Source organism: Streptomyces sp. McG3 (assembly GCF_018619185.1).
In the GTDB taxonomy this organism is placed as follows: domain Bacteria; phylum Actinomycetota; class Actinomycetes; order Streptomycetales; family Streptomycetaceae; genus Streptomyces.
Genome location: NZ_JAAXYC010000015.1, coordinates 1 through 56,785 on the forward strand (window position 1 = coordinate 1; position 56,785 = coordinate 56,785).

General features: G+C 70.6%; 46 protein-coding genes and 4 pseudogenes. 29 read left to right on the top strand and 21 right to left on the bottom strand.

Going from position 1 to position 56,785, the window contains the following annotated elements; all coding sequences use genetic code 11:
- A partial coding sequence (locus tag HET64_RS04395; RefSeq protein ID WP_215102499.1) for a S9 family peptidase occupies window positions 1–1,089 on the top strand: 1,089 nt, incomplete at its 5' end.
- Window positions 1,090–1,699: 610 nt separating this feature from the next.
- Here the strand turns inward: HET64_RS04395 and HET64_RS04400 are convergent.
- Window positions 1,700–3,139: an alpha/beta hydrolase gene (locus HET64_RS04400; RefSeq protein ID WP_251144761.1), complete on the bottom strand. Its 1,440-nt coding sequence runs from the start codon at window positions 3,137–3,139 to the stop codon at window positions 1,700–1,702.
- Between the two features lie 1,171 nt (window positions 3,140–4,310).
- On the opposite strand from HET64_RS04400, the gene HET64_RS38685 reads away from it, so the two are divergent.
- The 4 genes from HET64_RS38685 to HET64_RS04410 all read left to right on the top strand — a co-directional run bounded on the left by HET64_RS38685 (window position 4,311) and on the right by HET64_RS04410 (window position 7,406).
- On the top strand, window positions 4,311–4,616 hold the full coding sequence (locus tag HET64_RS38685; RefSeq protein WP_374105535.1) for a hypothetical protein: 306 nt from the start codon (window positions 4,311–4,313) through the stop codon (window positions 4,614–4,616).
- The gene (locus HET64_RS39985; RefSeq protein WP_374105536.1) at window positions 4,549–4,695 is read left to right on the top strand and encodes a DUF6308 family protein; all 147 of its coding nucleotides are present in this window, start codon (window positions 4,549–4,551) and stop codon (window positions 4,693–4,695) included. The genes HET64_RS38685 and HET64_RS39985 overlap by 68 nt, the downstream gene beginning before the upstream one ends.
- Window positions 4,696–5,629: 934 nt before the next feature.
- Window positions 5,630–6,964, top strand: coding sequence for a GAF domain-containing SpoIIE family protein phosphatase (locus HET64_RS04405; protein ID WP_215102503.1), 1,335 nt, complete (start codon window positions 5,630–5,632; stop codon window positions 6,962–6,964).
- Between the two features lie 85 nt (window positions 6,965–7,049).
- Window positions 7,050–7,406 carry an STAS domain-containing protein gene (locus HET64_RS04410; protein WP_215102505.1) on the top strand — a complete coding sequence of 119 codons (357 nt, stop codon included), beginning with the start codon at window positions 7,050–7,052 and terminating at the stop codon, window positions 7,404–7,406.
- Window positions 7,407–7,797: 391 nt separating this feature from the next.
- Here the strand turns inward: HET64_RS04410 and HET64_RS04415 are convergent, their stop codons facing one another.
- Window positions 7,798–10,701, bottom strand: a complete 2,904-nt coding sequence (locus tag HET64_RS04415) for a BTAD domain-containing putative transcriptional regulator (RefSeq protein WP_215102507.1) — start codon at window positions 10,699–10,701, stop codon at window positions 7,798–7,800.
- Between the two features lie 96 nt (window positions 10,702–10,797).
- Between HET64_RS04415 and HET64_RS04420 the strand changes: the two genes are divergently transcribed.
- The 4 genes and pseudogenes from HET64_RS04420 to HET64_RS38690 all read left to right on the top strand — a co-directional run.
- Entirely contained in the window at window positions 10,798–10,986 is a 189-nt protein-coding gene (locus HET64_RS04420) for a hypothetical protein (protein WP_215102509.1), read from the top strand.
- Entirely contained in the window at window positions 10,983–11,438 is a 456-nt protein-coding gene (locus HET64_RS04425) for a hypothetical protein (RefSeq protein ID WP_215102511.1), read from the top strand. The genes HET64_RS04420 and HET64_RS04425 overlap by 4 nt, the downstream gene beginning before the upstream one ends.
- 315 nt (window positions 11,439–11,753) lie before the next feature.
- Window positions 11,754–11,936: pseudogene (locus HET64_RS04430) on the top strand (DUF1048 domain-containing protein); the annotation flags it as partial.
- A gap of 145 nt (window positions 11,937–12,081) precedes the next feature.
- Window positions 12,082–12,243 (top strand): annotated as a pseudogene (locus tag HET64_RS38690) (ABC transporter); the annotation flags it as partial.
- 368 nt (window positions 12,244–12,611) lie between these two features.
- On the opposite strand, the gene HET64_RS04435 reads toward HET64_RS38690, so the two are convergent.
- The gene (locus HET64_RS04435) at window positions 12,612–13,301 is read right to left on the bottom strand and encodes an SDR family oxidoreductase (protein WP_215102513.1); all 690 of its coding nucleotides are present in this window, start codon (window positions 13,299–13,301) and stop codon (window positions 12,612–12,614) included.
- Window positions 13,302–14,086: 785 nt separating this feature from the next.
- Here HET64_RS04435 and HET64_RS04440 point away from each other — a divergent pair.
- Window positions 14,087–14,341: pseudogene (locus HET64_RS04440) on the top strand (dihydrofolate reductase family protein); the annotation flags it as partial.
- A gap of 339 nt (window positions 14,342–14,680) precedes the next feature.
- Here the strand turns inward: HET64_RS04440 and HET64_RS04445 are convergent.
- Window positions 14,681–15,016 carry a helix-turn-helix transcriptional regulator gene (locus tag HET64_RS04445; RefSeq protein WP_215102514.1) on the bottom strand — a complete coding sequence of 112 codons (336 nt, stop codon included), beginning with the start codon at window positions 15,014–15,016 and terminating at the stop codon, window positions 14,681–14,683.
- A 170-nt stretch (window positions 15,017–15,186) separates the two neighbouring features.
- On the opposite strand from HET64_RS04445, the gene HET64_RS04450 reads away from it, so the two are divergent.
- The 3 genes from HET64_RS04450 (at window position 15,187) to HET64_RS04460 (ending at window position 17,360) form a co-directional block, all read left to right on the top strand.
- On the top strand, window positions 15,187–16,329 hold the full coding sequence (locus HET64_RS04450) for an FAD-dependent monooxygenase (protein WP_215102520.1): 1,143 nt from the start codon (window positions 15,187–15,189) through the stop codon (window positions 16,327–16,329).
- Between the two features lie 249 nt (window positions 16,330–16,578).
- Window positions 16,579–16,782: a hypothetical protein gene (locus HET64_RS04455; RefSeq protein WP_215102522.1), complete on the top strand. Its 204-nt coding sequence runs from the start codon at window positions 16,579–16,581 to the stop codon at window positions 16,780–16,782.
- A 302-nt stretch (window positions 16,783–17,084) separates the two neighbouring features.
- Window positions 17,085–17,360 carry a barstar family protein gene (locus HET64_RS04460; protein WP_308369800.1) on the top strand — a complete coding sequence of 92 codons (276 nt, stop codon included), beginning with the start codon at window positions 17,085–17,087 and terminating at the stop codon, window positions 17,358–17,360.
- An 85-nt stretch (window positions 17,361–17,445) separates the two neighbouring features.
- Here the strand turns inward: HET64_RS04460 and rfbB are convergent, their stop codons facing one another.
- The 4 genes from rfbB to HET64_RS04480 all read right to left on the bottom strand — a co-directional run bounded on the left by rfbB (window position 17,446) and on the right by HET64_RS04480 (window position 21,851).
- Window positions 17,446–18,420, bottom strand: coding sequence for a dTDP-glucose 4,6-dehydratase (gene rfbB / locus HET64_RS04465; RefSeq protein WP_215102523.1), 975 nt, complete (start codon window positions 18,418–18,420; stop codon window positions 17,446–17,448).
- Between the two features lie 151 nt (window positions 18,421–18,571).
- Window positions 18,572–19,441, bottom strand: a complete 870-nt coding sequence (rfbA, locus tag HET64_RS04470; RefSeq protein ID WP_215102525.1) for a glucose-1-phosphate thymidylyltransferase RfbA — start codon at window positions 19,439–19,441, stop codon at window positions 18,572–18,574.
- 431 nt (window positions 19,442–19,872) lie between these two features.
- Window positions 19,873–20,880, bottom strand: coding sequence for an NAD-dependent epimerase/dehydratase family protein (locus HET64_RS04475; protein WP_215102527.1), 1,008 nt, complete (start codon window positions 20,878–20,880; stop codon window positions 19,873–19,875).
- Window positions 20,877–21,851: a putative sugar O-methyltransferase gene (locus HET64_RS04480; RefSeq protein WP_215102529.1), complete on the bottom strand. Its 975-nt coding sequence runs from the start codon at window positions 21,849–21,851 to the stop codon at window positions 20,877–20,879. The genes HET64_RS04475 and HET64_RS04480 overlap by 4 nt, the downstream gene beginning before the upstream one ends.
- A gap of 338 nt (window positions 21,852–22,189) precedes the next feature.
- On the opposite strand from HET64_RS04480, the gene HET64_RS04485 reads away from it, so the two are divergent.
- From HET64_RS04485 to HET64_RS04515, 7 genes are all read left to right on the top strand, one after another.
- A complete protein-coding gene (locus HET64_RS04485; protein WP_308369801.1) occupies window positions 22,190–22,810 on the top strand; it encodes a streptomycin biosynthesis protein StrG in 621 nt (206 codons plus the stop codon).
- Between the two features lie 127 nt (window positions 22,811–22,937).
- Window positions 22,938–24,257, top strand: a complete 1,320-nt coding sequence (locus HET64_RS04490) for an NDP-hexose 2,3-dehydratase family protein (RefSeq protein ID WP_215102587.1) — start codon at window positions 22,938–22,940, stop codon at window positions 24,255–24,257.
- Between the two features lie 176 nt (window positions 24,258–24,433).
- Entirely contained in the window at window positions 24,434–25,684 is a 1,251-nt protein-coding gene (locus HET64_RS04495; protein WP_215102533.1) for an acyl-CoA dehydrogenase family protein, read from the top strand.
- A 19-nt stretch (window positions 25,685–25,703) separates the two neighbouring features.
- Window positions 25,704–26,825 carry a DegT/DnrJ/EryC1/StrS aminotransferase family protein gene (locus HET64_RS04500; RefSeq protein WP_215102535.1) on the top strand — a complete coding sequence of 374 codons (1,122 nt, stop codon included), beginning with the start codon at window positions 25,704–25,706 and terminating at the stop codon, window positions 26,823–26,825.
- Window positions 26,826–26,886: 61 nt separating this feature from the next.
- The gene (locus tag HET64_RS04505; RefSeq protein WP_215102537.1) at window positions 26,887–28,128 is read left to right on the top strand and encodes a class I SAM-dependent methyltransferase; all 1,242 of its coding nucleotides are present in this window, start codon (window positions 26,887–26,889) and stop codon (window positions 28,126–28,128) included.
- A 61-nt stretch (window positions 28,129–28,189) separates the two neighbouring features.
- Window positions 28,190–28,804 (top strand): dTDP-4-dehydrorhamnose 3,5-epimerase family protein, encoded by a 615-nt coding sequence (locus HET64_RS04510; RefSeq protein WP_215102539.1) that lies wholly within the window; start codon window positions 28,190–28,192, stop codon window positions 28,802–28,804.
- A gap of 60 nt (window positions 28,805–28,864) precedes the next feature.
- Complete coding sequence (locus HET64_RS04515; RefSeq protein WP_215102541.1) at window positions 28,865–30,133, top strand: RNA polymerase sigma factor; 1,269 nt, start codon at window positions 28,865–28,867, stop codon at window positions 30,131–30,133.
- A gap of 145 nt (window positions 30,134–30,278) precedes the next feature.
- On the opposite strand, the gene HET64_RS04520 is transcribed toward HET64_RS04515, so the two are convergent.
- A complete protein-coding gene (locus HET64_RS04520; protein WP_215102543.1) occupies window positions 30,279–30,434 on the bottom strand; it encodes a DUF6131 family protein in 156 nt (51 codons plus the stop codon).
- 14 nt (window positions 30,435–30,448) lie between these two features.
- Between HET64_RS04520 and HET64_RS04525 the strand changes: the two are divergent.
- Window positions 30,449–30,589, top strand: a pseudogene (locus tag HET64_RS04525) (Rieske 2Fe-2S domain-containing protein); the annotation flags it as partial.
- Window positions 30,590–30,955: 366 nt separating this feature from the next.
- On the opposite strand, the gene HET64_RS04530 reads toward HET64_RS04525, so the two are convergent.
- The 4 genes from HET64_RS04530 to HET64_RS04545 all read right to left on the bottom strand — a co-directional run bounded on the left by HET64_RS04530 (window position 30,956) and on the right by HET64_RS04545 (window position 36,665).
- Complete coding sequence (locus HET64_RS04530) at window positions 30,956–32,146, bottom strand: acyl-CoA dehydrogenase family protein (protein WP_215102545.1); 1,191 nt, start codon at window positions 32,144–32,146, stop codon at window positions 30,956–30,958.
- A gap of 231 nt (window positions 32,147–32,377) precedes the next feature.
- Window positions 32,378–33,997: an FAD-dependent oxidoreductase gene (locus HET64_RS04535; RefSeq protein ID WP_215102547.1), complete on the bottom strand. Its 1,620-nt coding sequence runs from the start codon at window positions 33,995–33,997 to the stop codon at window positions 32,378–32,380.
- A 75-nt stretch (window positions 33,998–34,072) separates the two neighbouring features.
- A complete protein-coding gene (locus HET64_RS04540; protein WP_215102549.1) occupies window positions 34,073–35,230 on the bottom strand; it encodes an epoxide hydrolase family protein in 1,158 nt (385 codons plus the stop codon).
- A 46-nt stretch (window positions 35,231–35,276) separates the two neighbouring features.
- Window positions 35,277–36,665: an NAD(P)/FAD-dependent oxidoreductase gene (locus tag HET64_RS04545; RefSeq protein ID WP_215102551.1), complete on the bottom strand. Its 1,389-nt coding sequence runs from the start codon at window positions 36,663–36,665 to the stop codon at window positions 35,277–35,279.
- A gap of 247 nt (window positions 36,666–36,912) precedes the next feature.
- Here HET64_RS04545 and HET64_RS04550 point away from each other — a divergent pair, with 247 nt between their 5' ends.
- From HET64_RS04550 to HET64_RS04560, 3 genes are all read left to right on the top strand, one after another.
- Window positions 36,913–37,635, top strand: coding sequence for a DUF2306 domain-containing protein (locus tag HET64_RS04550; protein WP_215102553.1), 723 nt, complete (start codon window positions 36,913–36,915; stop codon window positions 37,633–37,635).
- An 84-nt stretch (window positions 37,636–37,719) separates the two neighbouring features.
- On the top strand, window positions 37,720–38,964 hold the full coding sequence (locus tag HET64_RS04555; protein ID WP_215102555.1) for a cytochrome P450: 1,245 nt from the start codon (window positions 37,720–37,722) through the stop codon (window positions 38,962–38,964).
- A complete protein-coding gene (locus HET64_RS04560; RefSeq protein WP_215102557.1) occupies window positions 38,961–39,977 on the top strand; it encodes an alcohol dehydrogenase catalytic domain-containing protein in 1,017 nt (338 codons plus the stop codon). The genes HET64_RS04555 and HET64_RS04560 overlap by 4 nt, the downstream gene beginning before the upstream one ends.
- A gap of 64 nt (window positions 39,978–40,041) precedes the next feature.
- On the opposite strand, the gene HET64_RS04565 is transcribed toward HET64_RS04560, so the two are convergent.
- Complete coding sequence (locus HET64_RS04565) at window positions 40,042–40,383, bottom strand: YciI family protein (RefSeq protein ID WP_215102559.1); 342 nt, start codon at window positions 40,381–40,383, stop codon at window positions 40,042–40,044.
- Window positions 40,384–40,660: 277 nt separating this feature from the next.
- Between HET64_RS04565 and HET64_RS04570 the strand changes: the two genes are divergently transcribed.
- The 3 genes from HET64_RS04570 to HET64_RS04580 all read left to right on the top strand — a co-directional run bounded on the left by HET64_RS04570 (window position 40,661) and on the right by HET64_RS04580 (window position 44,567).
- The gene (locus HET64_RS04570) at window positions 40,661–42,247 is read left to right on the top strand and encodes an MFS transporter (RefSeq protein ID WP_215102560.1); all 1,587 of its coding nucleotides are present in this window, start codon (window positions 40,661–40,663) and stop codon (window positions 42,245–42,247) included.
- 126 nt (window positions 42,248–42,373) lie between these two features.
- On the top strand, window positions 42,374–43,066 hold the full coding sequence (locus HET64_RS04575; protein WP_215102562.1) for a DUF899 domain-containing protein: 693 nt from the start codon (window positions 42,374–42,376) through the stop codon (window positions 43,064–43,066).
- A 163-nt stretch (window positions 43,067–43,229) separates the two neighbouring features.
- Window positions 43,230–44,567: an activator-dependent family glycosyltransferase gene (locus HET64_RS04580; protein ID WP_215102564.1), complete on the top strand. Its 1,338-nt coding sequence runs from the start codon at window positions 43,230–43,232 to the stop codon at window positions 44,565–44,567.
- On the opposite strand, the gene HET64_RS04585 is transcribed toward HET64_RS04580, so the two are convergent.
- Window positions 44,536–45,003 (bottom strand): hypothetical protein, encoded by a 468-nt coding sequence (locus HET64_RS04585; RefSeq protein WP_215102566.1) that lies wholly within the window; start codon window positions 45,001–45,003, stop codon window positions 44,536–44,538. The genes HET64_RS04580 and HET64_RS04585 overlap by 32 nt on opposite strands.
- Window positions 45,004–45,007: 4 nt before the next feature.
- Window positions 45,008–45,571, bottom strand: a complete 564-nt coding sequence (locus HET64_RS04590; protein WP_215102568.1) for a hypothetical protein — start codon at window positions 45,569–45,571, stop codon at window positions 45,008–45,010.
- A gap of 403 nt (window positions 45,572–45,974) precedes the next feature.
- On the opposite strand from HET64_RS04590, the gene HET64_RS04595 reads away from it, so the two are divergent.
- Together HET64_RS04595 and HET64_RS04600 are read left to right on the top strand one after the other, a co-directional pair.
- On the top strand, window positions 45,975–46,526 hold the full coding sequence (locus HET64_RS04595) for a carboxymuconolactone decarboxylase family protein (protein ID WP_215102570.1): 552 nt from the start codon (window positions 45,975–45,977) through the stop codon (window positions 46,524–46,526).
- A 26-nt stretch (window positions 46,527–46,552) separates the two neighbouring features.
- Window positions 46,553–47,473, top strand: a complete 921-nt coding sequence (locus tag HET64_RS04600) for an oxidoreductase (RefSeq protein ID WP_215102573.1) — start codon at window positions 46,553–46,555, stop codon at window positions 47,471–47,473.
- 31 nt (window positions 47,474–47,504) lie between these two features.
- Here the strand turns inward: HET64_RS04600 and HET64_RS04605 are convergent, their stop codons facing one another.
- The 5 genes from HET64_RS04605 to HET64_RS04625 are packed head-to-tail and all read right to left on the bottom strand — an operon-like array spanning window position 47,505 to window position 56,632.
- Window positions 47,505–48,542, bottom strand: a complete 1,038-nt coding sequence (locus tag HET64_RS04605; protein WP_215102575.1) for a carboxymuconolactone decarboxylase family protein — start codon at window positions 48,540–48,542, stop codon at window positions 47,505–47,507.
- Between the two features lie 31 nt (window positions 48,543–48,573).
- Complete coding sequence (locus HET64_RS04610) at window positions 48,574–48,870, bottom strand: hypothetical protein (protein ID WP_215102576.1); 297 nt, start codon at window positions 48,868–48,870, stop codon at window positions 48,574–48,576.
- Window positions 48,871–48,900: 30 nt separating this feature from the next.
- Complete coding sequence (locus tag HET64_RS04615) at window positions 48,901–50,250, bottom strand: cytochrome P450 (protein WP_215102578.1); 1,350 nt, start codon at window positions 50,248–50,250, stop codon at window positions 48,901–48,903.
- Complete coding sequence (sgcE6, locus tag HET64_RS04620; RefSeq protein WP_215102579.1) at window positions 50,247–50,795, bottom strand: NADH-dependent FAD reductase SgcE6; 549 nt, start codon at window positions 50,793–50,795, stop codon at window positions 50,247–50,249. The genes HET64_RS04615 and sgcE6 overlap by 4 nt, the downstream gene beginning before the upstream one ends.
- The gene (locus HET64_RS04625; RefSeq protein ID WP_215102581.1) at window positions 50,792–56,632 is read right to left on the bottom strand and encodes a type I polyketide synthase; all 5,841 of its coding nucleotides are present in this window, start codon (window positions 56,630–56,632) and stop codon (window positions 50,792–50,794) included. Before HET64_RS04625 ends, sgcE6 begins: the two co-directional genes overlap by 4 nt.
- Between the last annotated feature and the right edge of the window lie 153 nt (window positions 56,633–56,785).

Sequence of the window (56,785 nt, forward strand, 5' to 3'; positions counted from 1 at the left end):
CCGCTGATCCTCGACCGCCGCACCAAGAACCTCATCGGCGTGCGGTACCTCGGCGAACGCGCCGTCATCCGGCCGCTGACCGCCCACTTCGCCGACGTCCTCGACAACCTGCGCAAACTCTCCGAGGGCGATGTGGCAGCCCTCTCCTCGGACCGCGAGGGCCGGCGCTGGATCGTCTCCTTCACCCACGACCGTGACCCCGGCGTCACCCACTTCTACGACCACACCACCGGCGACAGCCGCGTCCTGTTCCGCCCCTACCCCCACCTCGACCCGGCCGCCCTCGCGCCGATGACCCCCGTCACGATCCGCGCACGAGACGGCCTCGAACTTCCCTCCTACCTCACCCTGCCGCTCAACAGGGAGCCGGCCGCACTGCCCATGGTGCTCCAGGTACACGGCGGACCCTGGCACCGCGACAGCTGGGGCTTCGACCCCACCGCGCAACTCCTCGCCAACCGGGGATACGCGGTCCTCCAAGTGAACTACCGGGGCTCCACCGGATACGGCAAGAGCTTCCTCAAGGCCGGTATCGGCGAACTCTCCGGCGCGATGCACGACGACCTCGTCGACGCCGTCGGCTGGGCCGTCGAGCAGGGCTACGCGGACCCGGCGCGCGTCGCCGTCTTCGGCGGCTCCTACGGCGGGTACGCAGCCCTCGTCGGAGTCTCCTTCACGCCCGGCCTCTTCGCCGCCGCCGTCGACTTCTGCGGGCCCTCCAACCTGGTCACCACCCTGCGTAACATGCCGGACTTCGCCAAGCCGTACCTCACCAACAACTGGCACCTCTACGCGGGCGACCCCGAGAACCCCGCGCAGGAAGCTGATCTCTGGGCCCGCTCACCGCTCAGCCGGGTGGCCGACATCCGCACCCCGCTGCTGGTCGTCCAGGGCGCCAACGACGCCCGCGTACTCAAGTCGGAGTCCGACCAGATCGTCGAGGCTCTCCGCAACCGCGGCATCGACGTCGAGTACCTGGTGAAGGACGACGAAGGGCACAGCTTCGTCAACCCGGAGAACAACATCGCCATGTACCACGCGGCCGACCACTTCCTGGCCCGCCATCTCCGGGACAGCAAGCACACGTGACCGCAACGAACGGCAGCCACGGCAGCAGGGCTGCACGCACCGCGCCCAACGGTCCTGTGCGGCCCGGCGGCGCGCGTCCTGCCACGGGACAAGCCCTCGTGATCCGCCACGACAGACGAGCCCGCTGCGACAAAGCCCTGGTCACGTCCGTCCGCCTACTCTGTTCCCCACCGACGCTGAGAACACCCCCTGGTGCTCCCGTGATGGAAGACGGAGGACGGCGAGATTGCCTGAAGGTGTGGCGGGGGCACCGAGCGGACGGGGACACTACGGGTTCTCGACGAAGCCGGGCGGAGGCAGTGATGAGCCCCGAACCCGATGATGCGCAGATTCCGCCCGGGACCACCTCCGACTGTCCCCGCGCCGATTCATCCAACGGCAGGCCCGAGCGGCGCTGGACGATCCCGGCGACGTCCGGTGCATGCTCCCGACCGGACCCAGACCCTACGAGCGCCGGACGCCGTACCCCACGGCAACACCCACGCCGCCCACTTCTGCCGGATGAGGAGTCGCGTCAGGCGTACTCCGGCCACACAGCAGGGCTTTGGCCCAGCTGCGGTGGTTCACCCGTACGCGGACAGGCCGCACGGGTGAACCGGAGGCGCCGGGGTCAACTCGCGGGGCAGTCGGTGTCCTTGTCCGGGCGCTCGCCCGAGACGAGGTAGTTGGTGACGATGTCGTTGGCACACTTGTTGTCGAGGAACAGGTATGCCAGGTGCCCGCCCTGGTCGGCCGTCACCATGCGAGCGCGGTCCCCGAGCGCCGTGCGCGTCTCGCGGGCGCTGTGCAGTGGTGTCGCGGGGTCCCGGCGGTTCTGGAGCAGCAGGATGTTGGACGGGCCGCTGTCGGTGATCTTCACCGGCTTCTCGGTCGGCTTCGACGGCCAGAACGCGCAGGGAGTGATATCGGAGCCGGCGGCCCCGAACTTCGGGTACGCCTTGCGGTCCTGCTCGACGTTCCGGGCGTAGACCGAGACGTCCGCAGGCCAGTCGGAGTCGTTGCAGATGACGTGCATCTGGCTGGCGAGATAGTTGTCGGCAGGCACGCCGGCCGGGTCGGCGGTTGAGCCCTGGCCCGCGTCCGACTTCGGCTTGGGGACCGGTTCGCCGGTGTTCAGCGCCTTCCAGATCTCGGCGAGTTCCGGCAGTTTGCTGTCGTAGTAGAAGCGGTCGAAGGTGACCTGCCGGAACACCGCGCCCGTGTAGCCCTCCGGGCTGGGCTTCTTGTCCAGCTTCGCGGCGATGTCGAAGTAGGTCTTCTCCACCTCTTCAGGCGTCCTGCCCAGGCCGTACTTCGCGTTCCGGGCGGCGGCGAACTTCGCGAAGTCGGGAAAGCGGTCCTCGAAGCCCGGCCCGAAGTTGCGGGCGAACGAGGCGTCCCAGCCGCTGGGTCCGGTCACGCTGTCGAGGAAGACCCGGTCTGTGGTCTTGGGAAACATCGTCGTGTAGACGGAGCCGAGGTAGGTGCCGTAGGAGATGCCGAAGTAGGAGGCCTTGGTCTCGTCGAGAGCCTCGCGCACCTTGTCGAGATCGCGGGCGGTGTTGGCCGTGGTGATGTACGGGAGGATGTCGGCCGTCTTGGAGGCCCCGCACTTCCTCGCGACCCCTTCGACGCGCTTTGCCTCCGTCGCCACGTCCGCCGCGTTCCGGGCGTAAGCGGGAATATTGCTCGGATGGTCCGTCAGCTTCAGTCCGCAGGTCACCGGCGTGCTGCGCCCGACGCCCCGGGGGTCCATCCCGATGATGTCGTAGCTGTCCAGGACGGACTTGGGCAGACCCAGCTTGCGCAGGGTGGCGGGCATGGAGAGGGTTTCTCCGCCGGGTCCGCCGCTGTTGGTGAGGAGCACGCCACGGCGCTTGTCCGGGTTCTTGCTCGCGAGCCGGGAGACGGCGATCTCGATCGTCTTCCCTTCCGGCTTCTCGTAGTCGAGGGGAACCTCAAGCCTGGTGCATTCGACTCCTGCCGCAGCGGCCCCTTCGGGACACTTCTTCCAGGACAGCTTCTCTTCATCGGCCCCGACTGACGAACATGCTGTTGACAGCGTTGTCATCAAGCCGATGGCGAGGGCTATTACAACGGGCTTTCGCACAGGCGAACCTTTCGTGGTGATCTGCGGCGCCGAACAGAGTGGCGATGGGCGACGTTCTGCGGCGCCCATGGAGCCGGGGGTGGTGTCGGACGGCACTGATTCGTTGTCACTTAATGACACCATGTCGCTGAGTGACGCGAAAGTCAATGTGCCGGACGGGCGCGGCCCCGTATGCGCGCGAGGAGGCGGCCGACGCTGCGTGGCTGCATGGGCTCGGCCTCGCGGGCGCGATCCAGGCCTACGCCAGGTCGGCGTCGACCGACACAGGGCCGCGCGGGAACCTGTTCGTCCTTTCGCGGACACCCGTACGGCAACGAACGGCCCGAGCGGCACCGAGCGGTGCGGGCGCGCCGCGCAGCCCGTTTCGGAGGTCCTGCCGCTGCTGCGCCGGGCCGCGGACGAAGCACTGCTGGGGTTCACCGACGCGGATCTGCGGGAGCGGGCGGAGGCGATCCGGTCCGGCGCACGGTACGTGCTCCGTGCCCGCGTCACGTAGAGGTCCCGGGAGGCGGGGTGGGGGCGGGCGAGATGCGACTCGCCACGCCCCCGCTCGGGTCGAACAGCAGTCCCTGGGCTGACTCCAGCCTCGACAGCCTGGCCGATGTGGCCCCGTGATTGCGGTCAGCGGCAGTCGTTGAGCCAGTGCCCCGGGATCAGGTCACGGACGCGGTCGAGGTCTTCTGCCAGCCGGCGCCGGCTGTTCGCGCGGCTGGCCGCACTACGCGGAAGCTGAGATTCCCCTCACTCGGTCGAGTCGTCCTGGCGGGGGCAGTGCGGCGGATTCGTTGACAAACTTATGGATGCGGTACGAGCGGGTGGCATGGGGATGTGATAGCCGTCGGCGCAATCCGGGGGCGAGACCGGTGATTTCGGGGTGTTCGCTCGCACCGCCAGTTCCCGCTGACCGATTCTGACCGGCGGCGCGGTGATCGCCGTACACCGGCGGCGGGCGGACGATGATCCCGTCCGGACATCCGGACGGAGCTGACATCCCCGCTCCGGACCATCGAACGAGGCCCCAGGAATTCCCCCGGATTCATGGGGCCTCACGCATGTCCGCTTCCGACCGGCGCCCGCAACTCCGGACGTCGGTCGGTTCAGTGCCTTCTTGGAGCCGCATGGGGCGATCAACTTGCTGACCGACCCCGACGAGCACCGGGCGCGCCTGTTGTCGCTCATCCCTCGTGACGCACGTTTGGAGGATCCCCGAAGCGATGCGCTCATAGCGGAGGGCGGACCGGCGTGGGAATTGTGGGAACGCCTGGCCGGTACCAACCAGTACCCCGGCAAGCCCGACGGCAGCGGTCCGGTTGTCGCTCTTCGAGCGACCGAAGGCAGACCACTCCTTCCGGGCAGCGCTGGTCGGGGCCCTGCGGGCGGACAACGGGGCCTTCTACGATCAGTTGGTCCGTCTCCGCAACACGGCGGGGATCGGTGAGGACATCGACATCCTGCGTGTGTTCGACGTCATCGCCTGGATGCATCAAGGACGGCAGGGACAGGTTCCGACGAGCTGAGCTCCCGGGTGAAGTGCGGCGGGGAGGTGTAGGCGGAGCTCACCGAGCTGCCAGCCTGATCGGCTGCCCCCACACCTGATCTGCTTCCGATGACGTCCCACGCGAAGCGCGTGGCGATGGTGGAGCCTGCTGGGAAGGGTGCCCGACACTTAGTCCTGGCATGAGGCCGACCAGGTCACGTCTATGCAGGGAGCACCTCGGCATCAACCGGTGGGCGGTCGGCGGTACATGTCGGCCAGGCGGAAGGCCAGGTCGGCTCCGCTCGGAGAAGGCCGGGACGCCGTTCACGGGCGTCGTGGTGAGTGCGTCGATCCAGTCGAACGTCATCGTGTCGGCCCCGTGGCCGGGCTGGCATGGTACGGCCGTGGAGGTTCCGATGTATGGTCCGCAGATCGATGAGCACTCGGGCTCCACTGACCTGGGGTGTTGGTGCTGGTGAGCATTCACGGCTGCGGACGTCGTTGCCTGATCATGGGCAAAAGCCCTCTGTGAAACCTTTTGCGTGGTGACGCGCGGTAGTGCTCGCTGTCGTACGTACCCGGGCGCGCGCGGGTGTGAGTGTGGTTGGAAACGGCTCCTCCGGTGTGGCGGCCAGCAGGTCGCACGCATGACGGACCGCTGGAGTTCTGAGGGGGAAGGGGAGCTTCAAGTGTCGCGATGATCGCCGGTTTGGGTAACCGGCAACCATCGCCTGTGTTGCGGCGGCCGAGGACCAGGGTTCTCGGCCTGGGGCGCCGCCTTGTGCGGATGGTGTCGTGGCCCCGGTGGTCTGCTTCCAGAGGTCGCGGACCGTCGCTGTGCCGTTGAGGGCTCGCCGCAGGTCCCGCGCTGGCCGAGCAATGGTCTCCGGGCGGACCCGTGGTGACGGGACCGGTCAGCTGTGATTGGGTGGCTCGCGAGTTCCTGCGGGGAGCAGGGGAGAGAAGGCGAGTCGGTGGGCGTGGTGGAGTATCCCGAGGGGGTGCGGGCTGACGGGCTGCCGGCGGTGTTGTCCGACACCGAGCGACTGGCCGTGCTGGAGGCCAGCGGCATGATCGGAAGCGCCCCGGAGCAGGTGTTCGATGACCTGACCAGGTTGGCGGTTTCGGTCACGGGTTCAGCGATCTCCGCCATCACGTTTGTGGGAGAGGCGCGGACCTACTGGAAGTCGGTGCCGCACCTGCCGTATGGCGGGCTCGAACACTGGCAGAACGGGGTGGGGGAGAGCTTCTGTTACCTCGCCGTCGGGGCGAACGGCCCGTTCATCGTGGAGGACGCAGCGAAGGATCCCCGCACCGCTGGGCATCAGGCGATAGGGCCGTGGGGGGTCGGGGCCTGGGCCGGGTTCCCGATCGTCACCACCGACGGGCATGCCATCGGGACCATGTGTGTGATCGACGCGAGCCCCCGCAAATGGCAACCGCAGGAACTGGAGACACTCGCCGTTCTGGCCCGGGCGGTGAGCAACGAGATCAACCTGCGGATCTCGCTGAACAGCGCGCAGAGCGCCCTGGCCACAGCCCAGAGTGCGCTGGCCACCTCACAGGACCTTGCTCGTAGCCTCCAGGAAAGCCTGCTGCCCCCCGTCCTACGGCCGGTGCCCGGGATGGACGCCTCGGCCCGCTACCTGGCTGCCACCGGTGACATCGAGGTCGTCGGTGACTTCTACGACCTCTTCAACGCCCGCGGACCGTGGTGGACGGCCGTGCTGGGAGACGTCTGCGGCAAGGGCATCGAAGCGGCGAAGGTGACCGCCTTGGCCCGCTACACCCTGCGCGCGGACGCCGGGGAGCACCTCTCGCCCGCCGAGGTACTGGATCGGCTGAACGCCGCCATGCTCGCCCAGCGCGCTCCGCGCTTCCTCACCGCCGTGCAGGCGACCTTCCGTACGACCCCCGCCGGGGCGGCTGGGCGGCTCTGCCTGGCCGGGCATCCCCCGGCCCTCATCCGTCGGGCCAACGGCCGCGTCCAGCCGGCCGGAGTCCCCGGCACATTCCTCGGGGTCATGCCCACCGTCCGCCTCACCGATGTACGGTTCCGCCTCGCACCGGGCGACCTGCTGTTCCTCTACACCGACGGCGCCTGCGAAGCACGCCCGAACCCCCGCAACTCCCTGCCTCTCCGGCCGATCTTCGACGAGGAGGCCCTCGCCGGCGCCCTGGCCGACACCCGCGGCATGGATGCGGCGGCCACCAACGCCTACATCGCCGAAGTTCTGGCCGGCCACCACGGCGGCTGGGCCAGCGACGACACCGCTCTCCTCTCCCTGCGAGTGCCCCCGAACCCCTGATCCCCGAACGGGCAGACGTCCAGCAGTGCCCCTTCCGGCGCAAGAAGTACATGAACCGCGCCACAACGGACAGAAGGCACATGACATGCAGGAACGCCGACTCGATGATCTGCTCGTCCGGATCACCGGGCACACCCGTCCGAACGCATGCGTCCTGGCCCTGCTCGGCAGTGCCGGAGCGTGGAACCTCGCCGCCCAGGAGCAGGCGTTCCACGACGCCGGCGCAACGGGGCGCCCGCTCGTGGTCGACCTCAGCGGCTTGGACTTCGGCGACGAAGTCTTTCTCGGCCTCCTGCTCCACGCGCACTCTTCCCCCCGCGGGCTCGTCCTGATCAGCCCCGCCACCGGCAGCTTCGCCCGACGCCTGCACCGTACGGGCGTCGAGGAACTCTTCAACACGCAGAAGACACTGCCTCTCGCCCTGGCCCAGCTGCCCGGCTGAAAAGAGCCGCTCGGGACTGTTACTGCCCGTGGTGGTTGCCCAGGGGATGGCGGATCTTCTACTACTGAACGTTACCGCTGTCCATGATCACGCGGAGATACTCACGGAGTCGCGGAACCTGCATCCGCTGTAGGGAGCGCGGCTTCATGAGTAGCGGATCCTGCGGTAACGCCGATTTCCGCGCACGATGAGCACTGCACGCGTCGGTTGCCGGGCTTCAGGCGGCAGTAACTATAGGTCGTGGCTCGAAGCGCAGCTCGCCGAGCAGATCTCCGGCGCACCCTCCTGAGTAACAGATTGTCGCGCCTTCAGGTGATCCGGCCGGTGGCTGAGACGGCGACCTGCAGTGATGTAGGGACAGTTGTTGGCTCCACTGTGAGCTGGGAACAGATCAGCCCTGGCGGCCCGTGCCGGGGCTGATGTCTTCTCCAGGCACCGCCAGTGGTCGGCGGTCTTGCGTGCGGGGGGTACGGGGCAGCTGGTCTGCCGCTCGGATGTGGTGGTGCATGGTGGCGGCGTCGGCGTCCAGTCCTCGGTCGGTGTAGATGGAGGCGGCCTCCTGCCAGCGGCCGATCGCCTCGTTCACGCGTCCGAGGTGGAGCAGCGAGGTGGCGAGGACGGCGAGGGGCCAGGCGAGCGTCTCGTCGTGGCTGCCGAGGGACGCGCGGCCGAGTGCGATGGCGCGTCGGCAGTGAACGATAGCCGTGTCGTGGTCGCCGATGCCCTGCCAGCCTCTGGCGATGGTCGCGAGTGCGCATGCCTCGCCGTCGGTGTCGCCGAGCCGGTGGCGCAGCGTCGCGCTGTGTGTGCCGTGGTCGATGGCCTGCCGGTGGTTGCCGAGATCGGCGTGGAGTTCGGCGAGGTTGCCTTCCGCGACGGCTTCCCACCGTCCGGTGTCGAAGCCCCTGCTGAGTACCCGCACCTCTTCGAAGTGGTTCAGTGCTTCGGGGAACCGGGTCTGCCGACGCAGCAGCCGGCCCAGTTCGGTGCGGGCGGCGATCTGGATGTGGATGTTGCCGGCGTCCTGGGCGAGTGCGCAGGCGCGGGTGAGATCTGGTTCCGCGTCAGGATGTTGCAGGTGCGCCAGTGCTTCTCCGCGGGCGAGCAGGGCGTTGGCTTCGTGCTCGGTATGGCCGGATCGCTGTGCCGCGTGCAGGCCTGCGGTGGCGGTGTCGATGCGCTCCTCCCAGCCTCCCATGAGTTGGAGGAAGCCGAGTGCGTCGATGAGGTGCAGGGCGTGGCGGTCCATGGTGTGGTCGACTGCGTGGTGCAGGGCGGCGACCAGGTTGGCTCGTTCGGCGGTGAACCAGGCCCAAGCGTGGTCACGGTCGGCCACGGGGTGGGGATGGGCGGGTTCGGCGGGGTCCGTCACGACGCGCGTGCAGGTGGGGTAGAGCTGGCGGTCGGCGGTGTGGGCGGTGTGGCTGTACCAGGTGAGCAGGGCGTCGAGGGCTTTGCGGCGTTCGTTCTCGGTGTCATGTTCACCGGCCAACTCGTTCGCGTAGGCGCGTAGTAGGTCGTGGAATCGGTATCGGTCGTGCGTGACCGGTTCGATGAGGTGAGCGTCGGCCAGTGCGTTGAGCAGTTGCCGTGTCTCGCGGGGTGGCAGGTGTGCGAGGGCCGCCGCGGCGGGTGTGGAGATGTCCGGGCCGGGGTGCAGGCCGAGGTGTCGGAACAAGTTCGCCTGCGGCGGGGTGAGTTGTTCGTAGGACCAGTCGAGTACGTTGCGGACCGCGGCGTAGGGATCTTGGCCCCAGCTCAGTGCGTTGAGTCTGGAGTCCTCGTGGGCGAGTTCGGCGGCGATGTCGGCGACGGAGGCGTGCTCGTAGGCGGCTGCGCGCCCGGCGGCGATCCGCAGCGCCAGCGGCAGGCGTGCGCACAGCCGGATGAGGTTCTCGACCGAGGCTGGTTCCGCTTGGGCCCGGGTGGGGCCGATGATGCCGACGACCAGGCTCAGGGCTTCGGCCGGGGAGAGCACGTCGAGGGTGAGCCGGTGCGCGGCTTCGGTGACTACCAGGCCGGTCAGGCTGTCGCGGCTGGTCACCAGCACCATGCAGCCGGGTGCTCCGGGCAGCAGCGGCCGGACCTGCTCGGCGCTGTCGGCGTTGTCCAACACGATCAGCATGCGCCGTCCCGCCGCGAGCGAGCGGAAGAGTCCCGACCGGGCGCCGGTCCCGGCGGGTACCGCCGCCGGGTGTACGCCGAGCGCGACCAGGAAGTCGTCGAGTACCTCGTCCGGGCTCGCGGGCTTGCCGGGACCATAACCGCGCAGGTTGGTGTGGAGTGTGCCGTCCGGGAACCGGTTCTGGACGCGGTGGGCCCAGTGCACCGCGAACGTCGTTTTGCCCACTCCGCCTGATCCGTCGAGTGCGGAGATCACCACGGCCTGCCCGCCGGTCGGCGGTAACAGGGTGTCGAGTGCGGCCAGGTGATCGGCGCGGCCGGTGAAGTCGCGGATCGTCTGCGGCAGTTGCCTCGGTACCGGCGGGGCGACGTTCCAAGACCGCCTCGGGGCGGGCACGACGCCGACGGGCCGGGCCCGGTTGTCCGGACGGGGGCGGGGTTCACCGCGCAGGATCTGCTCGTGCAAGCGTTGTACGTCGGGTCCGGGGCCGACTCCGAGTTCTTCGGCAAGGTGGGCTCTGAGGCGGTGGAAGACGTGCAGCGCGTCCGCGCGTCGGCCACAGCGGTCCAGCGCCGTCATCAGCTGCGCGTGCAGCCCTTCGCGCAGTGGATGGTCGTGGACGAGATCCGCCAGGTCGTCGGCGGCCTCCTGATGCTCGCCGAGTTCCAGCCTCCATCCTGCGGACAGCTCCAGCGCGCTGAGCCGCTGCTCGTCCAGCCGTGCGGCGGATCTGGTCAATGCCGCGGTGCCCAGTCCGTCGAGCGCGGTCCCACGCCAGAGGTTCAGTGCCGTCCGGATCCCCCCGACTGCCCGCTCCAGCCTTCCCTGGGCGGCGTGGCGGCGGCTGTCGGCGACTCCGGCGGCGAACCGGAGCGAGTCGAGATCCTGTTCACCGATACGGATCAGGTAGCCGGGGTCCTCGGTGCGGATGAGCCGCTGCTCGGTGTCGCCCAGCCGTTCACGCAGTGCCGAGACGGAGTTTCGCAGCTGCTTGACGGCGGTGGCGGGTGGCTCGTCGTCCCAGGTCATCTCGGTGAGCCTGGGCAGCGGCACCACCGAGTTCGGTGCCAGCAACAACGCGGCCAGCACCCGCTGCCGACGCGCTCCGGGTATCGGCATCCGTTCCTGGCCGGTCCAGACCTCAAGCGCGCCGAGTACACGAAAGTCCATCCCCCGAACTTCCCCCATCACCGAAAGCGACCCAATCGGAGCATAGCGTTCACGGGCATGTCCACTCAACGCCGATGGTGACGCGGTGATGACGCCGTGGGGACGGCACGCGAGACGGTGATCGCAGTCGGCACCCGCTCCCGCCGGCCGGGGCCGGGCGTCGTCCGTGTCCCGCACAGTCCGGGCAAGGGACAGGGGGACTTCTGCGTGAGCGGCATCAACCGGGTGGGCGAGGGCAACGTGTCCGCCGTCCACCACCAGGAAACCGAGGAAGGAAAACAATGAGAAAAACCATCGCCAGTCTGTTCTCCGCGGCCGTCGCCGCCACATTCCTGGCAACGGCACCAGGAGCGCATGCGGCACCCGCGACGGCAAGCGCGATCGATCCCGCAGGTGCCCAGGCTTCGGACAGGTACACGTTCTACTGCGGGGCAGCAAACGTATGGACGAAGTGCAGCCATTCGGCGGGTGAATTTCCTGGCGTGGCCGAATGGGAGGGTGTCGGTGGCGTCTCCCCGAGTGCTCACATCCTGGTCAACAATCACGCGTCCGGAGGGGAAGCCTGTCGCATCATCGTCAACGGGGGCCGCTTCGACGTGAGGTACATCGACCCCACGTACAACAGCTGGACATGGCTGGGCAACACCGGGCCTAACCCTGTGGTCCAACTCGAATGCATCCGCCGGAGCCAGAGCGGCGACGCGGGAATCGGGGGCTACATCCAGTTCAACTACTAGCCCGTCCCTTTCCCGGGCATGGCGGCCGTTGAGCCGGAAACGCGAAGGTGCCTTTCTGATCTGGGACGACGAATCCTGTTGAGGGATTCCCTCAGCTCAAGCGGAAGGGCACCTTCTGCGTGCACGTGCAACACCCACGGCTGTCCTGCTGTGCTCCACCACCATGCCTGCGCACCGTGGGAGTTCAGTCGGTGATGGACGAGGCGGTGGCCAGCCGGACGAGGACGCTGGCGGCGTTCGCCCTGACGGTCGGGAGTGATGCCGCAGTCGCGGACTCGATGGGGCTGAACGAACGCGAGGTGCGCGTCGCGCCGCGGGCCCCCGCTACCCGGGATCGTCGACTTCTTCGAAGAGGGCGCCGCCACGGGCAAGGGGGTCCTGGAGCTCATCGGCACGGACATCGCCGCGTTCTGCGACGATCTGATCAAGGACTCACGCACCTACGCGGATGTCTGTCAGGGGCCCATCGGCGGGGAATCCGGCACGGCCGAGAAGTAGCACCCGTCGCCTTGCACCAGTCGATTTAGCCCGCCCGCGCGGTTCGTTCGCCTCGGTACAGCGCGCATAGATACGGGCCGACCGGCCACCAGATGCCGCCGCAGATCCTGCCCACCGAGGTGGTCGAATAAGATCGCCGCCGAGGCTCAAGCGGCTCATCCCGGGCCGGCACATCCGGCTCCGCTTCACCGACCCGGTCGCGTACCAGTCCGCCGCTGACGTCCTGCGCGAAACCACCCGGGACGACGAGGCGCTGTCGCTGTCCATCCCCAGCGACGGCAGTCAGCGCGAACTGCGCTCCATTCTCCGGCCAATACCATTGTGGCGCGCGGCCCTTCACCGACAGCGACCGTCCTGGTCGGTCCTGCCGGCGGAGTGGAGCCGGGGTGGGTCGCCACGGTGGCATCCTTTCCCGGCCGACTGACGGCGTTCCGCCACATTCCAATGGTGCATTCAGCAGCAGGGAAAGGTTCGTGGAGGCACTCCGAGCCCACGCGCGAACGGATGCTCAAGGAGTCCACACGCGCTGCGAGATCACAGCACAATGCGGCCGGTGTGGATGAGCACCCTTGGCCGGCCTCGCCCGTCCACCGTGACCGGGCGGACCCCCGGGGCGCATGAGGATCCGCGTCGCGGCGGGTGCAGTAATCAGGGCGCGGAGATCGGACCGGGTAGTCAGGCCCTACCCGGGCTGCGGGATGATCCGTCTCCGGCTGCACCTTCCAGCGCTTCCATCACCTTGTCCACGGCTTCCTGAACGGTCTGCCCGCGCGGCAGATCCGGTGGGGTTCCGACGACGGCTCGTTGGGCGAATCCCGACTCGACATGGTCCAGCCGCAGGTCCAGGACATCCACGCCCTTGCGGCGTTGCTCACGACGGACGCAGGACAGCCAGCACGCGAGCGCCGCCTTGGACGCTGCGTAGTCCGCCATGCCGGCCGGAGCCACGTCGACGACGATTCCGGTGACAGCGGCCACGAGACCTCCCCGCGGTACCAGAGGCAGGGCAGCGCGCAGAAACGCCATGGGCGCGAGGGCGTTCACGGTGACCAGGTGCTCGGCGACAGCGTCACCGACGTCCTCTGCCGGTCCGAAGCCGGCGACCCCGACGCAGACGACGACCGCGTCCAGGCCGTCCAGCGCTTCATGGGCCCATGCGACCGTGTCGGCGCAGATATCGAGGTCGTAGGCGTCGAAGCGTCGGGACGGTACGTCGCCACAGACGCCGGCGAGCCGTGCCAGGGCTGCCTTGTCGCGTCCGGCGATCGCGATGTGCGCTTCCTGCTGGTGCAGCCGCTCGGCCAAGGCGCTGCCGATGGCGCCGGTGGCTCCTGGGACGAGGATGCGTGCGCCTGCGATCTTCACTCCGACTCTCCTGTCTGTCGTTCCTGTGAAAAGACTTCCGGCCGTGTGTGACCCACGGATGCAGCGCACGCTGAGGTGGTGACCGGCTCGGCGGTGACACACGCGATCCCACCTCTGCGACCGCGTGATCCGGACAGGCGTGAGCGTCGGGTCGCATCCGAGCGGGCCTCGCAGGTCGAACAGCCAGGCGAGCGGACGCGTCGCATCTCTCCCAGAATCGGATGACGGCTGATCCCACAGGACTGAGAGGACCCCATGCCGCGCATCGTCGTCGTCAGCCCGCCGTTCGCCTCACACGCTGCCCCTCTGGCGACGCTGGCAGGGGCGCTCGGTGCGCAAGGTGCCGACGTGTACTTCGCTTGCGGCGAGGAATTCGCCCACCTCGCACGGGGCGACAGCATGACCTTCATCCCACTGGCCGTGACACAGAACGCCAACACCGGTGTCGCAGAAGCGACCCGGCAGCCCTCGACCGAAGCGGCACGACTGGGAGAGTTCCTGGAAGCCACCCGCGCCGGCGCAGTGCCGACTCTGCTCACCCAGGCCCGGCACCGGCGGGCGGACATGCTCGCCGACCCCGAGGACGTCCTGCGGAAGCTGCGCGTCCTCGACGAGCGGCTGAAGCCCGACTGGTACGTCACGGACCAGCTCAGCTTCGCCGTGACGCTCGCTCTGCACTGCATGGGTGCACCCTATGCAACGTTCTGCCCGGGGCATCTCACCTGTCTTCCGGCGAGCCCCGAGGCGTACTTCGGTGTGCCCTACGACTGGCCCCGGGCGCTTACCCGGTGGCGACCGTGCGCGAACTCAAGCAGCAGGACGGCAAGGACATCTGGCTCCTGGGCGGCGCCGAACTCGCGGGCTCCCTGTACGCCGAGATCGACACGCTCATCCTCAAACTCGGCCCGCTGACCATCGGCGACGGGATCCCGCTGTTCTCCCGCAAGGCTGTCTTCGACCCGCGCACCTGGACACTCGCAGACCACACCGCCCTCAAGAGCGGCGCGGTATTCCTCACGTACACGCGCGTCGGCAGCTGAACGCTCCGGACGAGCGGCGCTTGTGGAGACCGGGCGCGGGCGCGCTCAGAGGGTCACGCAAGCGCCGCCGTGCCGCGGCGCCAAGGCCGTGGACGGCCGCACCCGAGGCGAGCAGCGCGGGGGCGCCCGAGCTGGCTCGCGGGTGCGCGACCTTCGGCTCTGAGCATGATCAGGACCTTGCGACACGCACCCGTCTACCAGGAGCTTCTCCACGCCCGGACACCGATCCATTCGTGCCCGCGTCGTGCTCGGCTACCTGCGAGCCGGGCGCGAGCTGGATTCGGCCGAGCTGGCCGCTCAGGGCCGACTCGGACTCCCCTCCGGTGTGCTCAGCTGTGTTCAGCGAGGAGCAGTACCGCCCGGGGACTCTGCGCCCAGGAGCGTGAGCAGCCCGGGGAATCTTTTCTCGATGTCTGCGCGACGTAGTCGGATGCCCTTGCGGTTGCCGTAGTCGATCTCGTCAATGAGACCTGCCTCGCGCAGGACGCGGAAGTGGTGGGTCTGGGTCTGCTTCGAGATCGGAAGATTGAACGAGTTGCAGCCCCGCTCGCTGTCGCTGCGGTCGGCGGCCAACTGCGTCATCACCGAACGACGGTGCTCGTCGGCGAGGGCTCGAAACACCGCACCCAGATCGAGCGTATCGGCCTCCGGGCCGACCAGGTTCCTCCCGGCCACGCCGCACCTCCTTCAAGTACGACTTGCATCGTACCTGAAGGACGTGCTCCACTGAGGTACGAAATCTTTCGTACCTTGCTCGGGTTGTGCTGCCCGTGCCACCGCGCCCTGAGCCCCGGCACCGGCACGCACCGGGGACTTGGTCGTCGACACTCCGAGAGGTCATCGTCATGAAGAAGCCCGAGGTGCTGATAGTCGGTGCCGGAATCGCAGGGCCCGCACTCGCCTTCTGGCTTTCCCGGAATGGATACCGGCCGACAGTCGTCGAACACGCCCGGCAGCTGCGCTCCGGTGGCAGCGCGATCATCGTGAAGGGGCCCGCGATCCCGGTCGCCGAGCGCATGGGCATCCTCCCGCAGCTCCGCGAGCTCGCCACCCGCAATCGGTCGCTGACCCTGCTCGACCCCGGCGGCAGGCGAATCCTGCAACTCCCGCCCACCTCGGGCAAGGCGCCGACGGTCGAGGTGACCCGAGCCGACCTGTCCGAGGTGCTCCACCGGTCGGCGCAGACCGAGGCCGAGTTCTTGTTCGACGACACGGTCACCGCTCTCGACCAGGATGAAGGCGGGGTGGACGTCACCTTCCGGCGGTCTGCGCCACGGCGCTTCGACCTGGTAGTCGGTGCCGACGGGATGCACTCCACCGTACGGCGCCTGGTGTTCGGCCCCGAGCGGCAGTTCGCGAGCGACCTGGGCCTGTACGGCGCGACCGTCCCGCTGGAGCCCGACGCCATCGAGGACCCGAGTGAGATGACGATGCTGACCGTGCCGAACCGGATGCTGGTCCTCCACCCCTCGCGGACCACTCCGCTCGCGATCTTCACCTTCCGGGCCGCACAGACGGCGCCCCACGACCGCAAGAACATCGCCCTTCACAAGCAGACCGTCGCCGACGCCTACGCCGACGTGCGGTGGCGGGCACCGGAACTCGTGGCGGCGTTCCTCGACCACCCGGCTCCGTTCTTCGACCCCCTGACCACCATCCGGGTGCCCTCGTGGTCCCGCGGACGGGTCGTACTGCTCGGGGACGCGGCGGCGGCGACAGCCCTGCTGGGCGACGGGTCCAGCATGGCGATGGCGGGCGCGTACGCCCTCGCAGAAGAACTCACCGCCCATCCCGGTGACCACGCCCGCGCCTTCGCCGCCTACGAGTCGCGGATCCGCCGTGAGGTAGGCCCGCGGCAGCGACGCGTCGGTCTGCTCTCCAGGCTCCTGGTGCCCCGAACCCGGCCGGGCCTCGCGGTGCGCAACGCGGTGGGCCGCGCGGTCGGTCGCACGAACCCGATCGCCTCCCGCGAAGCCGCGAACCAGTAGCCCGAGCCCGCACCGACCGCTCACCCGGTCGGTGCGCAGCTCCCCTGTAGCTCCCAACCGGGTCGGCGCCGCCATGTCCGACGAGCCCGGCTCGGCGTGGTAGGTCATCGCCGATGCGGCAGGTCGACTGCTGTCGGCCTCACCCACCGTTCCCGGCGCTCGCCACGACACGGGTGCTGCCGGTGACTACGCCCCCGCGACGCGGAGGTGAAGTGCTGGGCGGACAAGGCGTATCAAGGCACCGATGGCATGATCCGGGTACCCTTCCGCGGCCTGCGTATCAAGCTGCGGCAACGACGGCACAACAGCACCCACGCCAGGATCCGTTGCCTCGGAGAGCAAGCCATGGACGCTCTGAAGGGTTGGCGCCTCCCGCGGAAACTCCGCTGTAGCACCACCCGAGTCACCGCCATCGTGAAGACCCTCCCCGCCCTTCGCCACGCCTCAACATGAGGTTGGAAAAGGAGCTTCGCGCCGCTGGGGCGCTGTCCCGCCGGGAGCAGCGGGACAGCCCTCAGCAGCGGCCGGCCGTCAGGCGCAACCGGAGGAGAGTGCCTGGACAAGTGGTGTACTGGTCGCCGGTGTACGAGACGGTGTGCGGGTGTCCTCGTCGCGGTCCACACGTCCGGTGTCGCGGTGCTCTCCCCGGTCGCGGGGATGGACGTCGACGGTGGCGGCTCTGCGGAGGCGGGTCACCGGAGCGGCTGCGGTGGACCGCCGCATGGCAGGATGCCGGTACGGCGGAAAGTGAGCTGGTGCTCGATCTGCGGGGCCGTCGGATCGAGACGCTCGACGAGTTCTGGGACGCGGTGGCCGGGCCCTGCGGGCTGCCCGACTGGTTCGGCCGGAACCTCGACGCCTGGGCGGACACCATCCATGGACGCGGCATCTCCGATGTGATCGACCGTCACAGCACCCTGTCCGTGCACGTAGGCCGGACCGGGATGTTCGCCGTGAACGGCCCGGACGCCCGAGCCCTGGGCGAGGTCTTCGACGGCGAACAGAACAGGCTCGTCGTCTACCCCGTCTGAGCGGCTGCTCGACCTGCGCCGAACGGCGTGGACCGATTCGGCTGCACACGACGCCGACCGGCCCGCTGCCCGAGGCGGTCGCCCGTCATTCCTCTCGCCGCCCGGCGGCCTGCCACCACCTCGGATTGGCCTCGTACCAGGCCACCGTCTCGGCGATCCCGCGGTCGAGGGGCACCTGCGGCTCGTAGCCGAGCTGCTCGCGGATCTTGGTGTCGTCCAGCGCGTAGCGGAGGTCGTGGCCCTTGCGGTCCTCGACGTACTCGATCATCGAGGCGTCGGCGCCGCACAGCGCCAGAAGGTGCTCGGCCAGCCGCAGGTTCTCCAGCTCGTCGCCGCTGCCGACGTTGTAGATCTCGCCGGCGCCGCCCTTGGCGAGGACCAGGTGGATGGCGCGGCAGTGGTCGTCGACGTGAATCCACTCACGGCGGTTGCGCCCGTCGCCGTAGACGGGGACCTTGCGGCCCCGCAGCAGATTCGTCACGAACCGCGGGACGAGCTTCTCGGGGTGCTGGTAGGGCCCGTAGTTGTTCGAGCAGCGAGTGATGGACACGTCCAGACCGTGGGTGCGCCAGTAGCTGCGGGCGATCAGGTCGGCGCTCGCCTTCGACGCGGCGTACGGGGAGTTCGGCAGGAGAGGCCGCTCCTCGGTCCAGGAGCCCTGCTCGATCGAACCGTAGACCTCGTCGGTGGAGATGTGCAGGACCCGCTCGACCCGGCTCAGGGAGGCGGCCTCCAGCAGCACCTGGGTGCCCAGCGCGTTGGTACGGACGAACTCCCGGCCGCCGGCGACGGAGCGGTCCACGTGGGACTCGGCGGCGAAGTGGACGATCGCGTCGTGGCCCGGCAGCAGTTCGCGCAGCAGAGCCCCGTCGCAGACGTCTCCCCGGACGAACTCCAGCCGGTCGTGGTGTGCCGGCAGGTTCTCCCGGTCGCCCGCGTAGGTCAGTTTGTCGAGCACGGTGATCCGGGTGCCCGGGTCCGCGCCGTAACGGCCCGCCAGAAGTGACCGCGCATAGTGGGAACCGATGAACCCGGCCCCGCCGGTGACCAGGATTCTCACGGCGTGGCCCCCCGCAGCACGCTCGGGCGGGGAGTGAGCTCCGGGACGACCGGACCGTCGGCCCGGCCGTGTGGGGTGTGGGGCAACATGATGGTCGTCCTCCAGAAGGAGTGTCCGGTTCGTGCGTCGCGCGGGAATCCGCCGCGGCCGCTCAGCCTGCCGCGGCGATGTCCATCACGTACTGGCCGTACGGAGAGCGGGCAAGCTGGGCCCCCAGCCGGTGGCATGCCTCCCGGTCGATGTAGCCCATGCGCCAGGCGATCTCCTCGACGCAGGCGATGCGGACACCCTGACGGTGTTCCAGCAGTTGCACGTACTGGCCCGCGTCGATGAGCGCGTCGTGGGTTCCGGTGTCCAGCCAGACGAAGCCGCGGCCCAGTTGTACGAGTGCGGCCTTGCCCCGCTCCAGGTATCGCCGGTTCACGTCGGTGATCTCCAGTTCGCCGCGCTCCGACGGCCGGAGCGACCTGGCGATCTCCACGACGTCGTTGTCGTAGAAGTACAGCCCGGTGATGGCCAGGTTGGACCGCGGCCGCGCCGGTTTCTCCTCCAGGGCGGTGAGGTTGCCGGCGCCGTCGACCTCACCGACCCCGTAGCGCTCCGGATCGCGGACCGGATAGCCGAAGAGCACCGCGCCGTCGAGGTCCATGGCGATCCTGCGCAGGATGCCGGAGAAGCCGGGGCCGTGGAAGAGATTGTCGCCGAGCACCAGGGCCACCGGGTCGTCGCCGATGTGGTCCTCGGACACCAGGAAGGCGTCCGCCAGTCCGCGCGGCTTGTCCTGTTCCGCGTAGCTGAGGTCGAGCCCGAGGTCCGATCCGTCGCCGAGCAGTCGCCGGAACCCCTTCAGACCGTCGGGCGCGGCGATGATCTGGATATCGGTGATACCCGCGAGCATCAGCACCGACAGCGGGTAGTAGATCATCGGTTTGTCGTAGACCGGCAGAAGCTGTTTGGACACTCCGAAAGTGATCGGATGCAGCCTCGTACCGTGACCGCCGGCCAGGATGATTCCCTTCACGTCAGCGCCTCCGTGCGTGAGAGTGCGATTCCGGGGCGAACGGAATCGAAGGGGAAGACAGAATTCCGCCGGGTTGGACTGATGTCATCGAGGTTCCCTCGGGACGGGAAAAACAGTCGTGGGTTGTCCGACGGGAAGGTGACTGTGTCGATGGTCCATGACGCAGGGCGCCGCGACATCTCCGGTATTGCTGTGCAGGGCACTCCGCCGATATGCGTGGGAACCTCGAATGTTCGACCGGCCTGATATTCGCGTGAGGGAGGTACATGGATATCAGGAACCTCGTGGGGCCACTGAGCACCGACGGCTTTTCCTGGTCCGCGATGTACAGCGCGCCTCCCTTGTCCCGCGAGTTCCGGCGCGTGCCGGGCGCCCTGACGGGGCAAGTCCTCTCGGCGTCCTGTCGGACGCCCACGGACCATGGGGCCCGGTCAGTCGGGGGGCGCGTCCGCGAGGCCGGCGATCAGGTCGGCGAGCCCGGTGTCCAGCGGGGTCAGCGGGCGCCAGCCCGTCGCGGTGCGAAACCGCGTGGAGTCCGCCACTGTGCTCATGAGGTCCGTCGGAAGCGCGTGTGCCGGTGGCGGGACGGCGGTCACGGGCACCGGAGGGCGTCCGGTCCGGGCCGCGACACCGTCGGCGATCGACCGGAAGACCCGGCCCAGCGGCTCGCCCTGCCCGGTTCCGAGGACCCAGTGCCGGCCGGTGACCGCCTCGGGGTGGTCCAGGGCGGCGAGGAACGCCCGTGCGGTGTCGTCGACATGGAGCAGATCGCGCCGCACCGAGCCGTCGTGCCACATGGTCAGCGGCTCCCCGGCCAGTGCCCGCCGTACCATCGCCGCCAGCACCCCCCGGTCCTTCCGCCCGGCGGGTGCGCCGCGCCCGTAGACCGTAGGCAGCCGGAGGGACGCGCCGCGTACCGTGCCCTGCGTGGCGGCGGCCAGCAGTTCGCGCTCCGCCGCCTGCTTCTGACGGTCGTACGGGCTGGTCGGGGCGTCCGGCGCGGATTCGTCGACCGGGATCGGGGCGCCGGGCCCGGCCTGCGACGTCGAGCCGGCGAACAGGACGAGCGCGGCGGCACCGCGCGAGTGTCCGCGCTCCAGCAACGCTTCGAGCAGCGCGTTCATCACCCCCGCGTTGGCCCGTCCCAGCGCCTCGTCCGACGCGCCCTCGCCGCGCCACCCCGCACCATGACTGACGAGGTGGATGATCGCGTCGGATCCCGCGACGGCAGCCCGGAGAACGTCCCGGTCCGTCAGGTCACCCGTGCACCGCTCGACGTCGGCACGCGCGCCCCGCGGCACCGCGACCGGTCCCCGGGCCACCGTGCGCAGCCGGACGGGGCGCCGCGACAGCGCCGCCACGACCACGGACCCGATGAAGCCCGACGCCCCGAGCACGGTGACGAGCGGGGGGCGGCCCGGCACATCGGCGCCGGTCACGCCGCGTCGCCCTGCTGACCGGTCCGGCGCCCCGTCGTGCGGCCGGCCGTCGGGGGTTCGTCCGGTCGCCGGTAGACGGCCTGCCAGTAGTAGCTCCACGGGACGGCCCTGCCGTCGCCGACGGTCTCCCAGCGTGGGCCCGGCCGGTAGGACGAGAGGAACTTCGGTGCCAGGGCCGCGACCGCACGGCTGTCGTGGATGTCGAGGAGGTCCCGCAGCAGCCCCGTCGCCAGGGCCATCCGCACGACCTCGTCGCCCTGCGCGTGGTTGTCCAGTTCCTTCTCCAGGTATTTGCCGACCGGGTTGTTCACGTAGAGCGCGGAGCACCGCCGGTCGATCAGAGCGAGGTAGTTGCGCACCGTCTCCGGGGGCATCTCGGCGAACGAGTCGACGTTCAGGCACAGGTCGAAGCGGGCGGTTCCGAGCGCCCGGTCCAGGTCGTCCGTGGTGTCGACCGACACGAACCTCACGCGGGAGAAGGTCTCGGTGTCCAGGACGGTGCGGAGGTACTCCCTGGACAGCGCGAGGGCACGTCCCAGATCGATGATCCAGTATTCCTCGACCCGGTGGTTGGAGAGCATCGCGTGGCAGGTCCGCCCGTAGCCGGCGCCGATCTCCAGGACGCGCGCGCCGTCCGGTTCGACGTACCGGCTGATGAACTCCAACTCGTGGACCGCGAGCAGGTAGTCCATGCAGACGCTGTCACCGTCGTGGGTCACGGAGATGGGTGACCCGGTCTCGCGATGACGGATCCTGCGCAGACGCCCGCGGTTCTCCGGGGTGAGACGCGCGGCGAGTTCGAAGATGAGCGCCTTGAGATAGCGGACCCCGTTGACCTGCGGATCCCACAGTGCGAGCTTGAAGTTCACCGGATCCGATTTGAACGAGGCCAGCTTGGCCACGCCCTCCTCGGTGACCTTGACGGAGTTGTTGTAATTCCACAGCGAGCTCGGGCTGTATCGGTCATCCATGGGTTGCGACGTTAGGCGGCCCCGCCGACCGGCGGCTTCCTCGAAAATGCGGTGTCCGAGCCGATCTCCACGCCGGGTCGCGGCTGCTGCGAGAGATGACCGGGACCGGGACTCCGGCCTTCCGGCACGTCCGTGCAGCGCGCCGCGGGAGCCCTGCCGAGCCGCCCGGGACACGACCGCCGCCCGCCGGGAGCCCTCGACGCGGCCTCGGCTTTCTCGCAGCGTGCGCTTTCCGCCCTGGGTATGGGAACGAGAGATTCCCCATGCTAGCTTCGGGAGTTATGGCAGTGAAATCGAAGACAGGAGACCGGGGAATGTGGAGGAGCGGGCGCCCGGAAGTGTACGCATACGATTCGGCCGCATTTGATTTCGGTGCGGCGGTCGAGTCGATTTACCAGTCCGATGCGCTGGACGAGCTGCGACCGTACCGGTCCATGGAACGGCTCACCTGGAAGACCGACCAGTCCACCGACTTCCACGCCGCCTTCTACCAGCAGTTCGACACGAAGATACGGTCGCTGTACCGCTCCTTCGTGAAGACGTTCGCACCGGAAGTGCTCGGTACGGATGAATACTGCTTCCAGCGCGTTCCGACTTTCCGGATTCATTTCCCGGGGAACGTCGCCGTAGGAGAGTTCCACACGGACGGTGACTACAACCACCGTGACGGCGAGGTCAACTTCTGGCTTCCGCTCACGCGCGCCTGGGGAACCAACTCCGTCTGGGTGGAGCAGGAGAAGGGGGCGAACGACTACGCGCCGGCCGAGCTCGACGTGGGCCAGGTGCTGGTCTTCGACGCGGTGAACTGGCACCACGGGAACAAGGTCAACGAGACGGGTTCGACTCGGGTCAGCTTCGACTTCCGGTGCATCCGGCTCTCCGACTACAGCGCTTCGGGGCTGCGCACGGTGGACGCCGGAAGGGGCCTGTGGATCGGGGAGTACTTCGATGTCTTCTGACCGCGCCGACGCCGTGCCGGCACGGTCTCGGGCCGGTTCTCCAGAGGGGGGCGTCGGGTTGAGCACCAGCCGTACGGACGGCCGGGCGACGGGGCCCCGGACCCCCGCCCCCACCCGGAGCACCGGGGTGGCACCGGGCCGCGGAGGCCCGGGCACCCGGCCCGAGGAGGTCGTGGACTGGCTTGCCTCCCGTGCGCGGGCCAACCGCTTCCGGGTCGAGCGCATCGCCTTCGACCGTCTCCGCGAGTGGTCGTTCGCCCCGGATACCGGCGATCTGGTGCACGACAGCGGTCGGTTCTTCTCCATCGGGGGCATCGAGGCCGAGACGGCCGACGGTTCGCACCCGGTCTGGCGCCAGCCCATCATCGACCAGCCCGAGGTGGGCATCCTGGGGATCCTCGCCAAGGATTTCGGGGGCGTACGCCACTATCTGATGCAGGCGAAGATGGAGCCGGGCAACCCCCGCACCGTCCAGCTCTCCCCGACGGTGCAGGCGACGCGCAGCAACTACACGGGTGTCCACAAAGGGGCCCCCGTCGCCTATCTCGACTACTTCACCGATCCGTCCCGGGCGCACCCGGTCGCCGACGTCCTCCAGTCGGAGCACGGCGAGTGGTTCCACCGGAAATTCAACCGGAACGTGATCGTCCTGGTCGACGAGGAGGTGCCGGCCGGCGAGAACTTCCGCTGGCTGACCCTCGACACCATCGCTGCCCTGCTGCACCACGACAACCTCGTCAACATGGACAGCCGCACGGTGCTCTCCTGCCTCCCCCCGGCGCCCGAAGGGTCCGGCGACCCGGCTCCTGTGCGCAGCGTCGAGGACTGGCTGGCCGCCGAGCGGTCCCGCCTTCCGCGGCGGGTGCGGCGCATCGCTCTGCGCGACACCGAGGGATGGGTGCGGACGGCGGATTCGATCCGCCGGGTGCCGGACCGCGACTTCCGTGTTGTCGCGGTCGCCGTCGAGGCGGGCAACCGCGAAGTGACCCAGTGGACGCAGCCGCTGTTCGAACCCCTGCTGCCGGGCCTGCACGCCTTCGTGACCCGGCGGTTCTCCGGAGTGCCGCATCTGCTGGTCAGGATCGGCGCCGAGATCGGTCTCGCACAGGGCGCGGAACTGGCTCCGACGGTGAGTTGCGTCCCGGAGTACCACCGGGACCGGCCCCCGGGCCGGCGTCCCCCGTTCCTCACCACCGTCGAGACCGCCCCGCCGGGCCGCATCCGCTATACGGCGGTCCATTCGGAGGAGGGCGGCCGGTTCCTGAACGCCGTGAGCCGCTACGCCATCGTGGAGGCCGACGAGACGCCGGCACCGTCCCGACCGCCGTCCGGTTACCGCTGGGTGACACCCGGGCAGCTCTCGGCGGTCGCACGCCGGGGCGGCCGGGTGAACGTACAAGCCCGCACCCTGCTCTCGGTGTTGAGCACCGGAGCTGTCCGGCTCTGAGTTCTCCGCGGGGCGCATTCTGCGAGAAGTCCGCGAGCACGGTGGGGTGTCACCGTGGTCCCATGCGCGAACGGTCCGGGAATCCGGCACCGCCCCCTTCCGCCACGGAGAGGGAGCGGCCTTCGGGAGCCCTGCGCCCGGACCGGCCGGAACGACGATGGAGGAGAGCTGTGCCGATGGGGGCTCTGAACGTCACCGCGCGACCCGACCTGGCCGCCCCGGTCACCGAGGCGGGAAGAACACTGCTCGCCCTGGTCGGCGAGCAGACACCGGCGCTCCGCGCCGACGCCGACGAGCGGGACCGCACCGGGACGTTCCCGGACAAGGTCTTCGAGCACTTCGGAACCAGCGGCGTGCTCGGCGGCACGGTCCCCGCGGAGCTCGGCGGGCTCGGTGTCGGCTCCCTCCACGACATCGCCCTGGTCCTGGAGGAGGTGGCACGGGCCGACGCGTCCGCCGCGCTCGCCCTGCACGTCCAGTTCAGCCGGGGCCTGACCCTGACGTACGAGTGGAGACACGGCAAACCCGAGGCGGCGGCGCTCGCGGAGAGGGTGCTGCGGGCCATGGCGACCGGCACCGCGCGGGTCTGCGGCGCGGTCAAGGACCACCCGAGCGCGGTGACACGGCTGGAGCCGGACGGCACGGGGGGCTGGCTGCTGACCGGGCAGAAGACCCTGGTGAGCATGGCACCGGTGGCCACCCACTTCTTCGCCTACGCCCTGGTCGAGTCGGAGGGCCGTACCTGCCTCGCGGCTCCGCTGATCGCCCGCGGCACCCCCGGTCTGACCGTCCTCGACACCTGGGACGGCCTCGGGATGCGCTCCTCGGGAACGTGGGACATCCGCTTCGACCGGTGCCGCGTGCCGGATGCCGACGTACTGGTGCGGGGCCCGGTCGGGGAGCGCGGCGCCGCGGCGCTCGCGGGACAGACCGTCAGCTCGATCACCATGCTCGGCATCTATCTCGGTATCGCCCGCGCGGCCCGCGACGCCGCCGTGGAGTGGCAGCGGGGACGCTCCGGCGCGCCCGCCGCGGTCCGCGTGCTCGTCGCCGATGTCGAGGCACGCCTGTACGCGGCGCGGGCGACCACCGCCGCGGCGCTGGCCGAGGCCGACGCGCTGACCGCGGAAGCACCCGATCCGGCCGTGCGCGGTCCGCGGATGATGACCCCGTTCCAGTGCGCGAAGCTGACGCTCAACCGGCTCGCGCTCGACATCGTCAACGACTGCCTCACGATCGTCGGTGGAGCGTCCTACGCCGGGGCGTCGAGCCTGTCCCGGCTCTACCGGGACGTCCGGGCCGGGTGGTTCATGCAGCCCTACACCTACCCCGACGCCGTCGACTACCTCAGCGCGCGGGCCCTGCGCATCGACCACGACGACGACTACATGAGCACCCGAGCCGCCCGCTTCGCCGGGCGCGGTTGACTCGCGGAGGAGCACGCCGATGACAACAAGGGTGTGGGACTACCTTTCCGAATACGAGAACGAGCGCGACGATTTGCTCGACGCGGTGGAGACCGTGTTCGGCTCCGGGCAACTCGTGCTGGGCGCGAGCGTCGCCGGGTTCGAGGCGGAGTTCGCCGGCCGGCACGGACTGGACCACTGCGTCGGGGTCGACAACGGCACGAACGCCGTCGTGCTCGGGCTCGAGGCGCTCGGAGTCGGACCGGGCGACGAGGTCATCACGGTCTCCAACACGGCTGCCCCGACCGTGGTCGCGATCGACGCGGTCGGGGCGACCCCCGTCTTCGTCGACGTCCGCGAGGACGACTTCCTGATGGACACCGACCGGCTCGCGGCGGCCGTCACCGACCGCACCAGGGCGATCGTTCCCGTCCACCTCTACGGCCAGTGCGTCGACATGGACCCGGTGCTGCGCGTCGCCCGCGCCCACGACCTGACCGTACTGGAGGACTGCGCGCAGGCGCACGGGGCCCGGTACCACGGGCGGACGGCCGGGACCATGGGCGCCGCCGCCGCCTTCTCGTTCTACCCGACCAAGGTGCTGGGGGCCTACGGCGACGGCGGTGCGGTGATCACCGACTCCGCGGAGACCGACCGGGCACTGCGGCGCCTGCGCTACTACGGCATGGACGACGCGTACTACGTGGTGAGTACCCCGGGCCACAACAGCCGCCTCGACGAGGTCCAGGCGGAGATCCTGCGCCGCAAACTGACCCGCCTGGACGCGTACATCGAGGGCCGTCGGCGCGTGGCCCGCCGCTACGAGGAGGCGCTCCGCGACATCGCCGTGGACGGTGGCCTGATGCTGCCCCGGACCCGGCCGGGCAACGAGCACGTGTACTACCTCTACGTGGTGCGCCATCCGCAACGCGACCTCGTCCTCGAAGAGCTGCGCAGGCGCGACATCTCCCTGAACGTCAGCTACCCGTGGCCCGTCCACACCATGGAAGGGTTCCGCCACCTGGGACAGAGCGAGGGCTCCCTGGCCGTCACCGAGCGGCTCGCGGCCGAGATCTTCTCGCTCCCGATGTACCCCTCCCTGCCCAGGGACCGCCAGGACCACGTGATCGAGTCCCTGCGTGAGGTACTGGCGAAGCTCTGACGACCGGTCGACACCCGCGTTCTCCCTTTTCCCTGCCCACGATGATGGTGGAGGCCCGACGATGACTGACCAGGCCCTTCCGGCCGTGCCGAGCGCGTGCCGGATCTGCGGTGCGGCGACCGAGGAGTTCCTCGACCTCGGCCGCCAGCCCCTGTCCGACGCCTTTTCCGAAGAACCACCGGTCGCCGAGTTCTTCTACGACCTCCGCGTCGCGCGCTGCACCGCGTGCGCCATGGTGCAGCTCGTCGAGGAGGTGCCCAGGGAGCGCATGTTCCACGAGGACTACCCCTACTACTCCTCCGGTTCGGCCGTCATGCGCGAGCACTTCGCCCGCACCGCGGCCGAGTTCCTCAAGGGAGAGCTGGACCGCGAGGACGCGTTCGCCGTCGAGATCGGCTGCAATGACGGGGTGATGCTGCGGCAGATCGGTCGGGCCGGCGTCCGCCACCTGGGCTTCGAGCCGTCCCGCAAGGTCGCCGACGTCGCACGCGGACACGGCGTGCGGGTGCGCGGCGACTTCTTCGAGGAGAGGACCGCCGCCGACGTCCGGCGCACGGAGGGGCCCGCGAACGTGATCTACGCGGCCAACACCCTCTGCCACATCCCCTACATGGAGTCCGTGTTCCGCGGCATCGACGCCCTGCTCGCCGAGGACGGCGTGTTCGTCTTCGAGGACCCCTACTTCGGGGACGTCGTGGAGAAGACCTCGTTCGACCAGATCTACGACGAGCACTTCTACCTCTTCACCGCGCGCTCCGTGCGCGCGATGGCCGAGCGCTTCGGCTTTGAACTCGTGGACGTCCGACGGCTGCCCGTCCACGGGGGAGAGATCAGGTACACGCTCGCGCGGGCCGGTTCGCGCCGGCCCGCGCCGGCCGTGGACGAACTCCTCGACGAGGAGGAGACGCGGCGCCTCACGGCCCCCGACGTCCTGCGCCGGTTCGCCGGAGACGTGTCGGCGATCCGGGACGATCTGCTCGCCCTGCTGACCCGGCTCCGCGACGAGGGGCGCACCGTCGTGGCGTACGGCGCGACGGCCAAGAGCGCGACGGTCGCCAACTACTGCGGGCTGGGGCCGGATCTCATCTCCTTCGTCTGCGACACCACACCGGCCAAGCAGGGCCGCCTCACGCCCGGCACCCACATCCCGGTGCGCGCCGCGGAGGCGTTCGCCGACTCGTACCCGGACTACGCACTGCTCTTCGCCTGGAACCACGCGGACGAGATCATGGCCAAGGAGTCGGACTTCCGTGAGTCCGGCGGCCACTGGATCCGCTACGTCCCCGACGTACGCGTCGACTGACACGGGCGAAGGCGCCCGGCCGGAAACACGTCCGGCCGGGCCGCGGTGAGAGGAGAGTGCTGTGGACGTCCGGAAGATGACGATCGAGGGCGCGGTGGAGTTCTCCCCGGCCGTCTTCCCCGACGACCGGGGAGACTTTCTGTCCAGCTACCAGGAGTCGGACTTCCGCACGGCGATGGGGACTTCCCTCTTCCCCGTCGCCCAGGCCAGCTTCAGCCGCTCGCGGAGAGGAGTCATGCGCGGCGTGCACTACACGGCGACCCCACCCGGGTGCGAGAAGTACGTGACGTGCCCCCGGGGGAGCGCGCTGGACGTCGTCGTCGACCTGCGCGTCGGCTCACCGACCTTCGGGACGTGGGACTCGGTCGTGCTCGACCAGGAGACCCACCGCGCCGTGTACCTGCCCCAGGGCGTGGGGCACCTCTTCCTCGCACTGGAGGACGACACGGTCATGTCGTATCTGCTCTCCCGCGAGTACGTCCCCGGGAACGAGCGGGCGATCTCACCGTTCGATCCCCGGCTGGCCCTGCCCGTACCCGGCCCGTCAGATGTGATGATCTCGCAGCGTGACCGCGAGGCGCCGCTGCTCGCCGAGGCGCTGCGCGCGGGGCTGCTACCCGGTACGGACGCGCGCGCGGCCTCGCGTGGAGCCGCCGGGCCCACGAAGCCCGGCTAGACTCTTCGCGGCGGGCCGCGCACGCGCGGCCCGGGTCCGGACGGCCGTGGAGGAAAGACCGTGTCCGCGCAGAACGGCGAGGTGGACGAGGACCTGCTGCGTGAGCTGGCACCTCAGGTGCTCGGGGCGCTCATCCGGCGGTACGGCGTCTTCGACACCTGCGAGGACGCCGTCCAGGAGGCCCTGCTCTCCGCCTCGCTCCAGTGGCCGGTCGAGGGGCGGCCGGACCATCCCCGCGGCTGGCTGTACACCGTCGCCTCCCGTCACCTGGTGGACCAGGTACGCGCCGACCACGCCCGGCGCCGCCGTGAGGACCACGTCGCCCTGGCGGTCCCGGCGGCGGAACTGTCCAGCCCCGGAGTCGACAGCGAGCCCCGCACCGACCGGGACGACTCCCTCAAGCTGCTCTTTCTCTGCTGCCATCCGCGACTCTCCGCCTCCAGCAGGATCGCGCTCACGCTGCGCGCCGTCGGCGGCCTGACCACCGCCCAGATCGCCGCCGCCTACCTGGTTCCCGAAGCGACGATGGCCCAGCGCATCAGCCGGGCCAAGCAGACCATCAGGAAGACCGGCACGACCTTCCGCATGCCGGCGGCCGCCGACCGGGCCGAGCGAGTGGAAGCGGTGCTGCACGTGCTGTACCTGATCTTCAACGAGGGGTACACCACGACGGACGGCACCGCCCTGACCGCGCCGGCGCTGTCGGGCGAGGCGATCCGGCTCACCCGGCTGCTGCACCGGCTGCTGCCCTCGGACGCCGAGGTCACCGGTCTGCTGGCGCTCATGCTGCTCACCGACGCGCGGCGCCGTGCGCGGGTGGGCGCCGACGGCGGCCTGGTGCCACTCGCGGAGCAGGACCGCAGCCGGTGGGACCGCGAGCTGATCGCCCAGGGCATCGCCCTGATCAGTGAGGCGCTGCCCCGGGGACGCGTCGGGCCGTACCAACTGCAGGCGGCGATCGCAGCGGTCCACGACGAGGCCGAGCAGGTCGCTTCCACCGACTGGCCCCAGATCCTCGCCCTGTACGAACTCCTCGAACAGGCCGCCCCGAACCCGGTGGTCACCCTCAACCGCGCGGTCGCCCTCGCCATGGTGCACGGCCCGAGCGCCGGGCTCGACCTGCTGGCCACCCTGCAGTCCGACCACCGCATGGCCCACCACCACCGGCTGCCGGCCACCCGGGCGCACCTCCTGGAACTGCTCGGGGAGCACCGGGCGGCGGCGGACTGCTATCGCGACGCCGCCCGGCGCACCACGAGCGCACCGGAGCGGCGCCATCTCCTCTCCCGTGCGACGCGCCTGGAGGCGCGGGGCGGCCGGGTGTCCTGACCCTCAGCGCCGGTGGAGGAAGGCGTTGAGGGCGTCCGTGCGTTCGGTGTCGCTGGTGCGGGGCCGCCGACAGGACCGTTCGTCGGCGAGGGCGCGGTTGACGCGTTCGACCCGGTCCGAGCCGGTGGCACGCTGGTTCAGCCCGCTACCGGTAGTGCCGACGTCCTCCCACCGCGTGCCCCAGGGCTCCGAGAGCCCATAGCGCCGCGCCGATGGCCACCAGGATGATCCCGATGGTCCACAGGACGCCGATGCCGGCGATCAAGCCGATGACCAGGAGAATGAGGCCGAGGATGATCATGACGCCTCCGATCGACCCTCGGGGTGGCGGTCGGCTCCACCGAAGTGGTGGTGTGGCGCCACCGGGAAGGCAAGCTCCGTACGGGCCCGGGCGCCTGCCCGCATCTGGGGGCGCCGCTGCGCGACAGCCCCGTGCTCCGCGGTCTGCGCTGCGGCTGCCGCCTGAGTGGCGGAAGACCCGTCCGCTCCCGGCCTCCTCCGTCTGACCGATCGCTCGCCGCTCGAACGTGCCGCTCGTATGCCGGATGCGGCGGAGGCCCAGCCGGCCGTCGTCGGTGGGGACGCCTGCTGCTCCGGCCCGGGATCGAGCACCGAGGCCGTCCCGGCGCCCCCCTCGTCATCGCCGCCCGGGCCCTCCGCACCATCAGGCGCCTCGACCCGAAAGCCCACATGCCGGCCTGGCCCTCTACCACGTCCTGGGCCGTCTCCAAGACCTGCTGAAGGGCCGGACCGGCGCCTGCACCACATGCAACCGTCACCCACCCCGCGACCGGAGCAGACACAGAACCCGACGAAGCGCTACTAGAGGTACTGCGTGTTGGGAGCCAGGCCGCACAGGATGCGGCCGTAGAGCTCCAGGTTGGTGTTCGGGTGCATGATGGCGTGCAGGTTCAGCGTCTGGACATCGCGTTCGACGCGTTGGATGGGCACGTCGGTGTAGATCGACGACGCGCCACTCGCTGTGTTCAGGACGTCGACGGCCTCCTTCGCCCGCTGACACGCCGCGCCCGTGTCGAGCCGGACGCGGGCGCGTTCCTCCAGCGTCCACGGCTCGCCGGACGCGTTCTTGGCGTCCACGAGGTCGGCGATGCGGTACACGTGGAACTCGGTCTCGTCGATCTTGACCGACGCCTCGGCGACCTGGAGGTGGGTCAGCGGGGCCTCACGCTGGTCGGCGTACTCGGTGTACGTGATCTTCCGGCCGGGCAGCCGCTCGAAGAAGACGTCCCTGGCGCCCTTGGCCAGCCCCAGCGCGGTCGCGCTGACCGTGGCGCACGCCGTCGGCATGATCGGCGCCCGGTAGATGAGGGCGTCGGCGTTACTGCCGTGCCCGGAGTGTCCCTGGATCAGACCGCCCAGCGGGATGTACCGGGCGTCCGGCACGAAGACGTCCTGGGCGACCGTGCTGACACTGCCCGAACCGCGCAGGCCGGCGGTGTGCCAGTCGTCGACGATCTCCAGCGAGGCCAGCGGAATGAGAGTCATGATCGGCTGATGACTGCCGTCCGGCATGGCGAGCACCGCCGCGTTGGTGTTCCACTTGCTGTGCTTCGCCCCGCTGTTGAACCCCCACCTGCCGTTGACGACGATGCCGCCCTCCGCCGGCACCGCCATGGCCGTCGGACTGATGATGCCGCTCACCAGGTCGTCCGGTGAAGTGAACACCTCGTCCTGCACCGCGTCGGGGAAGAGCCCGGCGACCCACGCGCTGATGGACCACACACCGGCGGTCCACGAGGCGGATCCGTCGCCCCTGGCCAGTTCCGCGAGCACCTCGACCTGCGTCCTCATGTCGGACTCGTAACCGCCGAGCCGGGCGGGCAGCCGGGTGCGCAACAGGCCGGATTCGGCCATCGCCCTGATGGTGTCCTCGTGCAACTCGCGGTTCTCTTCGGCCCAGGGGGCCTTCTCGCGGAGCAGAGGCACCAACTTCGTCGCGCGGGCGACGAGGTCTGCGCGGTTCGGCGCTTGCGCGAGTTCGGTCGTGTCCACAGCTTCTCCTTGGAATATCGATGGGGGGAGCCCGGTGCGCGTGCCGTGACCGGAGTCCGGTGTTCACCGTCGCAGGGCACCGGTGTGCGGGACATCTCCAGGATTGCGGGGTCCGGGGAAGCGAGTGCGGGGGAGCGGTGGCGGGGGCCCGGTGCGTGCGCGGCCCCGCACGCGGCGGACGACGATCGCCGCGTGCGGGGGTGCCTGCCGGCTACGGACTCCCCGCTCAGGTCATCGGGCCGGGGGCGCGATGGACATGGGGTGGCGGAAGACGTTCCGCGGGTCGTACTGCTTCTTCACACGTTGCAGACGCGGGTAGTTGCCCCGGTAGTAGAGCGTCGTCCACGGAACGCCCGAGGTGTTCCACCGCGTGTCCAGCAGATCGACGTCGGGGTAGTTGATGTAGCTGCCGGCGTTGCGCCGGTCGGGCACCGGGACCCCGCCGGTCTCGGCGTAGACGTCGCGGTAGAAGTCGCGCACCCACGTGAGGTGCCGGGCGCCGTCCTCCCCGTCCGCCCAGTTGCCCGTGCTGTAGACGGCTTTGAGGATGGCGTCGCGCTGGGCGGTGGCCGTGGCGTCCGGGGCCGGCGCGTTGACCTGTCCGCCGAACCCGGATATGCCGAGGTTGGCCGCCGGATTGTCGTACGTCCGGTCCTCCAGGTAGCGCCAGATCGTCGCGATCTGCCGGTCGGAGTAACCGCTGCGCAAATCACCGGCCTTGTGCTTGTAGCGGCCTGTGGCCTCCAACGGCCAGTTCTGCGGTGTCATCCAGGGGATGACCTGCTCCGTGTCGATGACGGGCGTGACACCGACACCGGCGGCGACCGCGTCCACATGGGCGTTGAGCCGCCGGCTCGCGTCCGGCAGCGCGTCGTCGATGACCGCCACCATGCCCAGAACACCGGCCGAGCGGTGGTTGGCGAGCAGCACGCCCCAGATGTCGGTGCTGGGTGTGCCGGGCTCACTGTTCCGCTCGTACCACGTGCAGTAGTTGCGCAGCATGGTGCTGAAGGCCGCTTCGGTCATGGACTCCCACGGCCACATGATCGTTCGGCGGCGCCCGTTGCCCGGCGCCTTGGGCAGCAGGGCGGTGGGGTCGCTCGATGTCACGCCCGGTGTACGGAGCCAGAACCGGGTGATGACGCCGAGATTGCCGCCCCCGCCGCCGGCGTGCGCCCACCACAGGTCCCGGTGGGGATCGCCCTCGTCCCGGGTGGCCACCACGGCACGGGCCTTGCCCTTGGCGTCGACGACCACGACCTCCACCGCGTAGAGGTGGTCGGAGACGAGGCCGTGCCGGCGTGACAGGTGCCCGTAGCCGCCGCCGGTGATGTGCCCGCCGGCCGCCACGTCCAGGCAGGCGCCGCCGGGTATCGTCACGCCCCAGTTCTTGAACAGGGTCCGGTAGACGTGTCCCAGGGTCGCGCCCGGCTCCACCACGAAGGCCCGTCGTTCGGGGTCATGGTGGACGGCGTCGAACTGGGACATGTCCAGCAGCACTTGTACGTCCGGGGAGGCGGTGAAGCCCTCGAAGCAGTGTCCGCCGCTGCGCACCGCGATGCGTCTGCCCGCCGCCACGGCCTCCTCCACGGCGGCGACGACCTGTTCCGTCGTGCTCACCACCCGGATGGACTCCGGCTGTCCGACGAACCGCTGGTTGTGCCCGCCGGTAAGACTGTTGTAGCGGGAGTCGCCCGCCCTGACCGTGACCGCCCGGAACGGCTGAGGACAGGCGGCCGGGTTCTTCCACCCGGCATCCGGCCCCGGCCGCGCGGAAGCCGGTGAAGCGGCCCCCGTCGCCAGGGCCCCGCCGCTGATCATGGCCGCCGTCAGAAAGCCACGGCGTTTCATCGAGCTCAACTTGCTACCTCCACGATTGGTCTGCCTTGCTCGGTCGCGCGGTGCGGGGGCGCTGTGCCCTTGCCGTCACCGCAGTGAACGGGCGAACGCCCGCACGTCCTGGACGAAGGGCCCGGGCTGCTCCATGGCGGCGAAGTGGCCGCCGCGGTCGAATTCGGTCCACCGCGTGAGGGTGGGGAGGAGGCGTTCGGCGAAGCCGCGTACGGGACGCACCGCGTCGAAGGGGAAGGACGCGACCGCGACCGGCACGGTCAGCGGCCAAGGGCCTCCCCAGGTCCGTACGAAGTCCTCGGGGGTGTGTGTGGACTCGTAGTAGAGCTGGGCGCTGGGTCCGGCCGTGGCGGTGAGCCAGTAGATCATGACGTTGGTCAGGATCCGGTCCCGGTCGATCGTCTCGTCGGTCAACTGCTTCGGATCGGACCACTCGGTGAACTTCTCGACGATCCAAGCGAGTTGGCCGACCGGTGAGTCGGTGAGACCGTAGCTCAGGGTCTGGGGCCTGGTGGACTGGATCTTCTGCCAGCCCGCGGCGTCCTGGTCGAACCGGACGGCGAAGTCCAGTCGCGCCCGGTCCGCCTCGTCCAGGTCCGCCATCGCGGCCGGATCGTCCGGCGGGAAGGTCACCAGCATGTTCAGGTGCACACCGGCGACATGCTCGGGGTCGGCGAGCGCCAGCCGCAGCGAGATGGGCATGCCCCAGTCGCCGCCCTGCGCCACGTACCGGTCGTAGCCGAGTTCGCGCATCAACTCCGCCCACGCGGCGGCGACCCGGGACACGTCCCAGCCGGTCGCACCGGTGGGTCCGGAGAATCCGTACCCCGGTAGGGAGGGCACCACCACGTGGAACGCGTCGCGCGGGTCCCCGCCGTGCGCGCGCGGGTCGGTCAGCACCTCGATGACCTCGGTGAACTCGGCGAACGAGCCGGGCCAGCCGTGGGTCAGGATCAGCGGCGTCGCGTCCGGTTCGGGTGAACGTACGTGCAGCAGATGGATCCGGGCCCCGTCGATCTCGGTGAGGAACTGCGGGAAACGGTTCAGCCGCGCCTCGGCGGTGCGCCAGTCGTAGTCGTGGAGCCAGTACTCGGTGAGTTCCTTGAGGTGGGCCAGGGGGACACCCCTCTCCCAGCCGACTCCGGGCAGCTCGCCCGGCCAGCGTGTCGCGGCCAGTCTGCGGTGCAGGTCGTCGAGGTCCTGCTGGGGAATGTCGATGCGGAAGGGGCGCACGGTCACCTCTGTCGGTCGTCCGGGGCTGGCTTCTGTCCTACGGGGGTCAGGCGCTCTTCTCCCGCGCCGGGACCTCGCGGCCCGGCGCGGTGCGGGGCGGCCTGCGGGCCGCGTGCCGCAGCACCCGCAGCACGGTGGCCGGACGCATCAGGGACTGCGGCGGCTCGATGAGCCCCGCCACCCGCATCAGCGCGTTGGTGAGGGCGGGGTCGTGGACCGCGGCCTTCTGGACCCGGGTGACGTAGGCGTTGGCCAGCCGGACCCGGGCCGGGCGCGGCGCCTTGACCCCCGCGTAACCGAGGTCCGCGCCCGCCGAGAACTCCCAGGGGGAATCGATCTCGCGGGAGATGTCCCGGAGGAAGGGGAGTGGTTCCGGCGCGTGTCCCGCCCGAAGGTGCCGTTCCAGCACGAGGGACTGCAGGGCCGCGACGGTCATGCCCTGGGCGTAGACCGGGTTGAAGCTGCACACCGCGTCCCCCATGACCAGCAGTCTCTCGGGGAAGCGGTCCAGCCGCTCGTAGTGCCGCCTCCGGCTGGCCGGGAAGCGGTGCATGACCGGGGTGTCGAGGGCTTCCGCGTTCCGTACTGCTTCGTGGATGTCCGGAACGGGCAGCGACCGGGTGAAGCGGTCGAACTCCTCGGGATCGGTCGGCGGGTGGTCGCCGAGTACCCCCGTCAGGGAGAGCTCTACCTGATGGCCTTCGCCCGGTGTGCGGTAGAAGAAGGCCCCGCGCGGATGCGAGGGGGTCGCCGCCGGAATGATCGCCAGGTCGCTCCCGAAGGGGTCCGACGACAGCCGGTAGTGCCGGGTCGTGTAGGCCAGGTCGATCTTGACCTGTTCCTCCTCGGGCCGCCGGTAGCCGAATTCGTCCAGCCACGCGGGGGTGCGCGAACCCCGGCCCGTGGTGTCGACCACCAGGTCGGCGGCGAGCTCCCGCTGCTCGGCGTCCTCGGCCGTCGGCCGTACCCGTACCCCGGTGACCCGACGCCGGTCGGAGCTCGTGACCAGCCCCAGCACATCGTGCTCCTCCAGGAACGTGATGCCGGTGAGAGCCTGCACGCGGAGGCGCAGGTGGTACTCCAGCACGGGCCGGGTGGCGGGCACCGAGACCAGTCCGGTGCGGGCGGGCCGCAGCAGCCGGCCGTTGAAGTACCAGCGGATGTCGCCGCTGAAGTCCCCCGGCCTGATCCCCGCCTCGACCAGTTCCTCCGTGAGGCCCGGGAACAAGGACTCGAGTATCTGGTGGCCCCGTGCGACCAGACCGTGGGCGTGTCTGCCGTGCGGCACTCCGCGCCGCGGCCCCCGTACGCCGGTGAGCCGGTCGCGGTCCACGACGACGACCTCGGTGTAGTGCCGGGCGAGAGCCCGGGCGGCCAGCAGCCCCGCGATGCTCCCGCCCAGCACTACCGCACGATCCCCGATGCGCTCACTCATCGTGATCCCCTCTCTGCAGCCCACCGGTTGATCTCCCAGCGCATCCTGGTGTGCTCCGCCGGGTGCCGCTTCTTCTGGATTGCGCTGCTGGAAAGAACTCTCCCCACCCAACCTCTCTGCGAGCAGGGGAACTTCGGATTTCGGATCGAGTCGGGCGCGGGGCGCGCAGAGCAACCTGAAAGATGCCGGGCGTCTGAACGGGTGTGACGCTGACGCCCATTGAAGCTCGTCGGACGGAAGGACCTCCATGGCTCAGCAGACCGAACCGGCCGACATCACCCTGCCCTCCCCGAACCGGAAGGACGGGCCCGCGCCCGAGCAGGACCCGTCGCGACCGGGCAGGGCCTGGTGGCGCCGCCCCTGGCCCCTTCTGCTGGCCCTGCTCGTCACGCTGTTCCTCGTCGACGAACTGACGGCCTACCTGGGGCTGGACGCGTCGGAGGCACGGATCACGCTGAACGAGGACGTGCCGCTGCACTACCCGCTGCTCGTCGCGCACATCGGCTTCGGCACCATCGCCCTGGTCACCGTGGTTCTCCAGGTCTGGCCGCTGCTGCGCCGCAACCATCCGCGGATCCACCGGGCCAGCGGCCGCCTCTACGTGTTCGCCGGAGCGCTGCCCAGTGCCGTACTGGCTCTGGCGATCATGCCGCTGATGCCCGCGTGGCAGGGCACCATCGGCGTCGCGGTCCACGCGCTCCTGTGGATCGGCACCACCACCATGGGGTACCGCGCGGCGCGCAAGCGGCAGTACGACGACCACCGGCGCTGGATGCTGTACAGCTTCGCCCTCGCGACGGGCGTGCTGTGGGGACGGGCCATGGTCAACGTCATGACGTACGCCGAGCTGAACATCGACGTGGGTTACCTCTTCGAGGTGGCTCGCTGGCTCGGCTGGATGATCAACCTCATGCTCGTCCAGTGGTGGCTGGACCGCAGGCCGAACCGGCCCGCACCCACGCCCGTCTGACGGCCGCCCGCTGCCCAACGGACCGGTGACGCCCGTCCGACGGCCCCGTCACCGCCCGCCTCACCGATCAGCCGACCCCTGGAGATGGTTGTGGAAAGCCGTTGCCCGGTTGTCATCGACCGCACGGGCCAGAACATCCATGCGGAAGCCGACCGCCTGCGCGAGCAGGGGCCCGTCGCCCGGGTGGAACTCCCCGGCGGCGTACGGGCCTGGTCCGTCACCGGTTACGACGTCGCCCTGAGCGTTCTCGGCGACCAGCGGTTCTCCAAGGACCCGCGCAAACACTGGACCGCGTACGTGAACGGGGAGATCGGGGACGACTTCCCGCTCATCGGCTGGGTCCTCATGGACAACCTGACCACCGCGCACGGCAGCGACCACAGCCGACTGCGCAGGCTCACCGCGAAGGCGTTCACCCCGCGCCGGGTCAGCGCCATGCGCTCCGCCATCGAACAGGCCTGTACCGAACTGCTGGACGAGCTGGCCGAGAGCGGACCCGGCGACAAGGTCGACCTCAAAGCGCGTTTCGCCCACCCCCTTCCGGCGCGTGTCATCTGCGACCTGGTGGGCGTGGCGCCGCAGGACCGTGCCGCCATGCTGCGCGGCGGCGAAGTCAACGTCGACACCACCACCTCGCCCGAGGACGCCGCGGCCAACGTCGAACGATGGCACCAGGAGATGCACGAGTTCGTCGAGAGCAAACGCAGGACGCCCGGCGACGACCTGACGAGCGACCTCATCGCCGCCCAGGAGGAGGACGGCTCCCGGCTGAGTCCGTCCGAGCTCGTCGGCACCCTGCACCTCATGCTCGGCACCGGCACCGAACCGGTCATGAATCTCATAGCCAACGCCGTCCACCTGCTGCTCACCCACCCCGAGCAGCGCGCGGAGCTCCGAGCCGGCCGGATCAGCTGGGACGACGTCATCGAGGAGACGCTGCGGGCCGAGGCCCCGGTCGCCCACCTGCCGTTCCGCTTCCCCACCGAGGACGTCGAGATCGGCGGGGTCACCATCCCCCGGGGCGATCCCGTCCTGATCGCCTTCGCCGCCGCCGGACGCGACCCCGCCGTGCACGGCCCGAGCGCCGGCCGGTTCGACCCGTCCAGGGCCGACAAGGCCCACCTGGCCTTCGGCCACGGCATCTACCGCTGCATCGGCATGCCCTTGGCCCGGGAGGAGGCCAGGATCGTGCTCCCCGCGCTCTTCGCCCGCTTCCCCGACCTCGATCTGGCCGTGGCCCCCGGGGACATCGAGCCGCAGGGCAGCTTCATCATGAACGGGCTGCGCACTCTCCCCGTACGGCTGAGGACTGAGGGGGTGGGCCGATGAAGGCCGCCGTCATCCCCGCGGTCAACGCCCGCTGGGAGATCCAGGAGGTTCCGACGCCCCGGCCGGGCCCCGGCGAGGTGCTCGTCAAGGTGCACGCCTGCGGACTCTGCCACAACGACCTCTGGACCGCCCAGGGCGTCTTCCCCTTCCCGTCGTGCGATCCGGCGGTCACGGGGCACGAGGCGGCGGGCGAGGTCGTCGAACTGGGGCCGGGCACCACCACCCGCGAGGTGGGCGACCGCGTCGGCACCACCTGGGTCCAGGCCACCTGCGGCCGGTGCGCCTACTGCCGGCGCAACCTTCCGCTGACCGGCCAGTCCGCCATGTCCTGCGCGGCGCCGGTGATGACCGGCCTGACCGTACAGGGCGGCCACGCCGAGTACCTCTGCGTGGCCGCCGCGAGCACCGTGCTCCTCCCCGACGGGTTGGACTACGCGACGGCCGCGCCCGTCCTCTGCGCGGGCTACACCGCCTGGAGCGCCCTGCGGGTGAGCGAACCGCGGCCGCACGAGCGGATCGCCGTCCTCGGCATCGGAGGCCTCGGGCACCTTGCCGTGCAGTACTCCCGGGCCTGCGGGTACGAGACCGTCGCCATCACCCGCTCCGCCGACAAGCACGAGGTCTCCACGAGACTCGGGGCCGACCTCGTGGTCCGTGACGGGGAGGAGCTGCGCGAGGCCGGCGGCGCCGACGTCGTCCTGGTGACCGGTACGTCCTACGAGGCGGCGACGGACGCCCTCCAGGGACTGCGGACCGGCGGGCGGATCGTGCTCGCCACCATCGACCCGGCGGGTTCGTTCACCATCGATCCCGCCACCCCGTTCTGGGCCCGGGGCCAGCGTGTGCTGGGCGCCACCCACCACGGGCTGCGGTACCTGACCGAGGCGCTCGACCTGGTCGCGGAGGGCGCGGTGACCCCGATGACGGAGGTCTTCCCGATGGAAGCGGTCGCGGACGCCGTCGACAAGGTGGAGAGGGGCGAGGTCCGCTTCCGCGCCGTCGTGACCTACTGAGCCGCGTCGGAGCGCGGCGGGGCGGTGCGACGCACCCGAAGGCCCGCCCCGCCCGGGCGGGCCCTCAGCCGAGCGGACGGACTTCGACGCCGGACAGCCGGGCGTCAGGGATACGGGCCGCGATCTCCAGCGCCCGTTCCACGCTCACGCAGTCGACGATGTCGTAGCCGGCCATGTGCTCCTTGACCTCGGCGAAGGGGCCGTCGGTGGTGAGTGCCGCACCGTCGCGCACCCGAACGGTCCTGCTCTGCGAGGGCGCTTGCAGCACCGAACCGCCGACCCACTCACCGGACTCGACGAGCTCCTCGATCAGAGCCGCGTGCTCGGGCCCGAGCGCCGCACGCTCCTCGTCGGACAACGCCTCCCACACCGCGGGGTTGCTGTAGATCAGGAGCATGTACTTCATGGCGCTTTCTCTCCTCGTACTCGAAGCCCGAACGGGCCGGGCGCGCCGGCTGTCCGCCAGGGGCCCCGGCCCGCACGCGCGGATGCTCCGCACCGCGAGATGCTACACGCGGGCCACCGGCGGGGGTGTTCGCCGCGTGCGTGGGTGACCTGCCGCCGGCCGGGAGAATCGGGCGGATCAATCGCGCGAGATGTGTAGAGATCCGCGGGTCCGCTCCGACTCATGGACGAGGGCGCACGCACAGCCGCCCCCGGCCGCTCGACCACGGAGGAAACACATGGATACGCGGACCCCGTCCGGAACACCGCCACGGGCGGGACGGCGGGAATGGATCGGGCTGGCCGTGCTGGCACTGCCCACCCTGCTGCTGGCCCTCGACCTCAGCGTGCTGTACCTGGCACTGCCGAGCATCGGCGCCGACCTCGGGGCCAGCAGTACCCAGCTGCTGTGGATCACCGACGTGTACGGGTTCATGACCGCCGGGTTCCTGGTGACCATGGGCACCCTGGGGGACCGGATCGGCCGCCGGAAGCTGCTTCTCTACGGCGCCGCGGCCTTCGGCGTGGCCTCGGCGGTGGCCGCCTTCTCCACCAGCCCCGGCATGCTGATCGGGGCCCGGGCCGCCATGGGCGTCGCGGGAGCGACGCTGATGCCCTCGACGCTGGCGCTGATCAGCAACATGTTCCGCGACCCGAAGCAGCGGGGCATGGCCATCGGCGTCTGGATGAGCTGCTTCATGGGCGGAGCCGCCGCCGGGCCCGTGATCGGAGGCGCACTGCTGGAGCGCTTCTGGTGGGGCTCGGTCCTCCTGGTCGGCGTGCCGGTGATGGTGATGCTGCTGGTGGCGGCGCCGCTGATGCTGCCGGAGTACCGCGGTGGCGGCGGCCGACTCGACCTGGTCAGTGTCGCCGTCTCCCTGGCCGCGCTGCTGCCCGTGATCTACGGCATGAAGGAACTGGCGAGGGGCGACTCGTGGTTCGTCCCCGGCTTGTTCATCGTGGTCGGCGTGGCTTTCGGCGTGCTCTTCGTACGGCGGCAGCGACGACTGGAAAGCCCCCTGCTCGACGTACGGCTCTTCGGCAACCTGGCCTTCAGCTCGTCGCTGGTCACTCTGATGTTCGGAGTCGCCACCCAGGGCGGGATCATGCTCCTGGTCACGCAGTACCTGCAGAGCGTGGAAGGGCTGTCGCCGCTGCGGGCGGGACTGTGGCTGGTCCCCTCCTCCCTGGCGATGGTGGCCGGCAGCCTGTTGGCCCCGTCCCTCGCACAGCGCAGCAGCCCCCGGCTCGTCATCGCCGGCGGGATGGCTCTCGCCTCGGCAGGCTTCCTCGTCCTCGCCCTGCTCGACATCTCGGACGGCCTCGGCATGCTGGTGGCCGGGATCGTACCGGTCTTCCTGGGCGTCGGACTCATGGGCGCCGTCTGCCAGGATCTGATCGTCGGCACGGTCCGGCCCGAGAAGGCGGGATCGGCGGCGTCCCTCTCGCAGACGAGCGGCGACTTCGGCATCGCGTTCGGCGTCGCGACGCTGGGTAGCGTCGGCGCCGCCGTGTACGGCAGCCGGATGTCCGGCCTCGACCTGTCAGGGGTGCCCGCCGGGGCCCGGGAGGCGTCCCGCGAGACCATCGGGGAGGCCCTGGCCGCCGCCGCGCGACTGGACGGTCCCGTTGCCACCGGCCTGATCGCCGATGCTCGCGAAGCCTTCACCGCCGGACTCAACATCGCCGCCGCGGCCAGCGCCGTCCTCGTCGCCGCGCTCGCCGTCCTCGCGTACACCGCGCTGCGCCCACCGGTCCCGTTGGATCCGGTCGCCTCCGAGGGAGAGCCCGTGGCCACGGAGCGGTCGGTCGCCGACTCCGGCTGAGGCGGGCGGAAGAACACGGCCGGCCGCGCTCCGGGCGGACGGCGGCACGGCACCGTTCCGGGGCTCAGCGCCCCGCTCCCGGCCGTCGCCCCGCGCCCGTGGCACATCGAGAAAAGGAACACCACCATGACCGAAGCAGAGAAGCAGCAGTCCCTTCCCCGAGTCGTCTCGCCGCAGGAGTGGCTCGCCGCGCGCCGCGAGTTCCTCGTCAGGGAGAAGGAGTTCACCCGCGCCCGGGACGCCCTCAACGCCCAGCGCCGCGAACTCCCCATGGTGGCGGTGGAGAAGGACTACGTCTTCGAGGGCCCGGACGGCGACGTGGGGCTCCTCGACCTGTTCGAGGGCCGGCGCCAGCTCATCGTCCACCACGTCATGTTCGATCCGTCCTGGGACGAGGGCTGTTCGAGCTGCCGTTTCCAGATCCGCGACCTGGGTCATCTGCCGCACCTGCACGAGCGCGGTACCAGCCTGGCGCTGGTCTCGCGCGCACCGTACGCCAAGATCCAGCGCTACAAGGAGCGGATGGGGTGGAGCGTTCCCTACTTCTCCTCGTACGGAAGCCACTTCAACTACGACTTCCACGCGACCCTCGACGAGTCGAAGCAGCCGTTGTTGATCAACTTCCGGACCAAGGAGGAGCACGAGGAAGCGGTCGGACCTTGGGACGTGTGGGGCCACGAACTGCCCGCGGTCAGCGTCTTCCTGAGTGAGGGCGACTCCATTTACCACACCTACTCGTCCTTCTCCCGCGGGCTGGACATCCTGCTCTTCACCCTCAACTACCTCGACCTCACGCCCCTGGGCAGGGACGGCGGCTGAGGCCGGCCGGGGCGAGGGCCGACAGGCCCGCGGCCTCACGTCCGGAAGCGGCCGGGCCGCCGGGGAACGGCAATCCGGAAGAAGCGCGAGCGTGGATTCCGGCGGTACCGTCCGTCCGTTGTACGCGGAACACACGGGAACACAGGGGAACGGGAGGCAGTCCGTGCGCATTCTCTTCGTCGCCGCGCCCTTCAGGTCGCATCTGTACGTGCAGACACCGCTGGCGTGGGCACTGCGGACGGCAGGACACGATGTGCGCATCGCGGCATCCCCGGATCTGGCGGACGACATCGCCCACTCCGGTCTCACCGGGGTGACCATCGGCCCGCTGGTCAGCCTGAGCGCGCACATGGCGGCTTCCGCCCCCGACGAGGCCCCGGCCGCCCCCGCTCCACCGGAGTCCGTCACGGCAGCCGGTCCCGTGCCGCCGCGTGCGAAGTCGCACCAGAGCCAGTACCCCCTGGGCGACCCGGTCGCCGAGATGGCGTCGAACGTCCGGGGATGGCGCGGCATGTTCAATCCTGACGAGGCCTTCCACGACCTCGTACGCTTCGCCCGGCTGTGGCGGCCCGACCTGATCGTCTCGGACACGTTCACCTTCACCGGTTCGGTCGCCGCCCGCGTCACCGGAGCTGCCCACGCCCGCATCCTGTTCGGCGCCGACGGCCTCGGGCAGCTGCGGAAGGCGTGCCACGAGTTCTGGGCCCACTGGCGCGACGACCCCGCCGCACCTCCCTCTCCCGCCGATCCCCTGCGGGAGTGGCTGGAGCCGATCCTGCGCGGCTACGGGCAGGAGTTCGACGAGGACGCCGTGCTCGGCCGGTGGACCCTCTTCCCCATGCCGCCGTGGATCCACCGGCCGGCCGGCGTGTCCTACATCCCCCTGCGTCACGTGCCGTTCAACGGCCCTTCCACCACCCCGCCCTGGGCCTACGAACCTCCCACCCGGCGGCGCGTCTGCATCACCCTCGGCCTCGCTCACCGGGAGGGCGGCTTCGGTCACTCGGCGTCCACCCGTGACCTGCTCGACGCGGTGGCCGATCTCGACATCGAGGTGGTGGCGACCTTCACCCGGGACCAGCTGGAGCCGGGACAACGGATCCCGGACAACGTCCGGGTGGCCGACTTCGTCCCGCTCAACGTGCTGTTGCCGACCTGCTCGGCCCTGGTCCACAGTGGTGGCGCCGGGGCTTTCGCGGCCGCCCTTGAGCACGGTGTACCGCAGCTCATCGTGCCCACCATGTACTGGAGCGAGAAGTGGTGGGGCCCGGTCGCCATGGCCAACGGCGTGGAGGAGCGGGGCGCCGGCGTCTATGTCGCCGATGCCGACCAGCTCACTGCCAAGGAGCTGCGTGACCACCTCGTACGCGTGCTCGACGAAAAGGAGTTCACCGAGAACGCGGCCCGGCTGCGGACAGAGATGATCGCCATGCCGAGCCCCAACGACATCGTCCCGGTGCTGGAGAAACTCACCGCGGAGCACTGGGGCACACCCCGCTGAGCCCTCCCGGGCGCGATCGGCCCCACCGGCGGGCCACGGTCACGAGCAGGACGTAGGCGAGCACCACCAGGAGGACCGTGACGATCCACGCGCGCGATCCGCTCGGGTCGTAGACCCGCCCCGCGTTGCCCACGTCCACGGCCGGCGCCGTCTGCCCGGCCTCGAAGGTGCCCCGGCCGCTGCCGTACAGCTTGACGCTACCGGTCTCCACGGTGCCGTCGTCGGACCGGAACGTTCCCGACCATTCGCAGGTGGTGTGCCCGGAGTGCCCCACGCAGACCAGACGGGCCGCGGTGAAGGTGCCCCGCGGCCCGTCCGCCGTGGCCGCCCTGGCGGCGTTGCCGAGATTCGGCACCGTCAGCCAGAACAGCAGGACTCCGGCCAGGAGGAGGAGCAGCGACACGAAACCGGAGGGTTCCCTCCTGCTCGTGGCCATGCGGTCAGTCCTTCGGCGCGCAGGCGCACCGTGCGGCGGCGTTGTCCGGTCGGTTCGCACGGGTGTGCAGGTACATCGCCACCACCATGGGGACGGTGACCAGCGTGTTGTAGAAGAGGTGCAGCTCCACCCGGGGGATGAGCAGCTGGATCAGGCTCGTCGGAGCGGCCTTGCCCAGCAGGTTGGCGCCCGCGAGCACCTGGAGCAGAAGCAGCAGGTGCTCCAGGTGATGCCACACCTGGATGCCGAGTGACACGTTCCACCAGGTCCTGGAGCGGCCGGTGAAGCCCGAGCGCAGCAGGAACAGGCCGGCCATCATCACCAGGGCGTAGCCGTAGTGCATCCATTCCGATGTGACGAGCCACGGGAACGGCATCCCGAGCACACCGCGCGCCTCGGGGATGGGCCAGCCCATGACGTAGATCTGGTACGCCTGGACCAGGTGCTCCGCCCAGTGCGCGACGACGATGAACAGGAAGAGGCGCAGCCCGAGTTGGTGGTGGCGGCTGTTGAGGGAGTCGAGACCGCCCCGCAGCGTGCGCGGTGGCGCTCCCGTGCTGATGGCCATGTCTGAACCTCCGAGGTCGGGAAACTGTTGCTCATGACATCAGGCTTGTGCGCGCGCGGGCTTCTTCCGCCGTGCTCTCCTCGGGGGACGGGGCGCGGACCCTCGCGCCCGCTCCGGGCACCCCGGCACGGGCGCCCGCGGGGTTCACGGCGCCGGCCGACCCGGCCCTCGCCGAACAGATGCCGCTGCTCAGCGACTTGATCGCGCGAGGACCGGCCCTCCCCGCCCCCGCGCCGGGCCGGTACTCCGGTCACGGTGCCGTCGGGCCCCTGGGGTCCTGCGGACGGTTGCCACCGGCGGGCCCGTTCACTAGCTTCCTGACATCACGAGGCCCGGCGGCCCGCAGTCGCTCCGTACCTCGCCGGCCGCTCTTCCCCCCTCTCTATCCACCGGAGGAACAGCCATGCCCCACATCGCACTCGACAACGACCTTCCCGGAATCACCGGCCTGATGGCTCACCGTCCCGACACCGCCGGTCCGCTGGGCGACCTCGCGAACGCCCTGCTGCGAGCGCCGTCCTCGCTCGACCCGGGAGAGCGGGAGCTGATCGCGGCGTACGTCTCGCGGCTCAACGACACCGAGTTCTGCGCCTCCTCGCACGGCGCCTTCGCCGCCGCGCAGTTGGCGGGGGGCCGGCAGCTGGTCCGGGCCGTCCTGGCCGACCCCGAAACCGCACCGGTCAGTGGTCGGCTGCGGGCGCTGCTGAACGTGGCGGCCGAGGTCCAGGGTTCCGCACGTCCGGTCTCCGACCGGACGATCGCGGCAGCCCGCGCCGAGGGCGCGGACGACACGGACCTGCACGACACCGTGCTGATCGCCGCGGCGTTCTGCATGTACAACCGCTACGTCAGCGGCCTCGCCACCGAGCTGCCCAAGGACGACGAGTACTACCGGCACTCCGCCCGGCGGATCGTGGCCGACGGCTACCGGGGCGGGATCGTCCGGGGCGACTGACGCGACCACCCAGGAAGGGAAGACTCATGAGCATCCGGCGCAGGTGGGGCACTGCCGACGTTCCGGACCGGACGGGTACCACCGCGGTGGTCACCGGCGCGAGTTCCGGCATCGGACTGCACCTGGCGGAGGAACTCGCCCGGCGGGGTGCCCATGTGGTGCTGGCCGTCCGCGACCCGGAGCGTGGGGCCGCCGCGGCGGACCGTGTCCGGGCAGGTGTGCCGGCGGCCGCCCTGACGGTCCAGGAGCTGGACCTCGCGGATCTCGCCTCGGTGCGGGCCGGGGCGAAGGAGCTCCGCGCCCGGTTCCCCCGTATCGACCTGCTGGTCAACAACGCGGGCGTGATGTGGACGGACCGGGCCCGCACCCCGGACGGACACGAGCTCCAGTTCGCCACGAACCACCTCGGTCACTTCGCCCTCACCGGACTGCTCCTGGACACCCTGCGGGCCGTACCCGGCGCACGTGTGGTGACGATCAGCAGCTACCTCCACCGGCTGGGGCGCATCGACTTCCGCGACCTCGACGCCGAACGCCGCTACAGCCGGTACCGGGCCTACAACCAGTCCAAACTGGCCAACCTCATGTTCGCGCTCGAACTCCACCGCAGGCTGACGGAATCGGGCTCGGAGCTGGCCTCGCTCGCTGCCCACCCCGGGCTGGCCGCGACCGGCCTGGGCCGGGACTTCCCGGCCCCCGTACGCAGGTTCGGCTCGGTGTTCGCTCCGCTGTTCCTCCAGCCCGCCGCCATGGGGATGCTGCCCGGACTCCGCGCCGCCACCGACGCCGGGGCGCGGGGCGGTGAGTTCTACGGGCCGCTCGGCGTGACCCAGACACAGGGCGCACCCGGGCTCGTCCGTCCCGGCAGGGCGGCCCGTGACGCGGAGGTCCGGCGCCGCCTGTGGGACGAGTCCGAGCGTCTGACCGGAGTGCGCCCTCTCTTCTGACTCCCGCGACCCGTCGGGCCCGCGCCCGGTCTCACGCCGGCCGGGCGGGGCGGGACGGGGGGAGCCTGCCGCCGATCCGCACCGCGGTGGTCAGGGCGGCCCAGGACGTCAGCTCGACGAGCTCGCGGTCGGTGGGGAACCGGACTCTGAACGCCGCGACGTCCTCCGGGAGCGTCTGGTACGGAGCGAAGGCGGTCAGCAGGACGAGCCGGGCGGCGGGCACATCCTCGGCCGGCAGCGCCGATACGGCCTCGTCGAGCCAGGCCCGGCCGAGCCCCGGAGCGGAACCGTCCCACCGGTCCAGGCGTGACCGCAGCCTCTCCCGAACCGGTTTCGGCACCCAGCGCGCCCCCTGGTCCACGGCGGCGAAGGCCCGCCCGAAGGCCTCGGCCACGGGAGGACTGCCCAGTGCCCACTCCAGTCCCGGGGGCAGGGCGGCCGCGGGCAGGAGCTCCAGCGAGGCGCCCGGCGCCATCGGGCCCGGAGCGACGGGACGCATGGCCAGGGCCGTGGTCCGCATGATCGGGGCACGCAGGGGTGCCGGTGTCAGGGCGGGCATGGGGGAGTCGGCCAGGAAGACGCTCACCATGCGGTTGATGTAATGGAACGTCACCACGACGCCGCAGAGTTCCGGCAGCTGTGCTTCGGTGAACGGGGGCGGGGCGCTCCCGGCCGGGTCTCCCGGGTGGTGCCGTCCGGCCGCCGCGGCCCACTCGGCGATCCGGGAGACCGTCCTGTCCGGCGGCAGCGTCCCGAGAACCGCCTGGTGCACATGGACGCAGTACGGGCAGTCGTTGGCGCGTGAGACCGCGGTGGCGACCGTCTCCTTCACCGCGCGGCTCACCCGCCCGTCCACCAGCAGGACCTCACGCAGCATCAGCCACGTCGCCGCCAGCGACGCGGCGGCCGGCGAGTGGAGGGCCACCGGCGGTGCGAGCACCCCGAAGTCCCGCTCCGTCGCCCGGTACACCTGCGCCACCAGGCCCCGGGCACGGTGTGGGGCGATCACGTCCACGTACCGCACCTGCCGCAGGGAACCCCTCAGTACGGCCCGTACGAGCGGTCTCATCGCCACTCCTCCCTCTCCTGCCTCTCCTGCCTCAAGGGGTATCCCCGCGTCGGTGACAGCGCGTCCCCGGTAGGTCCTCGGCGGTCCGCGGCGGACGCACCGGCTCGTCGGCCGGGCCCCGGCCCCCCGGTGCGATGTCGTCGGGGCCGAACCCCATCTGCTCCATCAGCAGCCGGACCAGCGAGGTGGCGGCCTCCTGCGCGGCGGACGCGTTGTACGGGGCGGGCGAGGCCGCCGCCGTGCCGAGGCCGACGTCCGGGCCCGCCGGCGGCCCGACGGCGGGCGTCGCCCCGGCCGGTGCCCGGGACGAGTGGTCGGTGTCGCTCATGGGGTACCTCCTCACAGGGGCCGGCGTCCATCAGCCCGCCACGCTGACCGTCATCGGCAGCCCGCCCCGCATCCGCAGCGACAGCATGGGCTCGGCGACCGCCCGGTGCCCGGGTACGGTGCGCAGGTCGAGGTCCCGGGTGATCAGCGCGGTCACGAAGACCGCCTCCATCATGCCGAGGTTGCTGCCTACGCAGAAGCGGGGCCCCGCGCCGAAGGGGATGTAGGCGTACCGCGGGCGGCTGGCCACCGCCTGTGGGTCGAAGCGCTCGGGGTCGAAGCGTTCGGGGTCCTCCCAGAGGCGTGGGTTGCGGTGCATGATGTACGGGCAGATCAGGACGTCGGCCTTGGCCGACACCGTGTAGCCGCCGACCTCGTCCTCCCGCTGGGCCACCCGGGGCAGGACCCACACCGGCGGGTAGAGCCGCATGGCCTCCTGGACGACCTTGGTCGTCCAGGTCAACCGGTGCAGGTCGTCGAGGTCCGGGAGACGGTCGCCCAGGACGCTCCTGGCCTCCTCGCGGACGGCCGCGCGGACCTCGGGATGACGCTCCAGCAGGTGCAGCGTCCAGCCGAGCGTACTGGCCGTCGTCTCGTGCCCCGCGAGGAGCAGGGTGACCAGCTCCTCCCGGAGCTTTCCGCGGACCCGCCGGGGCGGTCCGTTCCCCCGCCCGGCGGCCTCGATGATCCGGGACAGCGCGTCGTCGCCGGGCTCGCCGTCGGCCATCCGCGCGCTGCGGTCGGCCACCAGCAGGTCCGCCACCCTGTACAGCTCCCGGCGGGCCCGGCGGAAGCGGGCCTGCGGAGGCAGCGGGAGCCAGCCGGGCACCAGGCCCTGGGAGACCATCTCCAGCATCGCCTGGTCCTGCACCTCCTCGAAGGACGGCGCGAGGGTGTCCTGCGAGGAGAGGTCGGAGTCGAGCAGGGTGCGGCCGAGGACACCGAGGGTGAGTCCGGTGACCTCGTGGAGGACGTCGACCGGGCCGCCCCCCTCGTGGGCACGCAGGAGGGCCACCAGCTTGGCACCCTCCTCCGCGATCGCGTTCGCCTGCCGGTTGATGCGCCCCGGCTTGAACGCGGGCTGCACCGTCTGGCGCTGGGCCCGCCATACCTCACCGTCGCTGGTCAGCAGGCCGTCGCCCAGGACCCGGCGGGACTGCACGAGGCCGATGCCCTTGTGGTAGTTGTCGCTGTTGTCGGCCAGCACGTGCTTGGCGTAGTCGGGCCGGTTGAAGATGTACAGCTTCTTGGGCCCCATGGAGACCCGTACGGCGTCTCCCAGGGCGGCCGCGTCCTTCATCATCTCCAGGCGGTCCACGGCCAGCTTCCTCAGCAGGCCCGGCAGGGCGCTCACCGGCGGGCCCGGCGGGTCGGTCCTCATGCCACATGGCCTTCGCGGTGTTCGGGGGCGAACCGCCGGAAGCGGCCGCCGGAGAACAGCAGGGCCTCACGGAACGGCCAGCGCACCGCCGAGACCACCTCGCCGACGAAGATCGTGTGGTCACCGCCCTCGTACAACACCTTCTTCTCGCACTCCAGATGAGCCACGGCGCCGGCGATCAGCGGTGCGCCGGACTTCCGCCCGGGCTGCCAGCCGACGGCGTCGAACTGGCCGGCTCCGACGGGGCGCGAGTGGTCGGCGAAGTGGCGCGCGACGGCCTCCTGTCCGATGTCGAGCACCGAGACCGAGAACGTCTGCGAACGGTCGAGGTTGCCGTGCATCACCGCGTCCTTGCCGACGCAGACGAGCACCAGGGGCGGGGCGAGGGAGACGGAGGTGAACGAGCTGGCCGTCATGCCCCTCGGAGAGTCCCCGCCGACGGTCACCACAGTGACTCCGGTGGGGAAGGCGCCGAACACGCCCCGCAGTTGTTTGCGGTCCTCCAGATCGACGAGTTCCATGGACGGAACGGTGGTCGGGCTCATGTCTGCCTCCCTGTCGGCGGCCGGCGCCCGGCCGCGGAGGACGCCGGCTCGGGTGCCGACGCATCGGGGATCGGTGCGAGAAAGGCGACGACCGCCGGCTCCAGGGCGTCGCGCAACGTCGTGACGAACGTGGCGATCCGCAGGCCGCCCGAGGCGAGGACCACCCAGTTGTCCCGGTTCGGCGGAGTCAGGGTGAGCGGCGCCCCGGCCATCAGCCCGGCCTTCCTGAGGCATTCGACGGCGCCCCACACCCGAGTCGCCGCGGTGTCCGGGGCCTCGCCCGTCTGTTTGACGACCTGAGCGGCCAGCCCGGCGTGTTCACCGAGCAGCCCCGCCCACGTGTCGGCGTCGCGGACGCAGACCGCCTCGATGTCGCAGGCCACGGTTCCCGCGGCGGCGACTCCGAGGGTCACCCCCAGGCCGTGGGCCGCCGAGATCTCCCGGCCGCCGACGAGTTCGGGGCGTCCGTCGGGCCTGTAGCGCACCTCGGCGCTCTCGCCCAGTGCCCGCTGAACGGCCCGTGCGGTGGCCGCGCGACGCTCGTCGGCGGACTCCCCGGCGCCGGGGAGGTCCGGTTCGACGGCGATGTCGAGGTGGGTGCCGAGCACCTCCTCCACCGCCCGCTCCAGGTAGGAGCCGAGCAACGGGGCGACCCAGGGCCCGGAGCCGTCCGTCTTGCGCACGGCGTGGAGGGTCAGCCCCTCCCACCGCTCGACGACCGTGCCGTCGGCGGTGCGTACCGCGATGTCGTACACGTAGGTGTCGCCGTCCCGGTGGCGCTCGGTGGCGCAGTAGCGCACCTCCTGCGGCAGGTCGCCGCCGGCGGGCATCGGGTACAGCCGCTCGATACCGGACGGCAGCAGGGTCGCGTCGGGGACGCACACCTGGTTGCCGTGCATCAGAGCGTCCCGCATCCCCGGGTCGGCCAGCAGCAGCGTGTCCGGCAGGAAGCCGGCGAACCAGCCGGACGGCGCGGCGATCGCCACATCGGCGTCGACGTGCCGGGCGGCGGCCCTGCGGAAGCGGCGCAGCCGCTGGAAACGCTCGCCCTGGAAGAGGAGACCGCCGTACAGGTCGGCCGCCGGGTCCAGTGGGGCCGGCGGCACTTCCGGGCCCACCTGGGCAGGCGGCCCGTCCGGGATCGCGGCCCCGGAGTAGACCAGCCGGGCCCGGAAGTGCTCGGCGACGAATCCGGTGTCCTCCGCGTGCACGGCCACGTCCACCGTGTCGGTGTCGGTGACGGTCGCGGCGATCCGGATGCGGGTGGTCCCCGCGGGCGGCACCACGATGGGCCGCAGGAACCGCGCCCCCTCGATGACCGGTACGTCGGCGCGTCCGGTGAGCGCGGACGCCACCTGCACCATGGCCTCCATACCGATCACGGCGGGCATCAGCAGGTTGTCGTCCAGGAGGTGGTCGGCGAGGTAGAGGTCGGTTCCCGCGTTCAGTTCGGCCTCGGTGACGAGTTCGACGCCGTGGTAGCGCACCAGCGGGGTCCCGGTGAACCGCAGGAGCGGCATCGGCGGGAGGTCGCGCCGTACCGTTCCGATGCCTTCGGTCCGTCCGCTGATCACCGTCACCACGGGGGCGTCCGGGTCCGAGATCAGCCGCAGCAGGATCTCGACGCCCTGGTCGGGCGAGACCGGGACGATGCCCTCGCGGGACAGCGACTCGACGACGGAGAGCTTCTCGCCCATGCCGATCCCGGACCACACGGACCATTCCATGCACAGCGCACGGCAGCCCGGATGGTCGCGGGCGACCTTCTCGGTCCGGTCGGCCAGCCATTCGTTGGCGGTGGCGTAATGCGCCTCGCCGCGCAGCCCGGACCGGCCGATGATGCTGCCGAAGGTGACGAGGAGTTTCAGGTTCCTCTCGCCGACGGCGTCCAGGACGACGTCCAGACCGTCGACCTTGGGGGCGAACGTGGCGTGGAAGTCGTCCATGCCGAGACCGGTGAGGGAGGCGGGCTCGTTGCGGCCCGCCCCGTGGAGTACGGCGCTGACGGGGCCGAGCGCGTCGGTGAGTTCGGCGATGGCCGCGGCGACGCGGACCGGGTCGGTGACGTCGGCGCCGGCATAGCGCACCGTCGCCCCGCTGTCCGCCATCCGCCGCAGGTTCGCGGCGAGGTCCTCGTCCCGGGCGGGATCCGACCGGCCGAGGACAGCCAGCTTGACGCCGGTCTGCCGTGCCACGGCCAGGGCGCACTCGGCGGTGATGCCCTTGCCGCCGCCGGTGACGAGCAGGACGTCGGAGTCCCCCAGGACCTGTTCGGTGCGCTCGGCGCGGATCGGCAGGGCGCGCAGTACCGGGACGCGGCGGGTGCCGTCCGCGGCGAGGTGGACCTCGCTGAAGCGGGCGGTCGCGGCGACCTCGGCGGCCACCCGCTCCGCGGCGCCGTCGCAGATCGGGGTGTGGACGACGGTCGTCCGCAGGTGGGACGCCTCCAGATGGAGGGTCTTGGCCAGTCCGGCCGCGCCCCGGCCGTGCTGCACCAGGACGAAGCGGCGCTCGCGGTCGCCGGCGAGGGCGGCCTTGGCGCCCTCCAGCGCGTGCTCGATCTGCTCCCGGGCGCAGTCGGGCGGCAGGCAGACCAGTACCCCGGAGCCCACCGCGGCCTTCTCCAGGGCGCTGCGCACGTCCTGGGCGAAGGTGTGGTCCTGGGGGGTGAACAGCTCCCAGGACTCGTTGTCGCCGCCCGACACCGGTGCGGGCAGAGGGACTTCGTCGAGGTCGACGGCGAAGGGGCGGGCCCATGCGGCGGCTCCCGCCACGACGGGTGCGGGGGCGTCGCCGTCGTCCGTACCGGCGAGCGTGGTGAGCGCCTCGGCCAGTTCGGCCATCGTGGCGGTGGCGAAGTTGGTCGGTACATGAGCGGCGGTGAGGCCGAGCTGGACTGCGGCCTGGTTGACGATCTGGCCGACCGTGATCGAGCTCATGTGCAGGTCGTCCAGGAGGTTGCTGCTGTCGTCGACCAGTTCGGGCGGCAGCTCCGCCCGTTCGGAGACCAGGGCGCGCAGCACGTCGAGCGCCGACTCACCGGCCGAGCCGCCGGCCCGCTCGGTGGCGCCGTCGCCGGAACCCTCCGCCCGGGGGGCGCGCGTGGCGGGCAGGGCGACGTCGGGTGCCTGTTCGCAGGGATTGGCCAGGAAGCTGAACTCGGCGCCGACCTCCAGCGGCCGGGTCAGCCGGTCGTTGAACAGCCGTTCGTGGATGAGCGGGGCGCCCAGGACATAGGCGGCGCCGACGACCTGGAGCAGTCCGCGCAGGGAGTCGTCGTCGGTGTTGAGGGCGACGGCCGGTACGTCGGCGGTGGCCGCCGCCATGCCGGTGAGCACCCGACCGGGGCCGACCTCGACGAACAGGTCGACGTCGGGGGCGGCCGACCGGACCGCCTGGGTGAACAGCACCGGGTCGGTGATCTGCTGCCGCAGCAGCTTCGACAGGTCGGTGTCGCTCTCCAGCTCTTCGCCGGTGACGGTGGAGACGACCCGGCGGTCCACCTCGGCCAGGCGCTCTCCGGCGAGCCAGTCGCCGAAGGCGTCGGCGGCCGGAGCGACGAGGGGCGAGTGAAACGCGTGCGAGACCGCGAGGCCGGTGCAGGAGACACCGGCTCGCTCGGCCCGTTCGCTGACGGTGGCGATGGCCTCGACGGTTCCGGCGACGACGGTCTGCCGGGGCCCGTTGTAACCGGAGACGACGACGGGCAGGTCCGCGATGAGCTCCCCGGCCTCCTCGGGTGTGGCGGCCAGCGAGGCCATGGTGCCCGAGGCGCTGTGCTCGGCCATGGCCGCACCCCGGACCCGGGCGGCCTCCAGCAGGGTGGTTGAGTCCAGGGCCCCCGCCCAGTGCAGGGCGGAGAGTTCGCCGAGGCTGTGGCCGACGGCGATGTCGGCCTCGATGCCGAGCGCGTCCAGGACGCGCAGCCCGGCCGTGGAGCCGGTCACGATGCGGGGCTGGGCCACGTCGGTGGCGACCATGTCGCCTGTGGTGGGCAGTCCGGCCCGCCGGTACACGTCGGCGGCCTCGGTGAAGCGGCGGGCGAGCGCACCCCCGCCGGTCGAGGTGCCCGAGCCCTGCCCCGGGAAGAGGAAGCCGATGCGGGCGGCGTCCTTCGCCCGGCCGATGAAGGCACGTCCGTCGGGGGAGAGCGTGATACTCCCGTCCGTGTTCGGCGCCTCCGCCAGCCGTCGCAGCCGCACTTCGGCGTCCTCCGGCGAGGTGACGACGACGGCCGCCCGATGGGGGAGTTCGCGCAGTTCGCGCTGGAGGGTGGCGGCCAGGTCGGCGAGCTGGGCGTAGGAGACCTTGATGGCGAAGTCGGCGACCTGAGAGAGGCGTTCCCTGAGCGCCTGCGGTGACGCGGCGTCCAGGAGGAGGAGTTCGGCGTCCTGGAGCGAGTTGGCCAGGGTGGTGGACCGTCGGCTGAGGGTCCGGCGTCCCGTCGGCACGGCCCTGTCGAGGACGACATGGGTGTTGATCCCGCCGAACCCCATGGCGGTGATCCCGGCGCGCAGCGGTGCGCCGCTCGGCCAGGCCTCGGCCCGGCGCAGCACCCGCAGGTTGGCCGACTCCTCGGTGAGCAGCTCGTGCGGGTCGACGCAGCCGATGGCGGGCGGCAGCATCGCGGCGTCCAGGGCCATCGTGGCCTTGATCAGTCCGGCGATTCCGGCGGCGGCCTTGGTGTGGCCGATCATGCCCTTGACGGAGCTGATGACGGCGCTGGGAGCGTGCGGGTCGGCCTGGGCGCGGGCGCCCATGATCGCCCTGAGCTCGGTCGCGTCGCCGACGGCGGTTCCGGTGCCGTGGCCCTCGAAGAGCGGGACGGTGTCGATGCCGAAACCGGCCCGTTCGTAGGCGCGGGCCAGGGCGAGCTGATAGCCGCTGACTTCGGGGCGGGTGATGCCGCCCTGTCCGTCGGAGGAGATGCCCCAGCCGGCGATCGAGGCATAGACGCGGTGTCCGGCGGCGAGGGCGTCCTCCTCGCGCATGAGGACGACCATGCCGCAGCCCTCGCCGGGCCAGAAGCCGTTGGAGCCGCGGTCGTAGAGTCGCATCTCCGTCCTGGCGAGCGCTCCGGTCTTGGCGAAGCCGATGATCTCGAAGGGGTCGATGGACATGTCGACGCCTCCGGCGACGGCGACGTCGAGGTCCCCGTTCAGCAGGGAGGAGGAGGCGGTGGTGACCGACAGGAGTGAGGACGAGCACGCGCCGTCGACGGTGTATCCGCCGCCGTTCAGATCGAAGTGATTGCAGATCCGGCCGGCGATGGTGTTGGACAGACCGCCCGCGAGGGTGTCCTCGTCGATGGCGGGGAACGGCTGCTTGTAGGCGTCCTCCACCCCTTCCAGGAACTCACCGAGGCGTTCGTCGCCCCAGTCCTGCCCCTTGAGGGCGTCGGCGAGCACACGGCGTACGTACGGCCAGCGCAGCCGCATCACGTTGGCGCGGGCGAACTCACCGGTGAGGGTGTTGCCGACGACGACGCCGGTGCGCTCCCTGGGGAGTCCCTCGCCGGCGGGGAACCCCGCGTCGGCCAGCGCCCGGGTCGCGGTGTCGAGCGCGAGCCAGTGCGTGAGGTCGGTGGAACGGTAGGTGCCGCCCGCGATGCGGTGGGCGACGCGGTCGAACTCCCACCCCTCCAGCACGGCGGCGTTACGGGCATAGAACTTGTCCGGGACCGCGGGGTCCGGGTCGTAGTAGTCGTCCAGGCGCATGCGCACGTCGGGCAGCCGGCGGAAGGCCCGGCGCCCGGCGACCGCGTTCTCCCAGAGTTCGCGCGGGGTGGTGGCGTCGGGGTAGCTGCACGACACACCGACGATCGCGATACGGCTCATACGGGCACCGCCATCTTTTTCCGCTGCTGCGCCGCAGCCCGCATGGACGCGCACTTGCCGTGGAGGCAGGTGCCGTCCCGGCACGGGTCACCGGTGCGGGCAGCCGCCACCGTGGCCGCGTGTGCCGGCTCCGGCTCGGGGGCGGGAGTGGGC

Bases quoted from the DNA above. Each gene is read 5' to 3' on its own strand.
- HET64_RS04585 (WP_215102566.1), bottom strand. From the start codon at position 45,003: ATGGCCACGAGCAGGAGGGAACCCTCCGGTTTCGTGTCGCTGCTCCTC.
- HET64_RS04565 (WP_215102559.1), bottom strand. From the start codon at position 40,383: ATGAAGTACATGCTCCTGATCTACAGCAACCCCGCGGTGTGGGAGGCG.
- HET64_RS04400 (WP_251144761.1), bottom strand. From the start codon at position 3,139: ATGACAACGCTGTCAACAGCATGTTCGTCAGTCGGGGCCGATGAAGAG.
- HET64_RS04625 (WP_215102581.1), bottom strand. From the start codon at position 56,632: ATGAGCCGTATCGCGATCGTCGGTGTGTCGTGCAGCTACCCCGACGCC.
- HET64_RS04550 (WP_215102553.1), top strand. From the start codon at position 36,913: ATGGCTCAGCAGACCGAACCGGCCGACATCACCCTGCCCTCCCCGAAC.
- HET64_RS04610 (WP_215102576.1), bottom strand. From the start codon at position 48,870: ATGAGCGACACCGACCACTCGTCCCGGGCACCGGCCGGGGCGACGCCC.
- sgcE6 (WP_215102579.1), bottom strand. From the start codon at position 50,795: ATGAGCCCGACCACCGTTCCGTCCATGGAACTCGTCGATCTGGAGGAC.
- HET64_RS04415 (WP_215102507.1), bottom strand. From the start codon at position 10,701: ATGGACTTTCGTGTACTCGGCGCGCTTGAGGTCTGGACCGGCCAGGAA.
- HET64_RS04450 (WP_215102520.1), top strand. From the start codon at position 15,187: ATGAAGAAGCCCGAGGTGCTGATAGTCGGTGCCGGAATCGCAGGGCCC.
- HET64_RS04545 (WP_215102551.1), bottom strand. From the start codon at position 36,665: ATGAGTGAGCGCATCGGGGATCGTGCGGTAGTGCTGGGCGGGAGCATC.
- HET64_RS04425 (WP_215102511.1), top strand. From the start codon at position 10,983: ATGAGAAAAACCATCGCCAGTCTGTTCTCCGCGGCCGTCGCCGCCACA.
- HET64_RS04605 (WP_215102575.1), bottom strand. From the start codon at position 48,542: ATGAGACCGCTCGTACGGGCCGTACTGAGGGGTTCCCTGCGGCAGGTG.
- HET64_RS04560 (WP_215102557.1), top strand. From the start codon at position 38,961: ATGAAGGCCGCCGTCATCCCCGCGGTCAACGCCCGCTGGGAGATCCAG.
- HET64_RS04455 (WP_215102522.1), top strand. From the start codon at position 16,579: ATGATCCGGGTACCCTTCCGCGGCCTGCGTATCAAGCTGCGGCAACGA.
- HET64_RS04590 (WP_215102568.1), bottom strand. From the start codon at position 45,571: ATGGCCATCAGCACGGGAGCGCCACCGCGCACGCTGCGGGGCGGTCTC.
- HET64_RS04410 (WP_215102505.1), top strand. From the start codon at position 7,050: ATGCAGGAACGCCGACTCGATGATCTGCTCGTCCGGATCACCGGGCAC.
- HET64_RS04555 (WP_215102555.1), top strand. From the start codon at position 37,720: ATGGTTGTGGAAAGCCGTTGCCCGGTTGTCATCGACCGCACGGGCCAG.
- HET64_RS04500 (WP_215102535.1), top strand. From the start codon at position 25,704: ATGACAACAAGGGTGTGGGACTACCTTTCCGAATACGAGAACGAGCGC.
- HET64_RS04570 (WP_215102560.1), top strand. From the start codon at position 40,661: ATGGATACGCGGACCCCGTCCGGAACACCGCCACGGGCGGGACGGCGG.
- HET64_RS04535 (WP_215102547.1), bottom strand. From the start codon at position 33,997: ATGAAACGCCGTGGCTTTCTGACGGCGGCCATGATCAGCGGCGGGGCC.
- HET64_RS04600 (WP_215102573.1), top strand. From the start codon at position 46,553: ATGAGCATCCGGCGCAGGTGGGGCACTGCCGACGTTCCGGACCGGACG.
- HET64_RS04595 (WP_215102570.1), top strand. From the start codon at position 45,975: ATGCCCCACATCGCACTCGACAACGACCTTCCCGGAATCACCGGCCTG.
- HET64_RS04575 (WP_215102562.1), top strand. From the start codon at position 42,374: ATGACCGAAGCAGAGAAGCAGCAGTCCCTTCCCCGAGTCGTCTCGCCG.
- HET64_RS04480 (WP_215102529.1), bottom strand. From the start codon at position 21,851: ATGGATGACCGATACAGCCCGAGCTCGCTGTGGAATTACAACAACTCC.
- HET64_RS04615 (WP_215102578.1), bottom strand. From the start codon at position 50,250: ATGAGGACCGACCCGCCGGGCCCGCCGGTGAGCGCCCTGCCGGGCCTG.
- HET64_RS04520 (WP_215102543.1), bottom strand. From the start codon at position 30,434: ATGATCATCCTCGGCCTCATTCTCCTGGTCATCGGCTTGATCGCCGGC.
- HET64_RS04495 (WP_215102533.1), top strand. From the start codon at position 24,434: ATGGGGGCTCTGAACGTCACCGCGCGACCCGACCTGGCCGCCCCGGTC.
- HET64_RS04505 (WP_215102537.1), top strand. From the start codon at position 26,887: ATGACTGACCAGGCCCTTCCGGCCGTGCCGAGCGCGTGCCGGATCTGC.